The sequence below is a fragment of the Sphingomonas sp. BK481 genome (assembly GCF_014194875.1).
GTDB lineage: Bacteria > Pseudomonadota > Alphaproteobacteria > Sphingomonadales > Sphingomonadaceae > Sphingomonas > Sphingomonas aerolata.
The window spans coordinates 1-40,809 of the sequence record NZ_JACIAP010000021.1; the positions used below are offsets into that span (position 1 = coordinate 1).

A 40,809-nucleotide genomic window follows, 5' to 3' on the forward strand; every position below is an offset into this window, starting at 1 on the left:
CCGCGCCGGCCTGATACGCGGCGCATCCTCCGGTGCCCGGCGTCACCTGTCATCCACCACGCTGATCCCACGCGATCCTTTTTCAACAGTCTCGATCGTTTGCGAGAGATGCGGCTGCGCTCGCGCAAAGGGAGCCGCGCGGCTCAATCGGCGCCCATGGCTGACTGCGAGCATGTCACGAGTGGGTTAGATGGCTCCGTCGCCCACTATTTTAGGTGCAAGTCCACCGTCTCAGGTGACGATCGCACGGTGCAGAACGTCCACCCTATTAGGGAAACCGACAGCTGTTCGGCTACTGATTCAGGATCGAACCAGGACCGATCGACCAGAACGAGCGAGCCTGATCCACTTTGCGAGGCGGCGCAGTGATGGTCACAGATAGCGAGCCTGCGTACCACGACGATGAGATCGTCGCATCGTTCTTGGTCACGGCTGCGAACGAACCGGCAGGCCCAACACCCAAGGATGATCGTCCGGCCGATCTCGACGCGATCATCAACGGAGCACTCACTGTCCTCGACCGCGTCGAACCTCAGGACCTCTACCTTCCCGATCTTGCGCCCGACGACCAAGAGCGCGTCGACCAGTTCCTGCGCCGCGGCCGCGCCGAGGCGACGCTGCAATCCTATCGATCTGACTGGGACCTGTTCCTCGCCTGGTGCACTGAGCGCCGCTACCGTCCGCTACCGGCAACGCCGGCAACCGTCGCCGCATTCCTGACGGAGCTCGCCACGTCGGGCTTCGTGCCGGCAGCTGACCAGTTCACCAAGACGGGCAAGCTTCGTATGCGGCGGGTGCCGAAGCCGCTGACCAGGGCGACAATCGACCGCCGTCTGGCGGCGATCGTCTTCGCGCACCGGATGGCCAAGATCGAACCGCCGACGTCGCAGCCCGGCGCGGGCGACCTGGGATTGGTCGTCGGCGGCATCCGCCGAACCAAGAAGGACGACGAGATCAACAAGAAGCGCGCGGCCGATGGCGACATCCTACGCGACATGCTTCGCAGCATCACCGGCGACGATCTGCGCGCACACCGCGATCGCGCGCTGCTTGCGATCGGAATGGGCGGAGCGTTCCGCCGTTCGGAGTTGGTGGCGATCACCGTCGCCCGCGTAACACGCGACGCCGAGGGGCTGACGATCCAGGTAAAGTCGTCCAAGACCGACCAGTTCGGCGAAGGCCAAGGCGTCGCCGTGCTCGACGGACCGAGGCTCGAGCCGGTGCGACACTATGAAGCATGGCTCGAACAGGCCGGAATCACGTCCGGCCCGGTATTTCGCAAGCTCACCCCACAAGGTCGGCTCACCGATAAGCCGATGAGCACCAAAGGCGTGGCGCTGGTGGTCAAGGCGGCCGCGGCCGCTGCTGGTTATCCGGCCGAGCTCTTCTCAGGTCACTCGTTGCGGGCAGGCTTTCTTACCGAGGCGGGACGCCAGAACGCCAACCTATTCAAGATGAGGCAGCATAGCCGGCATGCCTCGATCGACATGGTGGCGGAATATGTTCGGGACACGGAACGCTACCGCGATCACGCTGGGAAAGGCTTCATGTGATGAGGGGCCGGAAGACCCGGGTGGTTGTTCGCCGGTACTGGCGTCGGATAGCCGAATTTACAGAAATCACTTTCTGCAGCCGATAGATGGTTGGATCATGGGCATCATGACGATGCTCGTGACGTGGTCGGGCTTCCTTCAACCTGCAGTACCGCTACTCGCGATGAGCCTAGCGAGATAGATGTACTGAAAGCACGAGCCACGCATAGCGCCCGCGAATCCGGAGCCGCAAACGCTCGCAACGGTGTGTAATCGGGTTACACGCCCCCTTTCAGCCCCCTTGCCCGTCCCTCGCGCCACATAGAAATACTGAAAGCACGAGCATTTCTGGGATAGATTAACTGAAAGCACGAGCCACCGTGCAGGACGAGCAGCGATCGCGCCGTTTACGCTGCTCACGTCGTCCGCGTCTGGTCAGTTCAGGCTCGCTGCGGCCCCGCGATCACCCGATCGCGTGTCACCAAAAAGGGGAAGCCGTGCAGAAAAGAAAAACCCGGCACTAGGCCGGGCTTTTCGGAACCTCGGAAAAGGTCGTGTTGCAACGTCCCCTTAGCCGAGTCCCAATGACGCAGCAATAAGAAAGCGCAGTTCGCGCCACGGACTTCTGCGTCCGCACGGCATCCCAAAGGGGATTTGCCGAATGAACTCCTATGCTTACGCTCCGGGCGCCGGCCATAGGCGTCTTGATGAACGCACAGCTGCAACAGACCAGCTTGCGCAGCAGTTCGAGGGACTGCCGGAGGACGTCAGCCACCGGCAGGTCCTTACCGTCTTCAAGCGCGCAGCGCCTTACATCGGCATCCCTCCCCGCCTAGTCCACGCTGTCGACACGCTGATGAGCTGGTCGCGCTCGATCGATTGGGCGGACGGTCAGCGCCCGATCGTCTTCCCGTCCAACGAGAAGTTGACGCAGAAGCTCGGCATAGGTGTGCGTCAGGTGCAAAAGATGCTCGGCGCTGCGGCACGCCTCGGCCTAATCACACACCGAGATAGCGCGAACGGCAACCGGGTCGGTGCTCGTGGGAAGGACGGCCGGCTAATCTACGCCTACGGCATCGACCTCAGCCCTCTTGGCTTGCGATACGAGGAGTTCATGGCGGCCGCTACCAAAGGCGCCGAGGCGGATCTCCGAATTAAGGTGCTTCGCCAAAGACTGGCTGCGGCGCGGCGTCGTATCAGGACGCTTGCTCAGCTCGTTGATGACGAGCGGATCGACAGCATCGACGCCAGAACGGCTGTCGAGATCTCGCTTCTCGCAACAAGCCAGATGCGCCGCGTCCGTGATGAGGAGCTGTTGAGCGCTTGCGTCGACCAGATGGAGGCCCGGGCCGATGATCTTGCGAAGGCCGTCGCAGTCGCAACGCAGGGCTTTCCTGACCCTTTGATTCCACAAAAAGATTCGCCCTCGGGCGACTCTGACGACGCCCCCATTACAACTACAAAACAACCTAAAACTGCTAAAGCAGCTTACAGTAATGGCTATCCGGAAAAAAGTAGCAGAACGGAGTACGACGTCCGTTACCAGCAACCTCAAACCGAAGTTGAGGCCGACTTGGCGAAACACGGTGTTGATCCCGAGTTCATCGCCGCCGTCATCCCGGAGTTCATGCTTACCACCACGTCGAGACCGACTTGGGGTGATCTGATCAACACAGCAGAGCGATTGGTCGATCAGGCGGCGATCCACCGAAACGTGTGGCACGAGGCCTGTCGCCTTATGGGTCAAAAGGGCGCTGCAGCGTCGGTGATTGCAACCGCCCACAAACACATGCGGGGAGATGTCGATCGCCCAGGCGCCTACCTTCGAGGGATGAACAAGCACGCTGCTTCCGGGCAGCTCAACCTTGGCAGAACCTATCACGGGCTGAAGGACAGCGTCCGATCCGAAGGAATGCGGTCACTTGCGACAGGGTCGGATTCACGCTCGATTGGACAGCTTGCCGCGGCGGCGCTGGGCCTCGCTCGGGCCGGCCGCACTCAACGCTTGCTATGAGAAGATAGAAATACTGATAGCACGAGACGTGCCCCCCTGCCCCACTCTCTTAAGAGGGCGCGGCGATGTTAGCCGGGGCCACGACCGTGCAATCCTCGTGCTTTCAGTATATCTATGTCCTTCTGGGGTGATCGATAGCGCGAGCCGGGGTATGATCCTTCAGGAACTTGGAAGGGAGCGACGATGGCCAGGTCGAAAGCCATGCCGCAGCAAATCTCGCTGTTCGACATGGATAGCCCGTTGCACGGCAAGGTCCGCGGCGAGCGCTCCATTATGCACTTTCCATTTTTCGTGCTGTCGAAGAACCCCCACATGGAGCGCATCGAGTACCGTCGCGATAACGTGACGATCGAGATCCGCCCGAGCGACACCGGCGTTGCCACCATGTGGGACAAGGAGATCCTGCTCTACGTTGCCTCGCTGATCGCGCAGTCGATCGCTGACGGTCAGCCAGCCCAGGAAGAGGTGACCTTCGCAGCGCACGACTTTTTCCGGATCACAGGGGTCGAGCGTCCTTCGACTCGCGACTATAAGCGGTTCGCGGAAGCCTTGGAGCGGCTGCAGGGGACGCAGATCAAGACGAATATCGAGACCGGTTCCAAGATCGACCGGGGCTGGTTCTCATGGCTCGCTGAGGCTCAGGTCGAGTACGAGAAACTAGCCAACGGTGAGGAGGCGTTGCGGTATGTCCGTATCCGCCCCTGTAACTGGCTTTTCCGTGCGATCCAGCGCGACCAGCGGATGTACCACTACCACCACGACTATTTCCGGCTCGGTCCAATTGAGCGGCGCATGTACGAGATTGCGCACTGCTCGGGCGAGCCGATCGAAATGACCATCGAGGAGTTGCATCAGCAGGTCGGCTCGATGGGGCCGATCTCGCGGCTGAAGAGCCTCGCAAAGGAAATCCAGGCGGAGAACCGGCTCCCGGATTACGACGTCACCGTTATCAATACGATCACGGGCGAGCGCGTCGATGCGGTCGGTCGAACCCGCAAGACCAAAGGCATGGTAATCCAGATGCGGCCCAAGCACCGCACCGCCACAAAGCCCCAAGCGCTGGTGGCCTAGGCCCCCTCTCCTGTCCCGCAGAACGTTACGCAACGGGAATCGCTTCTCCTCCGTTAAGCCGGTGCCAAGGGCGTTGACGTTAAGGAGCGCTTATGTCGCAAGCTACCCTCGACGCCTGGATCTCACTCTACGCCGCAGTCGGACTGCTCGTCGCGATGTGCGCGATCATTGCAGGGATCAAAACGGTCCACGACTATCGCTCGGGAACCAGGACCCTGGCCACGACCACGGTGATGGACAAGGTTCTCGCGGTCATCCCCGCGTTTGGGTTCGTTGGCAGCTCAATTACCTGCTCGGTGCGCCGGCGATACTCGCGATCGCCATGCTTTACGCCAATCACCTCGGGTTCGCGACGCTCGTCGACGTGTAGTTGAAAAGCTGGGCGCCGCGGAAGGTCGGCACACTAGTCGATAGTGACGCCGTCTGGATCGTGGCCGTCCTGAACGCGCTCGCGCTCCAGCCCCGCGTGATCGCTGAGACGTAGCCGATCGTCTCGCGAAACGGCGGGATACGCCCGTTTAGACGAACCCGACCCGGTCCTGCGTTGTAGGCCGCGAGCGCCAAGTCCACCCTCTTGAACTCGTCCAGATGCTCGCGAAGGTAGCGGGCCCCTCCCCTCAGGTTCTGCAGCGGATCGCGGGAGTTGAATACGCCAAGGTAAGCCGCGGTGCCCGGCATCAGCTGCGTAAGGCCCACCGCACCTTTCGGCGAGACGATCTGCGGATTGTACTGGCTCTCCTGCGCAACGAGCGCATCGAACAGCCCGACGGGAACCCCTGCCTCGCAGGCGACGGCCGAGATCAGCGGGTAATAGCGTGCGCGCCGCTGCTCGAGGTACATGGGTAGGTCCCCCCGGGGACGGTACGGTGAAATCGAACACGCGGCCGGGCTGTAGAGATACGGTGCCACCGCAGCCGCAGCCGCGAGACCCGATGTCGTCACCTTTCCGGTCCTCATCCAAAGGGGCACCGGGATGGACGACCGCTCGACTGGAGCCATTGCGATCGCCGGCGCGAACGACGGAGGCGGCGCCATGCCCGCGAAGTCCTGAGCAAGCATTTCCGCCGAGAGCGCCGTCGCCTCGTTGGGAAGAGCAGCCGGGATCTCGATACCAATTGGCTTCTTGCCCACCTCGATTACGACACCGTCACCGACGTTTCTGAACGGCACCAGCTCGACCTGCTGAGCGGCAGCGCTGGTGATCGTCGCTGCGCCGGCAGCGACGCCGATCAGTAAGTTCGCAACAAAGGTCAGCCTGTTCGCCATGGCGGCAAGGGACCACACCCCTTCAGGCCTGACAACGTGGAATATTTTTACACCATTGCAGTGCAGAGCGCATTACACAGCGCGGCGCAAATCAATGTGTAGTGCGATTGTGCTTGCAAGGTGTAGCTCGCTTCGCCAATCACATGCAAAGACGCATGCAACGCGCATTGCACTGTAATGCTGGTTAGCAGTACAAAGGGACCGTCATGGCTGTCATTCTCGTGGGATCCATCAAAGGCGGAGTCGGCAAGTCCACCACCGCGCTCGCGCTAGCCTCCGAAATCAGGTCTGCGGGGCAGACGGTCTACGTCATCGACACGGACCCTCAGCTCTCCCTCTATCGCTGGTACGAGGACTGGAAGCTGAAGGATGGGATCGTGGTCGAGGACGGCCACAAGATGACGCAAAAGCAGCTGGAGACAGCCGTTTACGACGCATCGCAAGATTACCCGTTCGTGATCCTCGACGTGAAGGGCGCGATCAACGAGCAGGTGATGTACGCCACCCTGCAGGCGAACATGCTCATCATTCCTCAGCGCGCGTCGGCCGCGGACCTTGAGCGCTCGATCGAGTTCCTGGACCGCCTCGAGTTCATTGAGCGCGCCCGGCAGAGGCCCCTCCCCCATCGCATCCTGTTCACCCAGCGCACGACCGCGATCACCTCGCGAGCCGAGCGCGAGATCATGGAGCAGACGCGCCAGGCGGCGCCGGTCTTCTCATCAGAGTTGTTCCTGGGCGACGCCTATCGCGCGATGTTTCTCTACCGAATGACGTTGGAGGAACTGGACGCCCATAACCTCGCGCGGACCGAGCGCGCCCGCCAGAATGTTCAAAGCCTCCTTCGGGAGATCGTTGCAATCATCACATCCGAGGTCAAAGCATGAGCGAAGCACCAGAACCCAAGAAGTTCGGCCGCGCCGCTCGTGAGCCCGCTGCTAGCGGTCTCGATCTTTCAGCAATGCGCCCTACTCCCGCCCCTCGCCCCAGCGCTGCCCCAATGGAGTTGCCCGACGAATATCAATCAGCGCCGACGGCGCGACGCCGTAGGGTGCGCGAGACGAAGAGCAAGTCCGTGACCATGAGGATTACCCCAACCACCTACACCCGCTTCAACGAATATTGCGACCGCGAGCAGCTATCCTACCCTGACGCGCTCGATCGGCTTCTGGCGCTGGCTGAAGGCGCCAAGGACTAGGAGGGAAGGGGGTGAGGTGCATCATGAGAAAGGATGCACCATGACCCTAGTTGTTTGATCCCACGGTTTGATGGTGCGATCCTTTCGTTGGAATGGAAGGAAGCCGTATGGGACAAGTACGTCACGGGAGCGCCACGACCACGCACGCCGTCAGAGCAGCAATACAGCGATCGCAAGCTTCGCTCTCGACGCTGAGCCGAGAGCTGGGGATCAACCCGAAGACGGTCGCAAAATGGCGCAAGCGGGCAACGGTTGAGGATCTGAAGACCGGGCCGAAGGCCCCTCACTCCACGACCTTGACCCAAGCCGAGGAGGCAGCGGTCGTTGCATTCCGGCGTCACACATTACTGCCTCTCGACGATTGCCTATACGCGTTGCAGCCGTCGATCCCGCATCTGACACGGTCAGCGCTGCACCGCTGCCTGCAACGGCACGGCATATCCCGTCTACCGGACATTGAGGGGGACAAGCCGAAGCGACAGCGCTTCAAGCGCTACCCGATCGGCTTCTTTCACATGGATATCGCCGAGGTTCAGACTGCCGAAGGCAAACTTTACCTATTCGTCGGCATCGACCGCACGAGTAAGTTCGCGGTCACCCAGCTCGTCGACAAGGCGGACAGGCGAACGGCGTGGGAGTTCCTTGAACACCTGCTGAAAGCGGTGCCGTACCGGATCCATACGATCCTGACAGACAACGGCATCCAGTTTGCCGAGCAGCCGCGCAACCGTAACACCGCCTGGTCGCGTCAGATGCGCTTCGACATGATCTGCGAAGCAAACGACATCGAGCACCGGTTGACCAAGCCGAACCACCCGTGGACGAACGGTCAGGTCGAGCGGATGAACCGCACCATCAAGGAGGCGACGGTCAAACGCTTCCATTACGAGAGCCACGAGCAGTTGCGGGTGCACCTCGCAGACTTCATGGCAGCCTATAATTTCGCCCGTCGGCTCAAGACGCTCAGTGGCCTCACGCCTTACGAATACATCGCCAAAATCTGGACGTCAGAGCCTGACAGGTTCATCGTCGATCCGATCCACCAGATGCCGGGACTAAACACCTAGTCGCCCTCAAACCCACTCAGCAGGTAGTCAATATCGTAGGTGCCCTGGGCGGCACCTGGCGCGGCTATCTCGCGATGTGCCCCTGCCCTGCCCACCAGGACAAGACGCCGAGCCTCTCGGTCCGGCAGGGCAATGAAGGGATCCTCGTTCACTGCTTCGCAGGCTGCGACGCGGACGATGTCCTAAGAGAGATCTCCCGGCTGAGGCCCGGCCAACGTTACGAGCCGCCAAAGGCGGCACCGCTCGGCCGACAGCCGAATGTCGAGCGGCTTTGGAGCGAGGCCGTCCCGGTCGCCAGCACGCCTGCGGAGGCGTACCTGAGGCGGCGCGGGATCCGCGACGGGTTCGACGACCTCCGGTTTCACCCCCGATGCCCTTGGGGACCGAAGCCTACCACCCGGTTCCTCCCCGCGCTGATAGTCGCCGCCAGAGAAGGTCGAGCCCTACACGCCGTCCAGCGGGTCTTCCTCGACCTCGAACACGGAGGGTATCTCGAAAAGGTGATGCTGGGGACCCCGGCTGGCGCGAGTTGGCAGGGCATGCGCGTGACGGACACGCTGGCGCTTGCCGAGGGTTTCGAGACGGCAGCAATGTTCACGCAGCATAACGGCATCCCGTGCTGGGCGACGCTTGGCGCCGCGAGGCTCGACCGCGTCCACATCCCGGACTCAGTCAGGACGTTGATCTTCGCCGAAGACAACGATCCAGAGGGACGCCGCGCCCGTCGGAAAGCGTGGGCAGCTTACCGTCCGCGTGGCTTGAATCTCCGGCGAATGCCGCCTCCGAGGCAATTCGGCGACTGGGCCGACGTCAGAACCGGAGCATAGAGGGGAGGGGGACTGGTCTGGTGAGCTGCGTCGTGCAGCCACAGAGCCAGGAGATCCCCATGAACGACCTGTTCGACGCCGCACGCGATCGTGCGTCATGTTGCACCGCTGCGGCGATGCGGCTCGTTCCCAGCCTTGAGGGCCAGGACAAGATCACGCGCGCCTTGCTCAACGAGGCGATGACGACCGCCTTCGGCGGTTCCGACGCCGACGGCCGCTGGACCCAGCGCGAGAGCTTCGAGGTACTTGAGCTTGCACTTGCACTTGCAATGCGAAATCGCAGTACAGATCGCTTGCACGTTGCACATGATGATGTGCTGCAAGCTGCAGTGCTGCTCGATCGGCTTCCAACGCAAACCGTGAGAAGCGAGGAGCAGATCGAGTGGCAACAGTTCTCGACACCCCTCGACCTAGCTGCTGTCGCCCTGATCCTGGCGGCTCCCATGCCCTCCGACATCGTCCTCGAGCCGAGCGCTGGCAACGGCTTGCTGGTGGCCCAGCTTCCCACGGTCACGGCCCTCCAGCTCAACGAGATCGACCCTGCCCGGCGCGCCCGGTTGCAGGCGGTCTTTCCAGAAGCGCCAATCTCGGCTCATGACGGCGCAACGATCGGCAGCGCGATGGCAGCGTCGACCCGCCCGACACTGATCATCATGAACCCGCCATTCTCGCGCTCGATCGGGCACGGGACGGACTCGCTTGCCGCGGTTCGACATCTCCAGGCAGCGATCCGGCGCGTCCGCCCGAACGGCCGCGTGGTGGCGATCATGCCCGACTGGTTCACGAACTCCGCGCGCATGGGCCAGATCTGGACGACCACGCTGGAGCAGGTGACGGTCAGGACCTCGATCCGCCTCACCGACGCATACGGCAAGCACGGCACCGGCGTCGCGGTCCGCCTCTACGTTCTCGACAAAGCGGTCGGCCAGAGCAACAACGTGACGATCCAGCGAGGGACCGTGCGCGAACTCCTCCCGGAGATCAGCGTACCCGAACGCCTGGAGTTCTCGGACGAGGTCGAGAAGCCTGCCGCTGCGAGGGGAGGGGCCGTGTCCCTCTTCCGAAGCGTCCGATCGAAGCCCGCGACCGCGCCTCGCGTCTTCCGCGCGCGCGCCCGGAACGAGGTCGCGCCCGTGACGTACCAGGTCCTGGAAACCCCGGCACCGCTTGCGGAGCAGACGGGCGTCTATCTGCCATACCGGCCGAGCCGCATCGTCTTCGACAGTGCCGGCGAGCACCCGACCGCACTCGTTGAATCGGTCGCTATGGGCTCGATCCCCGCGCCGATCCCCACCCACGTCCCGGCGTTGCCGGAGCGGACGGTCAAGGACCGCCTCCTGTCCTCCTCGCAGCTGGAAACCGTGGTGTACGCCGGTCACGCGTGGACGCAGTTCATTCCCGGCCGTTTCCGTCCCGATCCCGAAGGCGTCGGCCTCATCATTGACGAGAACGGCAGCCGGTATCGCAAGGGCTTCTTCTTGGGAGACGGCACCGGCGCGGGCAAAGGCCGCCAGGTCGCGGCCGTGATCCTCGACAGCTGGCTCGCCGGGCGTCGCCGCGCCATCTGGGTGTCGAAGAACGAGGCCCTGCATGCCGACGCGATCCGTGACTGGACCGCACTTGGCGGGCTCGCAGCCGATGTCCAGCCGCTCTCCCGCTGGAAGATCGACGAGCCGATCGCGATGAGCGAAGGTGTTCTCTTCGTCACCTACCCGACTCTGCGCTCCACACGGGGTGATGCGAGCCGGCTCGAGCAGATCATCGCTTGGGCTGGCGACGACTTCGAGGGCGTGATCGCATGGGACGAGGCCCACGAGATGGGCGGCGTCGCGGGCGGCGAGGGGAGCATGATCGCTAAAAAGGGCTCCCAGCAGGGGATTGCCGGCGTCGTGCTGCAGAACCGCTTGCCCGGAGCGCGTGTCCTGTACGCGTCCGCAACCGGCGCCTCCGAGGTGAATAACCTCGCCTATGCCGTGCGGCTCGGCCTGTGGGGTCCCGAGACGTCGTTCGCTAACCGCGAGGCGTTCATCACCGAGATCAGGCAGGGCGGGATCGCCGCGATGGAGCTCGTCGCCCGCGACCTCAAGGCCACCGGCCTCTACACCGCCCGCGCGCTCAGCTTTGCCGGCGTCGAGTACGACATCCTGCGACATGAACTGACCCCTGAGCAGGTGGAGGTGTACGACGCCTACGCTGACGCCTGGGGCATTATCCACCGCAACATGGAGAAAGCCCTGGAGCTCACTGGCGTAGTGGATCCTTTGAAGGGCGACACGCTGAACTCCGGTGCCAAGGCGGCTGCGCGCTCGCGGTTTGAGAGCTGCAAACAGCGTTTCTTCGGTGCGGTGCTTCTATCGTGCAAGCTGCCGACCGTGATCGCTGCAGTGCGCCAGCACCTGGAGGCCGGTCAGTCCGTCGTACTCCAATTGGTCAGCACCGCCGAGGCGATCCTGGACAGGCGCCTAGGCGAACTCTCGCCGGACGAACGGGCCGAGCTCGACCTCGACCTTTCCCCGCGAGAAGCGATCATCGACTATCTGCAGCGTGCATTTCCCGTTCAGCAGATGACGCCGTACCGTGACGACACCGGTGAGATCCGGTCCCGGCCGATGTTCGACGAACGTGGCACGCCCGTCACCAATCCCGAAGCAGAAGCGGCCCGCGACGATCTGATCGAGCAGCTCTGCGCGCTCCCACCGATAGCGGCCGTGCTCGATGGCGTGCTCGAGCATTTCGGTCACGACAACGTCGCCGAGGTTACCGGGCGGACCAAGCGGCTCGTCAGCACCGCGAACGGCACCCAAAGGCTGGAGTCCCGTTCGGCCCGCGCGACCCAGGCGGATGCCGCTGCCTTCATGGCAGGGACCAAGCGCGTACTCGTGTTCAGCGACGCCGGAGGCACCGGCCGTTCCTACCACGCAAGCCTCGACGTCAAGAACCAGGAACAGCGGGTACACCTGTTGCTGGAGCCGGGTTGGCGCGCCGATCGCGCTATCCAGGGGCTGGGCCGCACACACCGTACCCATCAGGCCTGTACGCCGCTCTTCCGGCCCGTCACGACGGACTGCAAAGGCGAATTGCGGTTCACGTCGACGATCGCGCGGCGTCTGGACAGCTTGGGCGCGCTGACGCGCGGGCAGCGCCAGACAGGCGGCCAGAACCTCTTCGACCCGGCCGACAATCTCGAATCCGAGTACGCCAAGGCGGCCCTGATCACCTGGTATCACCTCTTGATCGCCGGCAAGCTCACCAGCACGAACCTCGTAGACTTTACGCACCGGACCGGGCTCGAACTGCAAGACAAGGACGGCGTCCTGAAGGACGACCTGCCACCCATTCAGCGCTGGCTCAATCGCCTCCTCGCGCTTCCGATCGGCTTGCAGAACCTCATCTTCGACGAGTTCCTAGCGCTCGTCGAAACCCGTGTCGCGGCAGCCCGGGATGCCGGCACGCTCGACGTAGGTGTCGAAACGATGGCCGTCGACACCGCGACCGTGCTCGACGACACGATCCTGCGGACCGATGCCGTTACGGGTGCAACCTCGCACCTCCTTACCATCGAGGTGACCCGACGGCGCCAGCCGGCGTCGCTCGACCTGGTGCTGCGCATCGCCGACAGCGACGGCACCGCCGTGTTCCTGCACAACGGCCGATCGGGGAAAGTCGCGCTGCGGACCGCCTCCAGGTCGGGGATGACCGACGAAGGTGTCGCGGTCGAACGGGTCGAGCTGATGCGGCCGACGCGTCGAGAATATCTAACGATGGACGACATGTACGAGACGGCTTGGGAGGAGTGCTCACGCGAGACCTTCCAGAGGGCTTGGGAGGTGGAGACTGAGGAAGCCCGCACCAAGGTCGACACCGAGACGATCCGGCTGGCCACCGGCTTGCTCCTCCCGATCTGGTCGGCGCTACCGAGCGATCACCTGGCGGTGAACCGCGTCGTAGACGGAGAAGGCCGTTCCTGGCTTGGCCGAATGGTCTTCCCCCGGGATCTTCACGGGTTGTTCAACAAACTCGGCCTGGACGAACCCCAGGTCCTCAGCCCGGACGAAATTACGAAGGCCGCGCTGGAAGGCGGCTCGATCGTCCTCAAGCGACCATTCGCATGCGAGGTGAAGCGCGCTCGGGTCAACGGCAAGCCTCGGATCGAGGTTGTCGGTGCTCCCGCCGCGCAACTGCCGTGGCTGAAGTCGATCGGCTGCTACACGGAAATCGTCTCGTACAAGACGAGGCTCTTTGTACCCAACGAGGGTGCCTCGGAGGTGATCGCCCGCCTGACGGCACAATCGGACGGCTGACGCCGCCACATTGCAAAGCGCGGTACAAGGCGCAGTGCATGTCGCTGCGCGAGCTACGGAGCAGAAGGGAAGGGGGAGCGGGGAGGGTGTTCGGCGAGGGATTTCGTCGGACACCAACCACGCTCAGGAGACTGGCGATGACCCAGACCGTCAAACTCGCGAAGCTGAAGCAGTCCGAGAAGAACGTCCGCACGACGCAGCCCAAGAACATCCCCGCTATGGCCGCCAGCATCCGGGCGCGCGGCATCATCCAGAACCTGCTGGTCACGCCGTCGAAGCCCCGCGGCTCGTTCGAGGTGATCGCCGGCGAACGCCGTTTCCTCGGAGCCATGATGCTCGCCGAGGCGGGTGAAATCGTCGCGGCCGACTACGACGTGCCCGTCAAGATCGTCGTCGGTGACGACAACGACCTGCGCGAGCTCTCACTGACTGAGAACTTCCAGCGCGAGGTGATGACGCCGGCGGAGGAGTGCCGCGCGTTCCAGCACTTCCTGCAATCGGACGGCGACATCGATGCTGTCGCCAAGCGCTTCGGCCAGACCCGCCGCTTCATCGAGGGTCGCCTCCGGCTCGCCAACCTCGCGGAACCGGTATTCGAGGCGCTGGCGAACGGCGAAATCACCCTGGACATGGCGAAGGCCTATGGTTCGACCGAGGACCGCGCGAAGCAGGAGCGCGTCTTCGCCCAGTATCGGCACAGCGCCTACATCAACGCCGACCAGATCCGCCGCGCCATCTCGAACGACACCATGAAGGCGACTGACCCTGTCGCGATCCTGGTCGGCGCTGACGCCTATGTCGCCGCTGGCGGGCGCATCGAGCGCGAACTGTTCAACGAGGACGGCGACCGCTGGTCGGATCCCGAGATCGCGCAGTCGCTCGCCGGCACGATCATGGAAGCCGAGGCCAAGCGTCTCGGTGAGGAACAGGGGCTCGCCTGGATCCGGCCGATCGTCACGACCAACCTTTATGGTGCAACAGCGGACCTCCACCGGGTTCCACTGGCGGCCGCACCGCTCAGCGAAGCCGAAGAAGTCCGCGCTTTTGAGATCTCCGAGCGGATCGAGGCCATCTCCGAAGAGATGAACGACGAGAGCCTCGACGATGCCGCCTACGGCGCGCTCGAAACCGAGACGGAGCAGCTCCAGCAGGAATACGAGAACATCCACAACAAGCCGCCCGTGCTGCCCGACGAGATCAAGGGGCAGGTCGGCACGTTCCTGATGCTCGACCGGACCGGCAAGCTCGTGCTCGAGACCACCTACTACAGCGAAGCGCCGCTGCGCGCGCCGGGCGACGAGGCGGACACCAAGCCGGCAGGATCGAGCCGCGACACCACCTCTCTGCCGCCCGAGGCCGTCGCGCCGGGCGGAAAGCCGCTCAGCGCCCGCCTCCACGACGAGCTCGCGGTCCAGCGACGCGACATCCTCGCCGCCTCGATCCTGGGCGATCCCGGGCTCGCGCTCGACTATGCGCTGTTCGCCATGGTCGACCGCACCCGCAACTACGGGCGTTCCGGCACGACCATCACTGCGGGCCGGCCGAACGATCCGCAGATGCCGGCAGAGTTCGCGCCCACGCAGGCTCGGATCGCGATCGCCGAGGCGCGCGAAGCGCTCGATACCAGCTGGACCGAGCTGGGCTCTCCGGTCGAGCGGTTCGAGGCGTTCCGCGCGCTTTCCGACGATGCCAAGGCGGCCTGGCTCGCCATCATGGTCGCGGACTCGCTTGAGGCGAAGCAGGAATACGGCGCGGTCACGACCAACCCGCTTCACGCCCGTCTCGCCTCCATCTTGGAGATCGACGTCGCCAAGTGGTGGCGGCCGACCTGCGAGAACTTCTTCGACCGCGTCTCGAAGGGCACGCTGCTGGCGACCCTCACCGAGGTGGGGGGCTCCACTCTCGCGGCCCGCTATCTTGGCTCCAAGAAGGGCGAGATCTCGACGAGCTGCGAAAGGCTGTTCGCGGGCGAGGCGATCACCGAGGCGGAGACCAAGGAGGCGGCGCTCGCATGGGTGCCCGACGCCATGCGCTTCGACGCCGTCGGTACGGCCGAGCTGGTCGAAGACACCGGGCCCGGTGACGACGACAGTGGCACCGGATCGGACGACCACGACCCGTCCGGCGACGAGGTCAATGACGACACCGACGACACCGGCGACACCGACGCGGATGCCGGCGCGGTGAACGACGAGAACGAGCTCGTCGCAGCCGAATAACCCCTGCCCGACTGTCTCCTGGGCAACCTTGCGGCCGCTCCGATGGGGCGGCCGCTCTTTTTTCGCGAGGGCGCAACGCCGCCCCTTGGGGAGTTATCGCCATGACCTTTCGCCGCAAGCCCGACGCGCCACGCCGCGACGTCGCCGCCGAAATTACCAACCTGATCATCGAGAAGCTCGAAGCCGGCGTTCTGCCTTGGTCACGTCCTTGGGGACTGACCGGAGCAGGCGGCCGACCGCTGCGTCACTGCGGTACGCCCTACACGGGGATCAACACCCTCTACCTGTGGGCAATCGGCGACGCTCGTGGCTACAACAGCCGCACCTGGATGACCTATCGCCAGGCCGAAGAGCTGGGCGGCCAGGTCCGGCGCGGCGAGCGCGGGTCGCTGAGCGTGTACTTCTCCAGCTTCTCAAAGACCGAGACGGACCGCGTCACCGGCACCGAGGCGACCAAGAACATTCGCTTCCTGCGGTCCTACATCGTCTTCAACGTCGATCAGATCGACGGGCTGCCGACCTACTACTATCCAACCGTCGCGCCGCCACAGCCGCGGGTCGAGTCCGAACACCGCGCGTCGATCGATGCCTTTTTCGGGGCTTTGCCGGGCACAGTCCGGCATGGCGGCGACCAGGCGTATTTCTCGCCCATCGGCGACTACATCCAGATGCCGAACCGCGGCGCGTTCCGGTCGGACGATCATTACGCCAGCACCCTGGGGCACGAATACACCCACTGGTCGGGTGCGGCGTCGCGTCTCGCACGCGAGTTCGGCAAGAAGTTTGGCGACAGCGCTTATGCGTTCGAGGAACTGGTAGCGTCGATCGGGCAATGCCTCGTCTGCGCCGAGCTGAGCTTGCCCGGCGACCTGCATGACAACCACGCCAGCTACATCGAGCACTGGCTTCGCATCCTGAAATCGGACTCGAGCGCGATCATCAAGGCCGCGTCGAAGGCCGAGCAGGCATTCAACTACCTGAGGGACCTTGCGCGGCCTGCCAGCGCGTCCCCGGCCGACGGCGAGATGGCAGAGTGGCACGAGCCCGAGGCGCTCGCCGCATGATCCCCCGTGCAAGGAGACGCAACCATGCGTATCGAGCTGAAGAAGCTGAAGGTCGTCAACGCCCTCTCCGAGGAGACGACCTGCTATACCGCCGAGATCTGGGTAGATGGGGCGCGCGCGTTCCTGGCGTCCAACCGAGGCCATGGCGCCGCGGACGACTTTCATCAGGTCGGCGTTGTCAGCGAGCCGTCGGTCAACGCCTGGCTCGCCGCAAATCGGCAGCCCACGCGCTTCGGCGACACCGTTCTCGAGCACACGCTCGAGTTCGAGGTCGCGGCGCTGATCACGAAGACCGAGGAGGCAAAGCGGCTCCGTCGCTCTTTCAAGAAACAGCTTGTCGTGATCGATGACGGCAAGGTGTTCGGCTACCCGCTGAAAGGGCGTTCAATGAGCGCCGTGGCCGACGCCGTGCGCCGCACCCGACCGGGCATTCGTGTCGTGAACGACGATGAGACGGCTGTGGAGCAAGCGGTCGATCTGCTGATCGCGCAATCCGAACAGGCCCAATCGTGAAGCTCGACCTCATGCAGCTGCTCGGCCCGACCCGACCCGACCCGGTTTGGCAGGCCGAGCGGGCGGGCTGGCGTTGCTACGTCTTTGGTAACGGCTGCGGCTACCGAGCAGGAACCCGGCTTGCGGCCGCCTGGGAGCGGGGGTTCGCGGCAGCGGCGCGATCCTCCGATCCGATGGGCCTGATGCTCTGAAGGCGGGAAGGGGAGGGGGAAGCGGGATGGTGAGCGCGAGACGCGCTCAGGACCCGGAGACCGCCATGCCCTACGACGTGCCTTTCCGCCACCAGCAGGCGCTCGATCCCAGCGCACTCACCACGATCACAACCGGCCTTCACGCGCTGTCGCGCGCGATCGACGACTGCCGCAACGCGGGCGTCAGCCTTGAGGCAGACGCTGCGGTAATCCTGCTGGCTCGCCATCTCGGCACCCTCACACAGACCATGCCCGACGACGCCGTACTGCGGCGCCGTGCCACGGAGAGCATCGCCGAGCTGCAGCGCTTCCCGGCGCTGCTGACGCTGGCAATCCGGGGCGTCGCATATGATGCGGCCGCCAAGGATCTCTTCCACGCCGATGGGCGACGCGCGATGCTCAAGCTGGCCGCTGCTCTCTGCCTTCCCGACGGCAGCTATTCCATTCGGTCAAACCGATCGGGTCCGGCTGTCTCCGGCGAGATCACGCTTCACGGCGAGGAGGTCTGGGTTCAGCTCTCGCTTGGAGCGCTTGGACCCGACTACGAAGTTTCGTTCCGACGCGTCAAGAGCCGCGACGACCATCTTGGCGATCGACGCCGGTTCGCAGCGATCCGCGAACTCCTCAACCCCGAGCGCTTTGCCGAACGGGTGCGCCGCGAGTTGCGGCTGGCACCCGCTTCGGCCGAACGCGTCACCCTGTTCGGCTGACCCGGATGGAACTGCTCGCCACCCGAGCCCGCGTGACGGGGATTCACCCTCAATACCAGTACCGGCTCTACGCCTCGTTCGCCACCCTCTCGCCGGAACGCGTGTTCCAGATCCACTACCATAGCGACTTCGGCCACGGGCGAGGTCTGTTGGCCAAGATGAGCGAGGTGATCGCTCCGATCGCGTGGCTGGCCATGCCGCCCGGCCGGGAGAAGTCCCTGCAGGCAAGGGCAATTCATCTGATGGCCGCGAGGATCGAGACGGCCGTCCTGTCGACAGTGTTCCCCGAGGCCATGGTCGACCCGATCCCGCTCTTGCTCGAAATTACCAACGAACTGCCGGACGAGCGAGTGTCCGTCGAGATCGCTGACATCATGGGCCGATACCAGCCGCTCGCCGACGATCCGGCGTTGGCCGACCGTCTTGACCCCCGCCGCCTCTGACGCGGCCCAACTGGAAAGGATTTACCATGGGCTGGCTCACCATGCCGTTGTCGTCGATGCACCCGCACACGACCCCGAAAGCCTATCTCGACGCCCAATTCACCTATGACCGACGGGATGACGCCGGAAAGGGCAGGGCGCTTCGGATCGTCGCGTCCTCCTGGCTCCGCAACCAGGTCTATTACGCGGCCGCGGTGCCGAGCACCGATGGGGTCGATGAGCCGACCTTCGCCGTCGTCTGCCTGGTCAAGTGGAACCCTCGCGACAAGGAGGGCTACGTCTTCGGCTTCAAGGATATGACGGAGCACATGGGACCGTCCGAAGCCGAATGCCCGGAGCGCATCCTGGCGCTGCTCGGCGACACCGACGATCCCTCCGCGCTCAACTGGCGCCGGCGCTGCATCGATAACCTTGCGCGCGCGTCGCGACCGCTGGAGCACGGGATGCGTATCCGTCTTCCCTCCCCGGTGAAGTTCACCGACGGCTACGAAGGCGACGAGTTCATCGTCCACAGGCGGGGCCGCAAGATCGAGCTCGCAAAGCCCGGCTGCAGCTACCCCGGCTACAGGCTCAGTGGCCTCCGCCAGATGGCCTGGATCATCGTCCCCGAGACGAAGGTTCACAAGACCGTGTTCGCTTGATCAACAAGCTCACCCAAACCAGGATCATCGCCATGATCGCCCTCCACGACCATTCGCCCTTGAGCCCGAAGCGCCGAACGCTCTGCAGCCGCGAGAACGCCCAGCGCGTGGCAGCACGCATGATGGACGACGGCTTGGATTGTGTCTCCATCCTTCGGACCAGCAACCCCCTCCAGCCCCTCCGGGTCATCGCCGAAAGCGTCGACGGGCCCGAGGTCGAGCTCGAGATGCGCCTCGCATGAGGCCGCTCCTGCTACTCCTCTCGGTGACCGTATCAGCGTGCAGCGCCAGCCCCGGGCAGGAGGTCGCCCAACCGGAGGTCCGCGGCGATGCCCGCGCGCTCGACGGCGACACCGTTTCGATAGACTTCCGCTTCTCGGGCGCGGATTCGGTTGAGAAAAAGCAGCAGTGCGAGCGATCGGGGTCCTGCTACCCGTGCGGCAAGGTCGCCCAGGACGCGACCGCACGCATGCTCAGGAGCGGAGAGGCAACGATCAGCCTTGTCGGGAGCAGCAGCTACGGCCGTCCCGTCGCGATCGTCAGCGTGAACGGGTCGGATCTTGGAGAGCAACTGATCTCCCAAGGGTTCGCCGTGCCGGCCACGAAATACCTGAAGAACGATCCCGAGCGGGCGACCCGCTACGTCGAGGTGTTCGAGGATGCGCGTCGCCACCGACGAGGCATTCACTCAGGCGAATGGATCGAGCCGGAGAAATGGCGTCGCGGGGAACGCCTCGCCTGCGAGCGGCGTTGAACCTACACCCCCCCCGAACAAGACGGGCGGCCCCGGCTCAAGCCAGGGCCGCCTTTCTTTTTGCCGTCAGAGCGACAGCTTCGGGTCGACGACCCGATCGAAGGCCTCGTAATCCGGGCCGGGGTCGAACGACCACGACGGACCGATCTCGAAGTCGACGTCGAACCTCCCCACGGGACCGTCAGGCTCAGAGGCGACATAGGGCGACACCAGCGGCAGCATCGGACGCTTGCCGCGCAGCAACTCGCCGGCGAGCTTGCCACGCGCCTGCAGCACCCCTTCCAGCCACTGCAGATCGTCTAGGACGAGAACAATGCCCTTGCCCGCGAGCGCGTAGTAGATGCAGCGCTGAAAGTCGTCGCACTGGTTCGAGAGGATTGTGGTGAGCTTGCGCTTTCCGGCAGGCTCGCCCTCGTGGATCCACTCCACTGCCTCGCGCAACTCACGCACCGAGTAATAGGCGTCCTCCGGACCGAGACCGATACATGCGGCCGCGATCATCCGCCGAGTGGGCCGGATGCTCGGATCGCTCGACGCGTCCTTGAGGGTTAGATCGAGGTCGAAGGCTTCGATGCAATCGGTCTTCATGGCGCACTTCTCCTTGCGGGTGAACGTACCGTGAACAACGTGGACCTTGCAAGTACAATATCGTATAGAGTTCCCCATGTGGTTGGTCCCGCGAGATACCCGTGGACTGCAGCAACGCACGCCCGTTCCGGACGTCGTGCGCGAGGCCCTTGTTCGCTGGTACACCGGCGAGGGCGAGGACAGCGACCATCGTGCGTCGGTCATCATGGTTGTGAAGGCCCGGGACCATCACCAATGGATCGCCTGCAGCTGCCTCGGCGATACTGAACCGCCGCCCTTGCTGTCGCCCGCCTACCTGTCGGAGGCGGAGACCTACTATCTGCGCCGCTTGACCAGCGTCCGCCAGCGCCGTCCAGAACACGACCTCGACTGCCCGTTTTACCGGGAACAGGCACCGCCTCGCATCCGCAAAAAGGCCACGGCGACCCCGCGCACGATCAACGAGCCCGACGGCATGTTCTCCGCCCACCGGCTGGCGCCCGAGAAGCTCGCACAACTGCCCGAGGAAACCGAGCCTGACGATCGGACCCGCGGTGTCGCCATTCCGCGTCTGGCGCGCCTGCTGTGGCTCTTGATGGAGATGGCTCACGTCAATACCGTCGAGCCACTCGAAGCCGGCGAGCCGCGTACCACGTCCATGGCGAGCGAGTTCGCCGCAATGCGTCGCGCAGCCGAGCGCGTCGAAATAGCGCCGGGTGTCCCGCTTGCCCGGCACTTCTACACGCACATCGACCCCTATGATCGGGGGATCGTCTTCGCCAAGCTGAGAGATGCGGCCAAGAAATGGCCCAGCGGCCACGCGCCGCAGGCGTTCCTGCTCCTCTACGCCGTCGATATATCGGGAACGACGATCACGCTCGCCGAAGGCCGCGAACTCGAGGTCAAGAACCGAATCCGCCATATTGGGATCCACCAGCGCCAGATCGGCGCCCCGTACCTCGTTCTGGCCGTGGTCGGCGAGCACAACCCGCGCGAGGGCTACGCCGCGCTGCGCGCCTACGCCCAGCCGATCGCACGCCCCTCAAACTTCGTCGCCATCCACAACGCCGCCGAGCGCCAGACGATCGTCGGCCTGCTCGACCTGCAATACCGGCTGCGACGCCGTGGCATCGGGGTCGGCTTCAAGCGGCTCCTCTTCGACGTCGCCACGCCTGCCGGCGACATGCGCCCGGACATGCTTCTCGATTTGCGCGATTTCACGACCGGCGAGGTGATGGAGGCCGCCCTGGAGATCGTCACAGCGAGTGATGCCGACAGCCTTGGGCTCAAACTCCGCCAAGTCGAGAAGCTGCGGAGCATCGCCCCCGTCGTGACTATCCATGGCGAGGACCTCGAGGCCGACGGCTTGGAGGCGGCGATCATGGATCAGCTTCGCATCGGATAGCATCCTCCGCCTTGCTGGGACTCGCGTCGAAGCAGCAGAAGCCATGTTCCCGGATAAGCGCGCGAGCCTCGGCCTCGTCTGCATGATCCAGCGTCACCGGCCGGATCCTCACCCACGGCCCGTGTTCGTCCGGCAGCCCTTCGCCATCACGGTCGACGCTGAGCGCCATGATGGCAGACGAACCGGCGAACAGCCAGACGTCCATCGGATGCTCGGTCTTGTCGTTCATGGACCCGCACAACGCGCCCGCGGCCCGAGATTTTCCTGAAGCTGGAAGGAGAGGAGGAGGGATTCGTCGTTCCTTGAAGGAGACGACAGATGACCCGCTTCGCCGCCACTGCTGCGCCCCTCGACACCAAATGGGGGGCGCCCGTCACGACCAACCAGGTCCTGCCTGGGGTCTGGCACGTCACAACAGCCGATCATGGCGGCTACGTCCCTCTCGGACGAGCGCCAGGCGGCAGTCCCCGAGGCGCTCCGCCGAGACGACCCTTTCTACGAAGAGGATGTCGACTGGGCGCTCGTCCTCCTCGCATTCGCGGCCGAGTTCCGCCGCCTGCCGACTGCCGGCATTGAACTGCAGGTCGAGAACGCACGGCGATCGGTCCGGGCCTGGCATCCCGACCGCTACGCCGCCTTCACGGGTGAGGAGGTTCCGCAGACGGAAAGCCACGTTCTGCGCCGCCGCGCCGCCTATCAGGCCGTGATCGGAGAATACGCCTCGACCAGCGCTTCCGGGGATTGGGCCGACTGGGTGCCCACGGGCATGGTGGGTGTCGTCTTCCGGCGAGTAGCGAGCGTCGATGCCCTCGGCTTCGCCCGCTATGCCGGCAACCCGATCTACGGGCTCGTGACCAAGGATCGGTACGCCGACCGGTCAGACGTCGAGACGTTTGACAGCCTTGGTGCGACGCAGGTCGAAAGCACCGCCCCGATCACCAAGGAAGTCGCGGTCCTCTGACCGACAGCCGCTCGCGGTGCAAATGCACTGCGCCTTGCGCTCGCGCGCGTCCCCTCTGCGGAGTTCATGCCATGAGCCTCTATCTCTACCTCTTCCACGGCCGCGCCACGCCCGATCAGGACATGAGCGATTGGGGCGCTGCCGGTCCGACGATCGGCCCGCTTAGCTACGTCCACACGACCTATGGCAGCGAGGTGAAGATCCGCGGCTCGAAAGCGGTGCTGGAAAAGTTCTTCCCCCAGGCGGAAATCCATTTCCACGACGGGGTCGGCGAACATGCCATCCAACTCGCCGGCGATTGCTTGCCGCATGACGGCAAGTTCTATGGCGACTGGAGCGTCTGCACCGCCGATGCCATGGAACCCGTGAACCGGAACCCTGTCACGCCGATCTGTGACGTTTGCGGGAGCGCGGACCTGGTCAAGAACGCGGCCGCGGTCTGGGATCGCGACCGGCAGGAATGGTCGCTGCTGTCGACCTACGACTCCACCACCTGTCAGCGCTGCGAACGCGAGGGCGATGCAATCGAACGATGGGTTCCCAACGCGGATGCGCCCCCGGCCGACGACCAGCAACCTGAACTCGATCTGGAACTGCCCGTCACGACCAAGGCCGAAGGGGAGGGGGAGCGGGAAGGCGGGCGTGGATGATCACGCCAGCTTCAGGAGCCTGCCATGATCCCCGCCATGATCGCGACGGCCGTCGCGCCCGAGACCATCACCAAGGTCACTCGGCTGTTCAACAACACCGCCTATGACGTCGTCTGCGAGCTGTTCCAGAACGCACGCAGGGCCGGCGCGACCCTGGTCGCCGTGACCGTCATCACGGCAAGCGACGCCACCTACCTGCAAGTTGTCGACGACGGCCATGGAATCGCAGATCCCGCGTCGATCGTCACCCTCGGCCGATCCGGATGGTCGGATGACACGCGCCGCGCCGAGGACCCGGCCGGAATGGGCGTCTTCAGCCTCGCCGGCAGAGACGTGATCATCCGCTCTTATTCCCAGCCCGACCGCCAAGGCTGGATGGCCCACATCCCGGCGATGGCCTGGGAGACGAGCCGGCCGATCGCGATCTCCTCCGACCCGATCCCTTACGGGACATCGATCACCGTCCGCATGCCCGAGGCATGGGTGAAGACGATCGAGAGCGACGTCGCCAAGGCGTCCCGCCATTTTCCCGTCGCCGTGACCCTGAACGATACCGCTCAGGAACAGAACGACTGGCTGGCCGATGCCGTCCACGTCGAAACCTGGAACGGCACCCGCATCGGGATCTTCAACGTCGCCACCAACCACCACTCGGTGACGGACCCGAACCTCAACTTCCATGGGGTGACCATACCCTGCAGGCTGCCGCACCTGCACGAAGTCGACCGGGGCGGCCGCTGGATCGCCCGCGTCGACATCGTCAACGCTCCCGGCATCCAGCTGGTGCTCCCCGCTCGCAAGGAAGTCGTCGAGAACGACGGGATCGCAGCGCTCCGACTTGCGGTGCATTGCGCTTTGTACCGCGCGATTGCGGCCAGAGGATGCCACCGCCTGGCATTCGACCAATGGTGTGAGGCCCGCGACCTCGGGATCGTGCTCCCGGAGGCGGAGCCGTACCTGTTCGCCTGGGTAGCACCGGCTGCGGACACCTCGCGCAATTACGAGACCGGCGAACGGAAGGCCGGAGCGTCGATGGTGCTGATGCCCGACTTCGACGCGCTGATCGCCCAGCCCGCCGAACGCGCGATCACCGCCCACAACCCGTTCGGGGGCCCGCTGGTCGAGGCTAAGGACGCCTTCGCCGGCTATGGCTGGTACGACACCCTGGCGCGCATCGAGACGCTGGCCTTCGACATCGTACAGGGTGAACACCGCTTCACCGTATCCGACACGATCGAGCCGCCGTGCGAGGCCGAAAACGGCTGGGCGGACTCGATCACCCTCAACGCCACCCTCTCGCACGCTGGCGCGTCAGTCGAGGTCGCGTGCGATGCCGACGTCGCGTTCGGGACCAGCTCGGAGTTCTACTACCCCGCCCTGGACACCGCGGTGTTCGTCCGCCGCGGCTGCGACGTTTCGGCGCTCGACGTCGCCGACCTGCTGGAAAGCGCCGCTTTCTCGGCGAACGAGGACAGCGACGCCGACAGCTACGACACCCAGCAGGAACGCTTCCAGCGCGACGCCGCGCAGCGCATGGTTCGGCTGCTTGAGGGTCAGGATGCCGCGCTCGAACGACGCCTCCGCGACCTCCTCTCGGGCTATTCGCTCCTGGTTCCGGACGATCGCGCCGTCACGATAACCGTCACCAGCGGCGAATTGACTATCGCGATCACGCCCATCCTGGCAGACGCATTGTGATCCCGCCGCCGCCCGTCGTGCTCGCCTACGGGATCGGGGTCGATAGCACCGCACTGCTGATCGAGAAGCACGCCCGGGGCGAAGCGCCGGACCTGTGCCTGAGCGCGGACACCGGCGTCGAGAAGCCGGCGACCTACGCCTATCTCGACGTGATCCGGCCGTGGATGCGCGACCGCGGCATCCCGTTCGAGCTCGTGTCCTACACCCCGAAGCGGTTCAAGCACTGGCCCCCGTATTACGGGATCCTCGAGATGTGCCTGACCAACGCGACGCTCCCGAGCAAGTCACTGGGCGGGTCGAGCTGCAGCCTCAAATACAAGAAGGCGCCGCAGGACGCCTATCTCGCCAAGTGGAAACCGGCGATCGAGGCATGGGAGCGCGGACAGCGCGTTGTGCGGCTGATCGGTTATGATGCCGGCCCGCGCGACACCAAGAGGGCGAACCACGCGCTCTCGATCACCGACCCTCTCTACGACTGCCAGTCGCCGCTGCGCGAATGGCAGTGGGACCGGAACGACTGCATCCGCCGGATCGAGGCCGAGGGCCTTCCCGTGCCGCCCAAAAGCGCGTGCTGGATCTGTATCGCGAACAGTCCGCAGGAGATCCGCGAACTCCCGGCGTGGTGCCTTCGCCTGATCGTTCTGGTCGAAGCGCGGGCAGCACCGCGCCTTCACACCGTTGAGGGCCTCTGGCGGCGCGGTACGCGCGCGCGCCCTGGGTCGATGACACAGTTCATCCGACAGGAGCGCCTGCTGCCGGCCGATGAGATCGACCGCATCATGCGCGACGCGCCGACCGAACTGATCCGGTTCCAGGACGTCGCCGGCGCCATCCCGATCGGCGAGCGGCCGACGCTCGCCAGCTGGCTGGATCGCTTCCACGCTGCCTTCCCCGATCGAGGCCGCAGCGCGCCGGACGCGCTGGCCGCCTGACCATCAACATCCAAGGCGAAAGGACATCGCCATGATCGACACCCGCACGGAAACCCGCAGCGAAATCATCGGCCGCCTGAACGACCGATGCCGGCAGGGCCTCGACCGAACCGCACGCGTCACCGTGACGCGAGCCTGCCTCGCGTCGCTCTCGACCGACAGCCTCGCCTCCCAGGCTGTCGCGCAAGCCCGCCTCCTGCAGGAGCTGCGCCGGCACAAGTTCGCCGAGGGCGACGTGCTGCGCGAGCGCGGCGAGTTCACGATCGACGACACGCGCGTCTATTTCACGATCGACTATTACGACCAGTCTCTCGAATGGGGCTCGGAAGACCCGGCCGACGCCAGCATTACCCGCCGGGTGCTCACCATGATGTTGCGGGAAGACTTGTGATGGGCACGGTCGCCAACCGCTGCGCGCCCATCGTGCCGCCGGGCATCGAGATCATCGTCGGACTGCCGCATCTCGCGAGAGGGGCGCTCCTCGCCCGAGCCATCGCATTGCAAGCCCCGGTCCTGATATCGGCCAACTGCCTGTCCAGGTGGCGCAAGGCCGATGGCTGGCGCGACTGGACGGGCTGGCGGACAGGCACGCTCGCGAGCGCGGCCGACTTGGCCAGCATCGATCTCGATTCGGCCGGTTACACCATGACGGTCGCGTACAACGGCATGCCCTGGTCGATCGACGACTACATGGCGCTGGCCGCCTCTTACCCCTTCAGGCGCGTGGCCAGCGCCGATTACTGCTGCGAAGTCCAGGTCGCCCATGATCGAGAGGAGGTCCGGGACCGGATCTCCAGGACGATCGCCACCAACCGGGAATGCCACGCCCGAGCCCTCGACCTTGGCATCCGAGAGCGTTTCATGCCGGTCCTGCAGGGCCGCACCCCGGATGACTACCTGCGGTGCCTCGACAAGCTCGACGGTCTGATCCTCCCCGGCACCGTGGTCGGCATCGGCAGCATGTGCCGCCGTCCGATCCACGGACCGGAGGGCCTGATCGCGGTTGTCGAGCGGCTCAGCCGCGACTTCCCCATCGGCGCCAGAATGCACGCCTTCGGCGTGAAGGGCGACGCCCTCCCGTACCTCGCCCCCTTCGCGCACTGGGTCGCCTCCATCGATTCCCAAGCTTACGGGATCGCAGCACGCCACGACGCCCATCGGCGTGGCGTCCGAAAGACAGACTTCCTCGTCGCCGACCATCTGGAGCGCTGGTATCGCCAGCAATGCGCCCGCACGGCCTCTCCCTCGCGGCTCCTGCCCGAGGCCGATGAGGCGGTTCCGCCATCGCCGGGCCCGGTCGACCCATGGGAAGATGCGATCACGCTCGCCCGCCAGCAGATTCGCGACCTGATCGAGAGCGGCGACCTCGACCACGACGAAATCACCGCCGGATGGGTCGAGGCATGGGCGGCCGATCTCTTCAACGAGCGCCGCGAAGCGGCCTGAGAGGGAAGGGGGATCGAGGAGGTGAGCGGCGCGGGCGACCTGCGCCCAGACAACCATCCGGAGGCCCCATGCTTCAGTCTACCATCACCCGAGTTTACCGCCACGGGCACCTCTTTGCGGGCATCGGTGCCGGCGCGAAGGGCTTCAACCAGGCCCGCCCGCGCGTGGGCAACATGGTCGCGCGCTGGGGGTGCGCCGGGGGAATCGACGTCGATCCCGGCGCCATCCGCAACTTCGAGCGGCTCACCGGCGTGCCCGGCACGGTCATGGACCTCTTCAGCCGCGACCAGTATCGCGCCTTCCACGGACGCGAACCCGACTGGGACTGGCGCGAGGCCGTCCCCGCAGACATCCGCGCCGCCCTAGGCGCGCTCACCTGCATGCTGCTCAGCCCGCCCTGCAAGGGCTTCAGCGGTCTCCTGTCACAGGCCAAGAGCCTGACGGACAAGTACCAGGCGCTGAACGCACTAACGCTTCGCGGCATCTGGCTCACCCTCGAGGCCTACAAGGACGATCCGATCCGGATCATTCTCATCGAGAACGTCCCCCGGATCCAGACCCGAGGCCGCTGGCTTCTCGACCAGATCATCGCGCTGCTGCGTGCCTATGGCTACTCGGTCAACGAGGATCGCCATGATTGCGGCGAGCTCGGCCACCTTGCGCAGAGCCGCAAGCGCTTCATCCTCATCGCGCGCCACGCCGAACGCGTGCCTCCCTTCATCTACCAGCCGCGTAAATACCCGCTGCGGGGCGTGGGCGAGGTCATCGGCCAAATGCCGCTGCCCGGAGATCCGCTTGCAGGGCCGATGCACCGGGTGCCGTCGCTCCAGTGGCAGACCTGGGTGAGGCTCGCGTTTGTCGAGGCCGGATCGGACTGGCGATCGCTCAACAAGCTCGCGGTCGAGAACGGCGTGCTGCGCGATTACGGGATACGACCCGAGGCGCCGTTGCGCGACAACGCCTACGGCGTCTGCCGCTGGGAAGACCGCAGCCCGCTGGTCACGAGCGCACGCGCACCGGGCCAAGGTCGCTTCTCCGTTGCCGATCCCCGTGCCTTCTGCTCGCGCGACGGGAGCGGCTATCTCGGGGTGCGCCACTGGATCGACCATGTCGGCGTAGTCAGCAGCCGTGGGGGCCCGACCAACGGTAGCTTCTCGGTCGCCGACCCGCGGCCGGGATACCGCGAAGGCACGCACACCAACCTCCTGTCGGTCGCATCTTACGATGCCGCCGCCCGGGTCGTAAGCGGTGCCGCACACGTCGCTGGCGGAGCGCTCAGCGTGGCCGACCCGTGCGACCGAGCACAAGGCCGAGGCAGCGCCACGGCAGGCGCCCACAGTCTCACCTTCACGGTTGCCGACCCGACGCCCGGCTACGGCCCGGCCACGCACCGCCACGTGCTAGGTGTCGTCAGCTGGGCTGCCGCCACCGGCGTCGTCACCGGCTCCCCGAAGCCCACCACAGGCGCGCACTCGGTCGCGGATCCACGCGTCAACGGTCACCCCGCCAGCGTGCAGCTCGGCGTCCGAACATGGGACCGACCAACCGGCGTCGTCACCGCCAACATGTGGGTCGGATCGGGTCCGAATGCCGTCTCCGATCCGCGCGCGCACCGCTCCCCCACAGCCGCGGCCTTCCGCATCGTTGCTATCGCCGAACAGGCCGGCGCCGTCGCCGACCCGCGGGCACGAGAAGGACGCCACCCCAACGGCAAGTACAGGGTCTGCCGCTACGATAGCCCGACAAACGCCGTGATCGGGGCGTCGACCACCGGCATGGGCGCCTTCGTCGTCGCCGACCCGGTCTACTGCGCAGGCGAGATGGGCCAGTACGCGAACAAGATGCGAGTGGTGCCGGCGACAGCCGCTGCGCCGACCGTCACCGGCTCCGACCGCGTCGGCTCGGGAGCGCTGTCGGTTGCGGACCCGAGGCCGCGGGGGCTGACGCGCGGCGACCGGCAGAACTACCTCTCGCAGAGCCACTACGGCATCGTGGGCTGGACCCAGCACACCAAGGCGATCCCCGGCCACGTCAAGGACAACAACGGCAGCTGGTCGATCGCCGACCCTCGCGAAGCCGATGAACCGACCGAGGGCAACCCCACGGCGCTCCCCGCCAAAGACGATCGCCTGGTCGCGCGCATCGTCGCGCTCGACGGTACATGGCACCGCCCGTTCACCTCGGCCGAACTCCTCGTCATCCAGGGGATTCTCGATCCCACCGAATATGTCGACCTGATCGGCACGTCCGACGCCGAAAAGCGCGAATGGGTCGGAAACGCCATCCCGCCGCCCGCGTCCTGCAGCATTGCCACGACCGTCGGCGAAACGCTGCTCCTTGCGGATTCCGGTGAGCGGTTCACGCTTTCGCCTCGCGAGATCTGGGTGAAGCCCGGCGCGCTGGCCCTCACTATCGACAACCGCCAGGCGGCGTTCGATCTCGACGGGATCGACACATGGTTCATGTGATCGATCGCTCGGCACGCGCCGACGTCCGCAATCCGATCCTCAGCCTGCCGGCGATCGCCGCGCTTCGCGATCTCGAACCGGCCGCCCAGGAGGCGCTCCGCCTCGTGCTGCTCGACCTGCAGCTGGACGCGCGTCAACGTGCCGAGAAAAGCTGGCGGACGCACAAGCCGCCACTCGCAGCCTATTGGTCGGCCGTCGGAGTCTATGCAGGCCACATCGCCCGGTGTCTCAACCGTCCCCGCCCACGAACGAGGCCGCAGACGCGACGGTGCGACCCGTCATGCTGACCGACCGAACCCAGCGCTGGCGGGACCGGCGCAGCCTGTTCGTCTCCGACCACCACTATCTTCCGCGCTACCCCGCGGCACAGGTCGCGGTAGGGCTGTTCGGCCCAGGCGCAGCCGGAAGGCCTGCTCTAGCTGGCCTCATCGTCTTCGGGGTGCCGGCGACAGGAGCCGTGATCACCCGCCACACCGGGTTCACCGATCCTGCCCAAGGCTGCGTCCTGCAGCGGCTGTTATGCCTGCCCAGCGTCGCGGCGAACGGCGAAAGTTTCTTCGCCTCACGAGCCTTCCGTCTCCTGCGCTTCATGCGACCCCGGATCGAAGCCGTCGTCAGCTTTTCGGACCCAGCCTTCGGCCATTGTGGCGGCGTCTATGCCGCCCTGTCAGGCGCCTATCGCGGGCGAACGAGGCCGCGGCAGGTGCTCCGCATTGCCGGGGAGACCATCTCGGACCGGACGCTGTCCAAGATCCGCAACCTGGAAAGCGGCCATGCCGGCGCGATCGATCAGCTTGTGCGCCTCGGAGCGCCGCGCCCGAGGCCGATGGAGCATCCCCGCGCTTGGCTCGATCGATGCCGCGAGGCTCATATCCTGACCAGCGCCCGGCAAAGCCCGCTCTTTACCTACTGTTTCGAACTCACCCGCAATGCACGCCGCACGGGCGGGGCATTGCCCAGAATGGCCTATCCGGTTCGCTCCGACGTCCTGCGCGAGCAACTGGAAGCGTGTGCCGCGCCACTTTCCGACGGGAGCGTCCCGCTCGATTGCTCGCATCTAATCCTCGACATCGCCGGTCACTCATGACGACCATTCCCGAAACCGCTGACCTACGCTAACCAGCAGGCCAAGGGAGGCTTATCCATGTTGAACCGCTATAGCATCGCTGCCGTATCGTTGGCGATCGTCGCAACCGCTCCGGTGCAGGCGGGATTGTTCGGCCTGGGTAAGTTCAAAGTCGATCAGAGCGACGATCGGTTTTCGGCCAATGGGCTGACGATCTACAGCGGCCTGAATAACCGCATCAGCAAAAAGAGCCTCGCGGGCGGCACGCACATCGACGGATCGGGCGTGTTCGTCGAGCCGGTCGCGATCAAGAAGAAGGACGACGGGTCGATCGTCGCGCTCAGCTTCTTCATCCACAACGATGTTTCGGACGGCACCGGGCCCGGCGCTGCGCTGACGCTGGGCGAGCCCACGCGCATCAACTTCATCACCGGAGAAGGTGCGCCCATCAACCTGACGATCGAGCGCGGCAAGCGTCAGTGGAGCGACATCACGGCCTATAACTCGGTCACGCGAACAGCCAGCACGGCGATCACCGAGACCGGCTTCGCGGACGTGACGCCCGAGCAATACCAGCGGATCATGAACGCGCCTCAACTGCTCGCAAAGATCGAGGGCGAGAAGCGCAGCATGACTTACGAGGTAAAGGACATCAGCAAGTCCTTTCAGATGAATTTGAAGACGTTCTGGAACGACTACGCGGCCAAACGCGCGTAAAATACGTGCGCCGACTTTAAGATGCCATTTCCGCGACCCTCGCAGCCCCCTTGTCGGACAGCGAGAACACGTCTCTCTCCGGATCGTAACGGAGGAACCCGAGTGAAGCGAGACGCGAGACGGCACCGAGGTCCAGTGCTGTAGGACGACAAGGATCAAACGAGCGATCGTCGCCGTTCACCCGGGCGGCGATCGTCTTCAGCCAGGTGCCATCGCGCTCGGTTTCAGACTTCGCGCGTTGCACCGGGCTGAGAATGCGTGACGCAACGTCCGCGCGATAGCCACCCGGACCCGCCCCGCCCGTTGGGCCTACCGGGTCGGCGTTCTCGGCAGCGGCCGGACCGGTCCGGTCAAGATCGACCTCAAACTTGTGACGGCATTTGGAGCAATACCACTGGCGATCATATCGCGCCTGCCCGACAGCGCGTTGCTCCTTCTGTGAAACGCCTACGGCGAACGCGGCGATGCCAGCGACGACGAACGCGATCGGAACCGCCATCACGAACGAGCCGATGCTATCAGCGGTGAAGAAGCCGATTAGAAGTGCAGCAGCGAAAACACCGACGAAGGTGAATGCCTCCAGCTCGAAACCCGTGGGCGCGTTGCGCGCAGCGGCGCCGCTGATCCGTTCGCTACTGCTACGTCCGCTCCATACACCGGGGCCACCCCGCGAGTACCAGACACCGCCGCTCCGCCCCTGTGATCGGGAGATGCCCTGCTCGTAGATAGCCGAGCTCTTTTTGACGCTGCCCGATCCGCACTGTGGACACCTGACCATGTGTTACCGCACTCCAGCTTTGGATCGACACGAACCGGCAATTTGACGGAGCCGATCGTCAACAGGTTCATCGTACCTGATGCACTCCAGCGTGATGCCCGCAAGTTTGCAGATGCGACGCTTCCGCTCGTCTCGCTCTACGGTCGCCGCGAACCCCGCCTCACCGCCGAATATGTCGATCGGATAATAGTGTTGTTCTCCCTGATACTCGATCGCGATACCGTGTTCCGGCAGAAAGATGTCCAGGTGCTGGGGCGAAAGCCAGCTTGGTCGCGCGTGACGCTCGATCAGGGCGTCGGGCAACAGCAGCTTGAGCGTGAGATACGCAGCCTCCTCCGCTTTCCAGCGGACTTCGTTGAAATCGCGCGCCCAAGCGGCCTCCAGCACATCGATCACCTCGTCACACAGCGCACCGTATGCCGGAAGACGCCGCGGATCGGAGCGGGTGTTGGGATCAGTGGTCGCGCAAACCTTCGTCCAATGCTTGGTCAGGCATCCTTCCGAGGCCCAGCGCGCTACTACAGCTTCCGCCCACGTTGGTTGACTCCGGATTTGCTCCATGTTCCGCGCCTTGGCGTCGAGCTTCTCGAAATCGAGTTCGAACGGCGATGCCGAATGTTGGATCGCACAGGAAAGCAAAACGGCAGGGCTGGGTTCGTTTTGTCCGCTGATAAGGTCGCTGAGCAGTTCGCGGATGCAGGCGCGCGTCAGCCAGGCATGGGACACATAGAAGTCGATATTGGTAGGACGCGGATCGATCCACGCATCGAGGTCGCACCTGAGGCGAAACAGCAAGGTCTGGAACAGATCATAGCTGCCGAGGTATGTCAGCCAGTAAATCGCACGATCCAGCTCGCTTGCGACGCCGGATTTTTGCCATGAGCGGATATCGGCGAGGGCTTTCCGGTAGCCGGCATCAACGTCATTCAGAAACGCGACGATCTTATTTGACAGCGGCGTGGCCCCTTCCCGCAGAACGTCCCCCGACGTGCTAGGCTTGACCTTCAGGAGCCCAGGATTTGCGAGTTTCGTCACATCGCGCTCGAATGCGCCGCTGGCGGCGTTCGCAAATATGACCTTCAGCTCAGACTCGGTCATTGCGAACAGACGAGGCATGTCCGCTAGGATCGATGCGTCTCCCAGTTTCCACGAAGCATGAGCGCACAACTTTACGAGTGGCCCCTTCGCTCTATTGCCGCCGCCAAATATCACGTCACTTTTTCCGAGGGGATCAGGTTGCCCCTGTCGCACCAGGTCGAGCGTGGTCCGCCAATCTCCGCGACGCACGGCAAGAGCAATGAGCCTGTCGAGGTCGGGACCGGCGCGAAAGGCGGCATATTCCTTGCCCGCTACCTTGTTCTCGCCACGTTCGTAGCTGCTCCTCGCAGCATCGACATCCCCCAAGGCAAGTTGTGCATCTCCGATTTTACGCCAGTGCGAGAAGGTCTCGAATATCGGGATCGCTTCGCGGTAGCAGCCTGCGGCCATCAGCAGATCGACCCGCTCGCGGGACCGAATGGTTTCCCAACTCGATGTGCGATGGAGGACGGCGATCTTCTCCGCTGGCGATAGCCAGCCGTTCGTTCGAGCTAGAGATGACGCGAGATCGCCCCGGAGAGTATCGATGCTGCGAGCGAGGGACTTCACCTCGCGGTCCGCGCGTTCCGTTTCAACGATGCCTTTCAACGCCTCCTGCAACTCGTCAGGTGTCATCATCCTGCGTTTCATCTACCCCCCTGCTACCGACATCCCAACAGCTCGGCACAAATATAACCCGCCGTAGTGTTGCACATCTCGATACCTGCGGCCTCATAGCGGGCAAATAGCTCATATCGACCAGCTCGTCCGCCCCGGAGCACCGCGCCCGAGGCCGATGGAGCATCCCCGCGCTTGGCTAGATCGATGCCGCGAGGCGCATATCCTGACCAGCGCCCGCCAGAGCCCGCTCTTCACCTACTGTTTCGAGCTCACCCGGAATGCACGCCGCACTGGCGGAGCGCTGCCCAGACTGGCCTATCCGATCCGCTCCGACGTCCTGCGGGAGCAGCTAGGAGCCTGACCCGTCGTGCCGACGGGTAGGAGAGGGGGAGGGCAGCTCGTGTCCATTGGAGGAGACGAGCCATGCGTATCGAACAGGCCATTGCCATCGCCAAGCACGACGAACACCGGTTGGTCCGCTTCATCGAGCGGCGCAACCGGTTCCTTGACGCACTGGACTGGGACGCACTGCCCGAGCAGACCGCACGCGAGGCCTCGATGCTGGACGATCTCCTAGACGCCGACCTCGCGGAGTCTGCATCCTACATCACGTGGCTGGAGGGATGCGTCGCGATGGGCGTCGAGGACATCGTGGGTGTGGTCCGGTTCGAGCCCGGGCCTCGGCCGTGGCAATTGGCCTGGGTAACCCTCTGACCGTATCAACGAACTGGACGACGCAGTTATCGCCCGAGCGGGAGTGACTTTCATGAGCAGACACGTCTTCACCGGCCTTCAAGGCGAGAACACCGTCGCCATCGGATGGGATCGACCCCTGGACACCTTCTTCGTCCAGGTCATGCGACCCGACCCGGAGATGGACGGCGAGGACGAGATCCTCTTCTGGAGGGGCACCGATCTCCGCGAGCTCCCGACCGCGGCCGACGCGATCGCGGCCGCCCGCCCTTGGGCGAGCCTGCCGGCAGACCTGGGAGCGACCCTCGAGACCGATCGCATGAAGACACTCGGCAGATCCGACGGCCAGCACCAGGCCGAGGTCAAGCGCCGGCTGTTCCCCAAGGGGTAGAACGAGGCCGACGCACCGCAGACGCACCACCTGGACGGGGAGCGGGCGAAGGAGAGGGGGAAGGGATCGAGCGGTCCAAGCGGGACCGCTGGAGATCCCCATGCCCTACTTCGTCGACATTGGCGGCACACCCGCCAACGAACCGTGCGCGCAGCTCGGCCAGACGCCGAACTTCGAGACCCTCAACAAGCTCGAAGTGCTCGCGTACAAATACGCGATAATCGCCCGCTACGGCGCTCCGCCTCCTGGGTGCCGGCTGACCGGCCTGTCGAACAATCATGACTTCGGCCGCTATGTCTCGCTGGTCCTCCACGTCGAGAACGAGCTGGATGAAGCCGTCCGCGAATATGCGGTAGCCGTCGAAGAAGCGCTGGGAACCTGGCTCGAAGCCGGGTTTTGCGCGCCCGTCGACTATGACGACGCCAGCCCCACCATGGTCCGGAGCGACCCTGTCGAGATCCTGATCAGCGCCTTTCACGTTACCCGGCCGGGGCCTGACGGACGGTTCCCGATCCCCGATTTCGAGACGCTGCACAGCAATCTCGCCGCTGCCTTCCCCGACGAGGCGGCGATCGCAGCTGCGCGACTGACCGAGGCCGCGAACGCCTGACGGCAACCCCCGACATCATCGGAGAGCACCATGTCCAACAGCTTCACCAAGGCGGCATTCGCCCTGCTCATGTCCCGCGAGGACGCCGCGCTTCTGCGCGAGGCGGAAAAGGCCGTCGACCTCCTCGACACCAACGTAGAGGACGCCGACCTCGCGGCCGCGTATGAAACGCTCGACGAACGGTTCCGCGCCGTCTTCCCGCCGAAGGGCGATAGCCGGTTCGAAAGCTTCCTCGAGCTTTTTGACGATCGCAACTTCCCGTATCTCGACGCCCATATCGACATCGAGGACGCCGAGATCGCTGACCATGTCCGCGTAACCTTCAGCGGCGATCAATTCGGCATCGATCAAGTCGCCAACCTCATTTTCCGGGCCTGCAAGTCTGCGCTGCCCTGCGGGTTTTCCTGGTCCTACGACTGCGACCGGCTTCGGGTGGGCGAGTTCGGGGGCGGCTGCGTCATCATCACCGCGGCCGGCATCCAGTGGCACAGCACCCAGTCGATCCTTGAACACGCCTTCAAGCGGATCGAGGCCGGTCCACACGAGGGCGTGGACGGCTTCGTCCTGGCGACACGAGACCGGGAGCACGGACTATCCTTCTGGAACAACACCGATGGGTTCGGCTCACTCGCGACCGCGACCGTGTTCTCGGAAGCCGACGCCGCAACGCTCGACAAGCCGATCGCCAACGACGAGCCCGAATGGCTCGCCGTGCCGGCGCCGCTCAGCCTTTAATCCGGTAATGGCGCCCGGGCCGCGAGAAGCGGGCGCTCCGCCACCATCCGCGAGGCCGCCCATGTCTCAGGACTTCGACCCGACCGACCCCAGCACCTGGCGAGGCAGGGGCAGATCCGCCGAACACGCCGAAGCGATCGCCGCCGCATGGCGGAGCTTCCCCGACCTGCCCGCAGACGCACCGCTCGCAGAGCGCATGAACCGAGGCCGCGAACGCATCGCCGCGATGCGCCCGATCAACGACGCGATCCGGGACGCTGCCGAAAGAGAGCGCCAAGCGACCAACTTCGCCTTCACCGAAGATCAGGTCCGCCACGGCAAGGGCAACGACCGCGACATCGCGGTCCTGCGCGGCCGCAGCCAATACGGCTACAGCTGGGACGTCGCCAACCGGTACGCCGATGGCTGGTATGCCGCCCACGTCGGTTGGTTCCATCACTATCCCGACGGCATCCCCTCGACCGAGCCGATCGCCGTCCGACGCAGAGCATATGATCAGGGCTTCACCGATGGTGGGGGTGACCGGACGGACCTGTTCGACGCCGCGCGTCGCACCAACCTCGCCTTGCTTCGAGAGAGCAACTTCCCGCCCGCGGCCCCGTCGATATCACCCCAGGGTCGCCCATTGCCGAGCACATGGCCGAAGCCGAGCGACGAACCACGCCCAACACGCTGGTCGCGCCGCCTCGTGATCCTCGACGAGGCCGACACGATCGGCGAAGCCGGTGCAACCCGGAACTTCCTGGACATGATCCATGGCCGGCCGGGCGCCGAGACGGCGACCATCATTATCCTCGCCAATGGCGGCTTCATACTCGCCGACACCGAACGCCGATCGGACCTGCACGAGCCAGAGGCTGCCCTCGACGTCGTGCGAGCCAGACGACAACTCCGCGAAGCTCTTGCTGGCCGCGAGTTCGACGACATCTTGATAGCGCTTCAGCAGGGCTCCCTCGACCTTCTCGACCAGGTGGCCGACGCCCTCCCGCTCTGCCGAACCATGGAGAGGACCCGCAACACGCGGCTCCAGCAGCGCGCACACCTGCGGACATGGCTCGATCGAGGCCACGGAGCCGATGCGAACATGGCAGCAGGACATATCCGTTGGAGCAAGGTCATCCAAGGGCTGCGAGGAAGTCTCGGCGAGTTCAGCGCGCGGCACGTCGGACCGGCCCCGGGCGGGGGTCACCTGATCCGGGTCGAAACCGCTGCCGGTCTTCTCGCGACGGGATACGCCAGCGCCGACGGCTCGCCTCTCTGCCCGGAGATCGTCGTCTCGAGCAAGGCTCGCCTACGCTCGACTATTGCAACGACCCTTCGGACTTTCGGGGCTGCCACGGCATTGATGGGCACGCTCGATCTGCAGGCCGCATAGCGGCTTCGTACCACTCGCAATGCACTTGCAGTGCAATGCGCGGTACAGTGCACGATACGTCCAGGGCCGAAGGAGAGGGGGAGCGGGAAAGGCGATACCGGCTGCTCTGGCCGGAGGAATTGAGGAGCCTCCCATGCGAACGATCCTGGCCTTCTACGACACCGACCGGGAATATGGCGGCCCCGAGGAGGGCGGCTGGTGGTACGATACCGGCACGTTCGTGCGCGTGATCGGGCTCTACTTCGACGAGGCCGATGCAATCCGTGCGCAGCAGCGCGCCAATCGCCTTCTCGAGCGCCTGCAGCGCCACCGCACGCCGGTTTCGTCGGTGACCTACACGGGCGGTCGCCACCGCGCGCTGGCCTTCACCGGCCTGCCGCCGGCGAGCTTTCCGGAGGTCCGGCCGACCTACTCGTGACGCGCTGGCGTCGCCCACATCTGAACCGAAAGGAACGGTCATGCACCGCGTCCACCACTTCCGCACGAGCCTGCTCGCCTACAACGCCTGCTTCGACGACCCGCATGTTCGCGAAGGCGACATCCTCGTGGTCGCCCCGGAACGCGTCGTAGGCATCGCCTCCGACGACCCGATCGCCATCACAACCGCGCACGGCGAACTGAAGCCGATCCCCGCGCTGACGCGCGAGGGGTTGCTTGCGGAGCTCGCACATGACGCCGCCCAGATAAGCCACGCCGTGAAGGAAGCTCTTCGCTTCCAATTCGACGTGGCGCCCCATTTCCTGAACTTCGCCGGTCCGACCCACACGCTGTTCGCTTCGGAGACGACTGTCGTCCTGACCTTCGACGATCTCCTCGTGACGTCCGATGCCATCGATCACCGGATCACGGCGCTGCAACAGCGTCTCGACACGGCCGAACCTGGAAGCTCCATGGCCTTGTTCACCCAGCACGCGATCGTGCGCCTGCGCGCCGCCCGCGAGAAGCTGGCCAGCTACGCGCTCGGCCGGGGCTGATAACCGGTTACGGCTGGAAGGGACCCATGCCCTACAACCCCATCGTCGCGAACATTTCGGAAGCCGAGTTCGGCGAGCTCATGGCCATCGTTCGCTCCGCCCCCGAGGCGGCACGCCCGCTCACCGAAGACGATCACTGGCGCCGCGACTACCAGCGCGAACAGGCGTCCATCCGTATCACGGGATTCCAGGCGGACCTCTTCGGCGCGCCGACCGTAACGCACTACCACCGACATGCGCCAGGACCGAAGGTGGACCGCGAACCCGAGCCGATCGCCGTAAAGCTGGAACGCATCAAAGGCGACCCGCACGCCACCTTCGGCCCTCCTCGCGCCGACCGCCCAGCCTTCCTGTCCCACGAAGAGCGCGGCGCGATCATACGCGCCGCCGCGAACTGGCTCCGGGTACGACAGCGCGTCCGCATTGTGGATGCGCCCGGCGCCGTCGACCCTCAGTTCGGCCCGGAGCGATTCCTTGGGCGGACCGGCGTCGTCTGGCGCCTCTGCAGCAGCAGCTTCGCGGACCGATGTTACGTCTTCCTCGACCCCGTTGGAGGCGAGCGCACCCAGAAGATCGAGATGGTCGAGCTACGCGACATCGAACCGATCGCCTGACGGCGCTCACCTCCCGGTGCCATGTCTCGATCTTTGAACACCACCCTGCGACGCCGCGTGATCATCCGCGTGCCGCTTTGCCCCAACCCCACCGCGATGCGGCCAAGACGACGGAGCGCTTTCAGCCATGTCAGACGACATCCACGCCGCCGAGCCCACCGCAGCACTGCTACTGGCCAACGCTCGCGGCTTCCTACGGGCACCATTTCATAGCTCCGATCGGGACGTTTCTGATGAACAGCTCCATATGGTCGCGATATCCGTCGAGTTGGCGCTAAAAGCGGCGCTGATCGCCGCTGGCGTTAGCGACCGCTGGAATCGCGACTACATCGGTCACGATCTGGCAAAGGCCGCAGATCATGCAGCCGATTACGGCTTTGCCGTGCGAGAACGGGTGCGTGCTCTGATCGGCATCGTCCACCCCCACTTCATGAATGGCGGGTTCCATCACTGCCGTCGACACGATTGCCCAAAACTCGCCCGCTATGCGCGCACCATAGCGGCCGGGCTGATTGACGACGTAGACCGAGCAATCGGCAACGGTCTGACCCGCCCTAATCGCCCATCGCCGCGCGAAGAGCGCGCCGATGATGGGCGCTGACGCGCCCTGCTCGGCCCTGAAAGGGGCCGAGGAGAGGAGTGGGATGGAGAAAGGTGTCCAGGACAAGGGGTCCAGAGACGCACAGGAGACGTCGTCATGAACATCGGTTCGATCAAGCAGAACGCGGCTGGCATCTACATGGGCCGGGTTTCCACCCTGGCGGTTGCGATGACCATCGCGCTGAAGCCTGCAACAGCCTGGGCGATATCTTGGAACATACCTAACGATGCTACGGCCGGCAGACAGCCGGTGTCCCGGCGCATCCTCTCCCCAACGACAGCCCTGCTGAGCTTGTCGGCCAACCGTAGCGCCTCAGAGTAGCGGGAGCCGAACGCCTTCAGTAGCTAATTTCATCTGAGACTTGGGGAATGCTCAAATCGCTTGCACGATTGTATCGCGGTGCGATATATTGGCAACAGGTCGCAACGAGGGTGAGCGCCAAACGAAAACCTCTACGGTAACTCTTGGGCGCCGGCCCAGCTTCGACAGGCGCCGCGCACGTATTTCGCGTCGAGGAGACTCCCTGCGATCGTGTCCCACCGCGTGGTGTAGCTTCAGCGGCGTAGCCGCCTTGATCTCCGGGCATAGCCGGGTCGATCACGCCGCCATGGACGACAACGTG

At 64.8% G+C, this 40,809-nt stretch carries 43 protein-coding genes and 1 pseudogene; 39 read left to right on the plus strand and 5 right to left on the minus strand.

All coding sequences use genetic code 11. From position 1 onward, the window contains the following. Window positions 1–368 precede the first annotated feature (368 nt). From FHY04_RS20985 to FHY04_RS20995, 3 genes are all read left to right on the plus strand, one after another. Window positions 369–1,553, plus strand: coding sequence for a tyrosine-type recombinase/integrase (locus FHY04_RS20985; protein WP_151992504.1), 1,185 nt, complete (start codon window positions 369–371; stop codon window positions 1,551–1,553). A gap of 640 nt (window positions 1,554–2,193) precedes the next feature. Continuing rightward, a complete protein-coding gene (gene repC, locus FHY04_RS20990; RefSeq protein WP_151992016.1) occupies window positions 2,194–3,546 on the plus strand; it encodes a plasmid replication protein RepC in 1,353 nt (450 codons plus the stop codon). A 183-nt stretch (window positions 3,547–3,729) separates the two neighbouring features. Continuing rightward, window positions 3,730–4,617, plus strand: a complete 888-nt coding sequence (locus FHY04_RS20995) for a replication initiator protein A (RefSeq protein WP_151992017.1) — start codon at window positions 3,730–3,732, stop codon at window positions 4,615–4,617. 336 nt (window positions 4,618–4,953) lie between these two features. On the opposite strand, the gene FHY04_RS23005 is transcribed toward FHY04_RS20995, so the two are convergent. Next, window positions 4,954–5,883, minus strand: coding sequence for a lytic transglycosylase domain-containing protein (locus FHY04_RS23005; RefSeq protein ID WP_201302695.1), 930 nt, complete (start codon window positions 5,881–5,883; stop codon window positions 4,954–4,956). A gap of 206 nt (window positions 5,884–6,089) precedes the next feature. Between FHY04_RS23005 and FHY04_RS21005 the strand changes: the two genes are divergently transcribed. From FHY04_RS21005 to FHY04_RS21065, 14 genes are all read left to right on the plus strand, one after another. Then, a complete protein-coding gene (locus FHY04_RS21005; RefSeq protein WP_151992019.1) occupies window positions 6,090–6,767 on the plus strand; it encodes a ParA family protein in 678 nt (225 codons plus the stop codon). A gap of 188 nt (window positions 6,768–6,955) precedes the next feature. Then, window positions 6,956–7,078 carry a hypothetical protein gene (locus FHY04_RS22830; protein ID WP_260171709.1) on the plus strand — a complete coding sequence of 41 codons (123 nt, stop codon included), beginning with the start codon at window positions 6,956–6,958 and terminating at the stop codon, window positions 7,076–7,078. A gap of 107 nt (window positions 7,079–7,185) precedes the next feature. Then, window positions 7,186–8,145, plus strand: coding sequence for an IS481 family transposase (locus FHY04_RS21010; protein ID WP_056409552.1), 960 nt, complete (start codon window positions 7,186–7,188; stop codon window positions 8,143–8,145). 74 nt (window positions 8,146–8,219) lie between these two features. Further along, the gene (locus FHY04_RS21015; protein WP_183937783.1) at window positions 8,220–8,972 is read left to right on the plus strand and encodes a toprim domain-containing protein; all 753 of its coding nucleotides are present in this window, start codon (window positions 8,220–8,222) and stop codon (window positions 8,970–8,972) included. A gap of 59 nt (window positions 8,973–9,031) precedes the next feature. Then, a complete protein-coding gene (locus FHY04_RS21020; RefSeq protein ID WP_159513011.1) occupies window positions 9,032–13,273 on the plus strand; it encodes a strawberry notch family protein in 4,242 nt (1,413 codons plus the stop codon). Window positions 13,274–13,410: 137 nt separating this feature from the next. Next, the gene (locus FHY04_RS21025) at window positions 13,411–15,492 is read left to right on the plus strand and encodes a ParB/RepB/Spo0J family partition protein (RefSeq protein ID WP_159513027.1); all 2,082 of its coding nucleotides are present in this window, start codon (window positions 13,411–13,413) and stop codon (window positions 15,490–15,492) included. Between the two features lie 101 nt (window positions 15,493–15,593). Next, window positions 15,594–16,556 carry an ArdC family protein gene (locus FHY04_RS21030; RefSeq protein WP_159513010.1) on the plus strand — a complete coding sequence of 321 codons (963 nt, stop codon included), beginning with the start codon at window positions 15,594–15,596 and terminating at the stop codon, window positions 16,554–16,556. 24 nt (window positions 16,557–16,580) lie between these two features. Next, window positions 16,581–17,069, plus strand: a complete 489-nt coding sequence (locus FHY04_RS21035; protein ID WP_159513009.1) for a hypothetical protein — start codon at window positions 16,581–16,583, stop codon at window positions 17,067–17,069. Further along, window positions 17,066–17,260 (plus strand): hypothetical protein, encoded by a 195-nt coding sequence (locus FHY04_RS21040; protein ID WP_236559358.1) that lies wholly within the window; start codon window positions 17,066–17,068, stop codon window positions 17,258–17,260. The genes FHY04_RS21035 and FHY04_RS21040 overlap by 4 nt, the downstream gene beginning before the upstream one ends. Before the next feature lie 65 nt (window positions 17,261–17,325). Further along, complete coding sequence (locus FHY04_RS21045) at window positions 17,326–17,970, plus strand: hypothetical protein (protein ID WP_159513008.1); 645 nt, start codon at window positions 17,326–17,328, stop codon at window positions 17,968–17,970. A 5-nt stretch (window positions 17,971–17,975) separates the two neighbouring features. Then, window positions 17,976–18,413 (plus strand): hypothetical protein, encoded by a 438-nt coding sequence (locus tag FHY04_RS21050; protein WP_159513007.1) that lies wholly within the window; start codon window positions 17,976–17,978, stop codon window positions 18,411–18,413. A 26-nt stretch (window positions 18,414–18,439) separates the two neighbouring features. Beyond that, window positions 18,440–19,054: a DUF6927 domain-containing protein gene (locus tag FHY04_RS21055; protein WP_183937785.1), complete on the plus strand. Its 615-nt coding sequence runs from the start codon at window positions 18,440–18,442 to the stop codon at window positions 19,052–19,054. Beyond that, the gene (locus FHY04_RS21060) at window positions 19,051–19,296 is read left to right on the plus strand and encodes a hypothetical protein (RefSeq protein ID WP_311725881.1); all 246 of its coding nucleotides are present in this window, start codon (window positions 19,051–19,053) and stop codon (window positions 19,294–19,296) included. Before FHY04_RS21055 ends, FHY04_RS21060 begins: the two co-directional genes overlap by 4 nt. Continuing rightward, the gene (locus tag FHY04_RS21065) at window positions 19,293–19,808 is read left to right on the plus strand and encodes a thermonuclease family protein (RefSeq protein ID WP_159513400.1); all 516 of its coding nucleotides are present in this window, start codon (window positions 19,293–19,295) and stop codon (window positions 19,806–19,808) included. Before FHY04_RS21060 ends, FHY04_RS21065 begins: the two co-directional genes overlap by 4 nt. A 66-nt stretch (window positions 19,809–19,874) precedes the next feature. Here FHY04_RS21065 and FHY04_RS21070 read toward each other — a convergent pair whose 3' ends face one another. Further along, window positions 19,875–20,396 (minus strand): hypothetical protein, encoded by a 522-nt coding sequence (locus FHY04_RS21070; RefSeq protein ID WP_159513399.1) that lies wholly within the window; start codon window positions 20,394–20,396, stop codon window positions 19,875–19,877. 76 nt (window positions 20,397–20,472) lie between these two features. On the opposite strand from FHY04_RS21070, the gene FHY04_RS21075 reads away from it, so the two are divergent. Then, entirely contained in the window at window positions 20,473–21,780 is a 1,308-nt protein-coding gene (locus FHY04_RS21075; protein ID WP_159513398.1) for a hypothetical protein, read from the plus strand. On the opposite strand, the gene FHY04_RS21080 is transcribed toward FHY04_RS21075, so the two are convergent. Next, the gene (locus FHY04_RS21080) at window positions 21,755–22,009 is read right to left on the minus strand and encodes a hypothetical protein (RefSeq protein WP_183937788.1); all 255 of its coding nucleotides are present in this window, start codon (window positions 22,007–22,009) and stop codon (window positions 21,755–21,757) included. The two genes, FHY04_RS21075 and FHY04_RS21080, sit on opposite strands and share 26 nt — an antisense overlap. An 89-nt stretch (window positions 22,010–22,098) precedes the next feature. Here FHY04_RS21080 and FHY04_RS23125 point away from each other — a divergent pair. The 11 genes and pseudogenes from FHY04_RS23125 to FHY04_RS21130 form a co-directional block, all read left to right on the plus strand. Beyond that, window positions 22,099–22,173: pseudogene (locus tag FHY04_RS23125) on the plus strand (hypothetical protein); the annotation flags it as partial. Window positions 22,174–22,204: 31 nt separating this feature from the next. Beyond that, window positions 22,205–22,741 (plus strand): DUF7007 domain-containing protein, encoded by a 537-nt coding sequence (locus FHY04_RS21085; protein WP_159513396.1) that lies wholly within the window; start codon window positions 22,205–22,207, stop codon window positions 22,739–22,741. 71 nt (window positions 22,742–22,812) lie between these two features. Continuing rightward, complete coding sequence (locus tag FHY04_RS21090; protein ID WP_236559425.1) at window positions 22,813–23,391, plus strand: hypothetical protein; 579 nt, start codon at window positions 22,813–22,815, stop codon at window positions 23,389–23,391. A 24-nt stretch (window positions 23,392–23,415) separates the two neighbouring features. After that, the gene (locus FHY04_RS21095) at window positions 23,416–25,089 is read left to right on the plus strand and encodes an ATP-binding protein (protein ID WP_159513395.1); all 1,674 of its coding nucleotides are present in this window, start codon (window positions 23,416–23,418) and stop codon (window positions 25,087–25,089) included. Further along, window positions 25,086–26,021 (plus strand): hypothetical protein, encoded by a 936-nt coding sequence (locus FHY04_RS21100; RefSeq protein WP_183937790.1) that lies wholly within the window; start codon window positions 25,086–25,088, stop codon window positions 26,019–26,021. The genes FHY04_RS21095 and FHY04_RS21100 overlap by 4 nt, the downstream gene beginning before the upstream one ends. Window positions 26,022–26,052: 31 nt before the next feature. Beyond that, window positions 26,053–26,412: a DUF3768 domain-containing protein gene (locus tag FHY04_RS21105; protein ID WP_159513394.1), complete on the plus strand. Its 360-nt coding sequence runs from the start codon at window positions 26,053–26,055 to the stop codon at window positions 26,410–26,412. Next, window positions 26,412–27,467 (plus strand): hypothetical protein, encoded by a 1,056-nt coding sequence (locus tag FHY04_RS21110; RefSeq protein ID WP_159513393.1) that lies wholly within the window; start codon window positions 26,412–26,414, stop codon window positions 27,465–27,467. The genes FHY04_RS21105 and FHY04_RS21110 overlap by 1 nt, the downstream gene beginning before the upstream one ends. Before the next feature lie 68 nt (window positions 27,468–27,535). Beyond that, window positions 27,536–29,935 (plus strand): DNA cytosine methyltransferase, encoded by a 2,400-nt coding sequence (locus FHY04_RS21115; protein ID WP_159513392.1) that lies wholly within the window; start codon window positions 27,536–27,538, stop codon window positions 29,933–29,935. Continuing rightward, window positions 29,923–30,222: a hypothetical protein gene (locus tag FHY04_RS21120; RefSeq protein WP_159513391.1), complete on the plus strand. Its 300-nt coding sequence runs from the start codon at window positions 29,923–29,925 to the stop codon at window positions 30,220–30,222. The genes FHY04_RS21115 and FHY04_RS21120 overlap by 13 nt, the downstream gene beginning before the upstream one ends. After that, window positions 30,216–31,022 carry a hypothetical protein gene (locus FHY04_RS21125; RefSeq protein ID WP_236559424.1) on the plus strand — a complete coding sequence of 269 codons (807 nt, stop codon included), beginning with the start codon at window positions 30,216–30,218 and terminating at the stop codon, window positions 31,020–31,022. The genes FHY04_RS21120 and FHY04_RS21125 overlap by 7 nt, the downstream gene beginning before the upstream one ends. 57 nt (window positions 31,023–31,079) lie before the next feature. Further along, window positions 31,080–31,718, plus strand: a complete 639-nt coding sequence (locus tag FHY04_RS21130; RefSeq protein WP_159513390.1) for a hypothetical protein — start codon at window positions 31,080–31,082, stop codon at window positions 31,716–31,718. A 16-nt stretch (window positions 31,719–31,734) separates the two neighbouring features. Here the strand turns inward: FHY04_RS21130 and FHY04_RS21135 are convergent, their stop codons facing one another. Continuing rightward, window positions 31,735–32,496 (minus strand): hypothetical protein, encoded by a 762-nt coding sequence (locus FHY04_RS21135; RefSeq protein ID WP_159513389.1) that lies wholly within the window; start codon window positions 32,494–32,496, stop codon window positions 31,735–31,737. Between the two features lie 3 nt (window positions 32,497–32,499). Then, window positions 32,500–34,224, minus strand: a complete 1,725-nt coding sequence (locus tag FHY04_RS21140; RefSeq protein WP_159513388.1) for a hypothetical protein — start codon at window positions 34,222–34,224, stop codon at window positions 32,500–32,502. Between the two features lie 393 nt (window positions 34,225–34,617). On the opposite strand from FHY04_RS21140, the gene FHY04_RS21145 reads away from it, so the two are divergent. The 10 genes from FHY04_RS21145 (at window position 34,618) to FHY04_RS22835 (ending at window position 40,508) form a co-directional block, all read left to right on the plus strand. After that, on the plus strand, window positions 34,618–34,908 hold the full coding sequence (locus FHY04_RS21145; protein ID WP_159513387.1) for a hypothetical protein: 291 nt from the start codon (window positions 34,618–34,620) through the stop codon (window positions 34,906–34,908). 52 nt (window positions 34,909–34,960) lie between these two features. After that, complete coding sequence (locus FHY04_RS21150) at window positions 34,961–35,278, plus strand: hypothetical protein (RefSeq protein WP_159513386.1); 318 nt, start codon at window positions 34,961–34,963, stop codon at window positions 35,276–35,278. Window positions 35,279–35,378: 100 nt separating this feature from the next. After that, window positions 35,379–35,888 (plus strand): hypothetical protein, encoded by a 510-nt coding sequence (locus FHY04_RS21155; protein WP_159513385.1) that lies wholly within the window; start codon window positions 35,379–35,381, stop codon window positions 35,886–35,888. 30 nt (window positions 35,889–35,918) lie between these two features. After that, a complete protein-coding gene (locus FHY04_RS21160) occupies window positions 35,919–36,623 on the plus strand; it encodes a hypothetical protein (protein ID WP_159513384.1) in 705 nt (234 codons plus the stop codon). A gap of 61 nt (window positions 36,624–36,684) precedes the next feature. Then, on the plus strand, window positions 36,685–37,998 hold the full coding sequence (locus FHY04_RS21165) for a hypothetical protein (RefSeq protein ID WP_159513402.1): 1,314 nt from the start codon (window positions 36,685–36,687) through the stop codon (window positions 37,996–37,998). 133 nt (window positions 37,999–38,131) lie between these two features. Further along, window positions 38,132–38,416 carry a hypothetical protein gene (locus tag FHY04_RS21170; RefSeq protein WP_183937793.1) on the plus strand — a complete coding sequence of 95 codons (285 nt, stop codon included), beginning with the start codon at window positions 38,132–38,134 and terminating at the stop codon, window positions 38,414–38,416. A 40-nt stretch (window positions 38,417–38,456) separates the two neighbouring features. Next, window positions 38,457–38,972 (plus strand): hypothetical protein, encoded by a 516-nt coding sequence (locus FHY04_RS21175; RefSeq protein WP_159513382.1) that lies wholly within the window; start codon window positions 38,457–38,459, stop codon window positions 38,970–38,972. 26 nt (window positions 38,973–38,998) lie between these two features. After that, complete coding sequence (locus tag FHY04_RS21180) at window positions 38,999–39,586, plus strand: hypothetical protein (protein ID WP_159513381.1); 588 nt, start codon at window positions 38,999–39,001, stop codon at window positions 39,584–39,586. A gap of 127 nt (window positions 39,587–39,713) precedes the next feature. After that, a complete protein-coding gene (locus FHY04_RS21185) occupies window positions 39,714–40,187 on the plus strand; it encodes a hypothetical protein (protein ID WP_159513380.1) in 474 nt (157 codons plus the stop codon). Window positions 40,188–40,283: 96 nt separating this feature from the next. Next, on the plus strand, window positions 40,284–40,508 hold the full coding sequence (locus FHY04_RS22835; RefSeq protein WP_260171711.1) for a hypothetical protein: 225 nt from the start codon (window positions 40,284–40,286) through the stop codon (window positions 40,506–40,508). The last annotated feature ends 301 nt before the right edge of the window (window positions 40,509–40,809 follow it).

Excerpts from the sequence above, each read along its gene's own strand:
- FHY04_RS21185 (WP_159513380.1), top strand. The coding sequence starts at position 39,714 with ATGTCAGACGACATCCACGCCGCCGAGCCCACCGCAGCACTGCTACTG.
- FHY04_RS21150 (WP_159513386.1), top strand. The coding sequence starts at position 34,961 with ATGAGCAGACACGTCTTCACCGGCCTTCAAGGCGAGAACACCGTCGCC.
- FHY04_RS21130 (WP_159513390.1), top strand. The coding sequence starts at position 31,080 with ATGTTGAACCGCTATAGCATCGCTGCCGTATCGTTGGCGATCGTCGCA.
- FHY04_RS21170 (WP_183937793.1), top strand. The coding sequence starts at position 38,132 with ATGCGAACGATCCTGGCCTTCTACGACACCGACCGGGAATATGGCGGC.
- FHY04_RS21010 (WP_056409552.1), top strand. The coding sequence starts at position 7,186 with ATGGGACAAGTACGTCACGGGAGCGCCACGACCACGCACGCCGTCAGA.
- FHY04_RS21125 (WP_236559424.1), top strand. The coding sequence starts at position 30,216 with ATGCTGACCGACCGAACCCAGCGCTGGCGGGACCGGCGCAGCCTGTTC.
- FHY04_RS21145 (WP_159513387.1), top strand. The coding sequence starts at position 34,618 with ATGCGTATCGAACAGGCCATTGCCATCGCCAAGCACGACGAACACCGG.
- FHY04_RS21175 (WP_159513382.1), top strand. The coding sequence starts at position 38,457 with ATGCACCGCGTCCACCACTTCCGCACGAGCCTGCTCGCCTACAACGCC.
- FHY04_RS21055 (WP_183937785.1), top strand. The coding sequence starts at position 18,440 with ATGGGCTGGCTCACCATGCCGTTGTCGTCGATGCACCCGCACACGACC.
- FHY04_RS21035 (WP_159513009.1), top strand. The coding sequence starts at position 16,581 with ATGCGTATCGAGCTGAAGAAGCTGAAGGTCGTCAACGCCCTCTCCGAG.
- FHY04_RS21075 (WP_159513398.1), top strand. The coding sequence starts at position 20,473 with ATGTGGTTGGTCCCGCGAGATACCCGTGGACTGCAGCAACGCACGCCC.
- FHY04_RS21105 (WP_159513394.1), top strand. The coding sequence starts at position 26,053 with ATGATCGACACCCGCACGGAAACCCGCAGCGAAATCATCGGCCGCCTG.
- FHY04_RS20995 (WP_151992017.1), top strand. The coding sequence starts at position 3,730 with ATGGCCAGGTCGAAAGCCATGCCGCAGCAAATCTCGCTGTTCGACATG.
- FHY04_RS21135 (WP_159513389.1), bottom strand. The coding sequence starts at position 32,496 with ATGGTCAGGTGTCCACAGTGCGGATCGGGCAGCGTCAAAAAGAGCTCG.
- FHY04_RS21160 (WP_159513384.1), top strand. The coding sequence starts at position 35,919 with ATGTCCAACAGCTTCACCAAGGCGGCATTCGCCCTGCTCATGTCCCGC.
- FHY04_RS22835 (WP_260171711.1), top strand. The coding sequence starts at position 40,284 with ATGAACATCGGTTCGATCAAGCAGAACGCGGCTGGCATCTACATGGGC.
- FHY04_RS21080 (WP_183937788.1), bottom strand. The coding sequence starts at position 22,009 with ATGAACGACAAGACCGAGCATCCGATGGACGTCTGGCTGTTCGCCGGT.
- FHY04_RS21065 (WP_159513400.1), top strand. The coding sequence starts at position 19,293 with ATGAGGCCGCTCCTGCTACTCCTCTCGGTGACCGTATCAGCGTGCAGC.
- FHY04_RS21050 (WP_159513007.1), top strand. The coding sequence starts at position 17,976 with ATGGAACTGCTCGCCACCCGAGCCCGCGTGACGGGGATTCACCCTCAA.
- FHY04_RS21030 (WP_159513010.1), top strand. The coding sequence starts at position 15,594 with ATGACCTTTCGCCGCAAGCCCGACGCGCCACGCCGCGACGTCGCCGCC.
- FHY04_RS21120 (WP_159513391.1), top strand. The coding sequence starts at position 29,923 with ATGGTTCATGTGATCGATCGCTCGGCACGCGCCGACGTCCGCAATCCG.
- FHY04_RS21090 (WP_236559425.1), top strand. The coding sequence starts at position 22,813 with ATGAGCCTCTATCTCTACCTCTTCCACGGCCGCGCCACGCCCGATCAG.
- FHY04_RS21115 (WP_159513392.1), top strand. The coding sequence starts at position 27,536 with ATGCTTCAGTCTACCATCACCCGAGTTTACCGCCACGGGCACCTCTTT.
- FHY04_RS21180 (WP_159513381.1), top strand. The coding sequence starts at position 38,999 with ATGCCCTACAACCCCATCGTCGCGAACATTTCGGAAGCCGAGTTCGGC.
- FHY04_RS23005 (WP_201302695.1), bottom strand. The coding sequence starts at position 5,883 with ATGGCGAACAGGCTGACCTTTGTTGCGAACTTACTGATCGGCGTCGCT.
- FHY04_RS21095 (WP_159513395.1), top strand. The coding sequence starts at position 23,416 with ATGATCCCCGCCATGATCGCGACGGCCGTCGCGCCCGAGACCATCACC.
- FHY04_RS21045 (WP_159513008.1), top strand. The coding sequence starts at position 17,326 with ATGCCCTACGACGTGCCTTTCCGCCACCAGCAGGCGCTCGATCCCAGC.
- FHY04_RS21015 (WP_183937783.1), top strand. The coding sequence starts at position 8,220 with ATGTGCCCCTGCCCTGCCCACCAGGACAAGACGCCGAGCCTCTCGGTC.
- FHY04_RS21110 (WP_159513393.1), top strand. The coding sequence starts at position 26,412 with ATGGGCACGGTCGCCAACCGCTGCGCGCCCATCGTGCCGCCGGGCATC.
- FHY04_RS21155 (WP_159513385.1), top strand. The coding sequence starts at position 35,379 with ATGCCCTACTTCGTCGACATTGGCGGCACACCCGCCAACGAACCGTGC.
- FHY04_RS21140 (WP_159513388.1), bottom strand. The coding sequence starts at position 34,224 with ATGAAACGCAGGATGATGACACCTGACGAGTTGCAGGAGGCGTTGAAA.
- FHY04_RS20985 (WP_151992504.1), top strand. The coding sequence starts at position 369 with ATGGTCACAGATAGCGAGCCTGCGTACCACGACGATGAGATCGTCGCA.
- FHY04_RS21020 (WP_159513011.1), top strand. The coding sequence starts at position 9,032 with ATGAACGACCTGTTCGACGCCGCACGCGATCGTGCGTCATGTTGCACC.
- FHY04_RS21070 (WP_159513399.1), bottom strand. The coding sequence starts at position 20,396 with ATGAAGACCGATTGCATCGAAGCCTTCGACCTCGATCTAACCCTCAAG.
- FHY04_RS21025 (WP_159513027.1), top strand. The coding sequence starts at position 13,411 with ATGACCCAGACCGTCAAACTCGCGAAGCTGAAGCAGTCCGAGAAGAAC.
- repC (WP_151992016.1), top strand. The coding sequence starts at position 2,194 with ATGAACTCCTATGCTTACGCTCCGGGCGCCGGCCATAGGCGTCTTGAT.
- FHY04_RS21165 (WP_159513402.1), top strand. The coding sequence starts at position 36,685 with ATGTCTCAGGACTTCGACCCGACCGACCCCAGCACCTGGCGAGGCAGG.
- FHY04_RS21005 (WP_151992019.1), top strand. The coding sequence starts at position 6,090 with ATGGCTGTCATTCTCGTGGGATCCATCAAAGGCGGAGTCGGCAAGTCC.
- FHY04_RS21085 (WP_159513396.1), top strand. The coding sequence starts at position 22,205 with ATGGCGGCTACGTCCCTCTCGGACGAGCGCCAGGCGGCAGTCCCCGAG.